Here is a 50,917-nt window from a genome sequence, read left to right as displayed (position 1 = left end):
GCCGCCGCGCCCCGACCTGGTGGCGCAGGCGATCGTGCCCGACTACGCGCTGGGGCCGCATACCGCCTCGCTCGGGCTGGCCTGGTCCGGCGGCGCCAGGCTGCCGGCGCCGTTCATCCACGGCATGTTCGTCGGCCAGCACGGCTCGTGGAACCGCGACCCGCGCAGCGGCTACAAAGTCATCTTCGTGCCGTTCACCGGCACGCGCGCGGACGGCCAGGCGCAAGACGTGCTGACGGGATTCCTGGACGACGCGGGCCAGGCGCGCGGCCGGCCCGTGGGCGTGGCGCTGGACCGCCAGGGCGCGCTGCTGGTGGCCGATGATGTCGGCAATGCGATCTGGCGCGTCACCGCCGCGGACGCCGCCCGCTGAACCGCGGCATCGCGGGAAAACGCGGAAAAACGGCGCAAGCGGGACCCTGCCACGCAATTCGGTAACGCCCGCTTGCGTTGCATCAAACCCCTTGCGGGCCCGCCCGCGCCACGAGGAGTAGACTGGGGCGAGAATAGCGCAACGGCCGCGCGGCTCGCGTCCCGCGACGCGCGCGGCTCCACTCCCCTCGATCCCTGGAGGCATGAACATGCTGTTGAAGAATCTCTGCGCCGCGACCATCCTGGCCCTGGCCTCGGCCCCCGTGCTGGCGGCCGAATGCTCGGTCGATATCGCCGGCAACGACCAGATGCAGTTCGACAAGAAGGAAATCACGGTCAGCAAGAGCTGCAAGCAGTTCACCGTGAACCTCAAGCACCCGGGCACCCTGGCCAAGAACGTCATGGGCCACAACTGGGTGCTGACCAAGCAGGCCGACATGCAGGGCGCCGTCAACGACGGCATGGCCGCCGGCCTGGACAACAACTACGTCAAGAAGGACGACGCCCGCGTCATCGCCCACACCAAGGTGATCGGCGGCGGCGAGACCGATTCGGTCACCTTCGACGTCAGCAAGCTGGCCGCCGGCCAGGACTATGCCTACTTCTGCTCGTTCCCCGGCCACTTCGCGCTGATGAAGGGCGTGCTCAAGCTGGTCGACTGATCGCCCCTGCCGGCCTCGCGGGATCTGCGCGGGGCCGCCGCGCCCGCCCCTACAATGGCCGTTTTCCGACACCCTGGGGAACGACGCATGAGCACGGATAAAGTGGCAATCATCACCGCCGGCGGCAGCGGCATGGGCGCGGCGGCGGCGCGCAAACTGGCGGCCGACGGCTACCGCGTGGCGATCCTGTCCTCGTCCGGCAAGGGCGAGGCGCTGGCCGCCGAGCTGGGCGGCCTGGGCGTGACCGGTTCGAACCGCTCGCCCGAGGACCTGGCGCGGCTGGTGGACGCGACCCTGCAGAAGTGGGGCCGCGTCGACGCCGTGGTCAACAGCGCCGGCCACGGCCCCAAGGGCCCGCTGCTGGAAATCAGCGACGACGACTGGCACCTGGGCATGGAGTTCTACCTGCTCAACGTGGTGCGCATCGCGCGCCTGGTGGCGCCGGTCATGAAGCAGCAGAAAACCGGCGCCATCGTCAACATCTCGACCTACGCCACCTTCGAGCCGGAGGCGCTGTTCCCCACGTCCGGCGTGTTCCGCGCCGGCCTGGCCGCGTTCACCAAGGTGTTCGCGGACGAATACGCCGAACACAACGTGCGCATGAACAACGTGCTGCCCGGCTTCATCGACAGCCTGCCGGAAAAGGAAGACCGGCGCGCGCGCATCCCGATGGGCCGCTACGGCACCGCCGAGGAAGTGGCCGACCTGATCGCCTTCCTGGCCTCCGACGCTTCCTCGTACATCACCGGACAGAACATCCGCATCGACGGCGGCATCACCCGTTCGGTGTAATCCGCCCGGCCCGGCCGCCCCCCGCGCGGGGCGGCGCGCCGCTCGCGCGCGCCTCGTGCAAAAGGATTAGTCCCTCGTCCGAATGGCGGTCTTGAAGCCCCCCTGGCGCTTCGCTACCGTAGGCTTTCGCATTCGATCCCGGGGCTGCCTGCATGTCCGCGTCGCCGTCCGGAGCGGCGCCGCCCGCTTCCGCTGAAACCCGCCCGCCCACGCCCGGCCAGGCCTCGCGCTTTTTGGCGCAGGCCACCTTCGGCCCGACGCCGGCGCTGATCGACGCGGTGGTGCGCGACGGCTACGCCGCGTGGCTCGACACGCAACTGGCGCTGCCGCCCTCGCAAAGCCATTTCGACTGGCTGCTGCAGCAAGGCAAGAACACCGAGGCCTACAAGGGCAACGGCATCAACGCGCCGCTGGAATCGACGCTGTGGCGCAAGTTCATCAGCGCGGAAGATCAGGTGCGCACCCGGGTGGCGTTCGCGCTGTCGGAGATCTTCGTGGTCGGGGTGGCGTCGATCACCGCCAACTGGCCGCTGTTCGGCGCCGCCGGCTTCATGGACCTGCTGGCCGAGCATGCCTTCGGCAACTACCGGGACCTGCTCACCGCCGTCACCCGCAATCTGTCGATGGGCTGCATGCTGACCTATCGCGGCAACCGCAAGGAAGACCCGCGCACCGGCCGCCATCCCGACGAGAACTATGCGCGCGAGGTGATGCAGTTGTTCAGCATCGGCCTGGTCGAACTGAACCGCGACGGCACGCCGCGGCTGGTGAACGGCGCCCCCGTGGAGACCTACGACAATGCCGACGTGCAGGGACTGGCCAAGGTCTTCACCGGCTGGGACCTGGACGGGCCGGAGACCGACGTGCAGTTCCACCGCCGTCCGATGGCGCTCAATCCGGCGCTGCATTCGCTGGCCGAAAAGCGCTTCCTGGGCGCGGTGATCCCGCCCGGCACCGACGGCCACCTGTCGCTCAAGCGCGCGATGGAAGTGATCAGCGCGCATCCGAACGTCGGGCCGTTCATCGGCACGCAACTGATCCAGCGGCTGGTCACCAGCAATCCCAGTCCGGCCTACGTCGAGCGGGTGGCGACGGTGTTCGACGACGACGGCCATGGCGCGCGCGGCAATCTCAAGGCCGTGGTGCGCGCCATCCTGCTGGACGACGAAGCGCGCCACCCCGACCTGTCGGCGCCCGGCTGGGGCAAGGTGCGCGAGCCCATCCTGCGCTTTTCCGGCTGGGCGCGCGCCTTCGGCGCCACCTCCACCAACGGCGCCTGGGCCATGCCCGACACCACCGACAACACCATCCGGCTGGCGCAGAGCCCGATGCGCTCGGCCAGCGTGTTCAATTTCTTCCGGCCGCGCTACACGCCCCCCGTCACCGAGCTGGCGCGGCGCGGCCTGGTGGCGCCGGAACTGCAGATCACCGATGAAACCAGCATCGCCGGCTACCTGAACTTCGTGGCCATCTACGTCGATCGCGGCTGGGAAGACCTGCAGACGCCGTACACCGCCGAGATCGCGCTGGCCGCCGACGCCGACGCGCTGGTGGCGCGCATCGTGCTGCTGCTGGCGGGCGACGCCTTCAGCGCGGCGACGGCGCAGGCCATCGCGCAGGCGGTCGACACCTTGCCGCGCGCACGGCCGCGCGACCGCGTGCGCGCCGCCATCACGCTGGTGGCGGCCAGCCCTGAATACCTGGTGCAGAAATGAAGGCCGACCGCCGCGAGTTCCTGCTGCGCGCCTGCGCCCTGGGCGCCACGCACGCGGCGGCGCCGCTGGCGCTGAACCTGGCGGCACTGGGCGCGGCGGCCGCGCAGTCGACGCCGCCGGGAGACTACAAGGCGCTGGTGTGCGTGTTCCTGTATGGCGGCAACGATCCGTTCAACACGTTGGTGCCGTTCGACCCGGGCGCCCATCGCGCCTACGCCGCCGCGCGCACCGATATCGCGTTGCCGCGCCAGGCGCTGCAAGCCACCGCGCTACGCGGCGCCGCGCCCGCCGCCGACGGCGCGCAGTTCGCGCTCGCGCCATCGCTCGCGCCGCTGGCGCCGCTGTTCGAGCGCGGCGAGATGGCGGCGGTGCTGAACGTCGGTCCGCTGGTGGTGCCCACCAGCAAGGCGGACTACATTGGCGCGCGCGTGCCGCTGCCGCCCAAGCTGTTTTCGCACAACGACCAGCAGTCATACTGGCAGGCGCTGGCGCCGGAAGGCGCGTCCTCCGGCTGGGCCGGGCGGCTGACGGACTTGTACGCCGACATCAACGCGCAGCGCAGCTTCACCGGCATCACCGCTGGCGGCAGCACTGTGCTGCTGGCGGGCCGCCACGTCGCCGGTTACCGGGTCGGCGTGAACGGCTCGACCCGCATCGAACTGCTGACGCGCGACATGTACGGCTCCAGCGCCTGCACCGCCTTGCTGCGCCAGTTGATCACGCAGCCGCGCGAGCACCTGATGGAACGGGAAATGTCGCGCATCGCGACGCAGTCGATCGATGCCGACGCGCGGCTGCGGTCGGCCTTGTCTGGCGTGGCCGTGCCGGGCGATTTCGACTCGCCGCTGGCGCAGCAGTTGAAGATCGTGGCCCGCATCATCGCGGCGCGCCAGGCCCTTGGGGCGCGGCGCCAGGTATTCTTCGTGTCGCAGAACGGCTACGACAACCACACCGGCCTGAACGACGCCCACCCGGCCCTGCTCAAGGAGCTGGGCCAGGCGCTGGCCGCCTTCCAGACGGCGCTGGCGGGCCTGGGCGTGGCGCGCCAGGTCACCACCTTCACCGCTTCGGAATTCGGCCGGACGCTGGGATCGAACGGCAACGGCTCGGACCACGGCTGGGGCGCGCATCATTTCGTGCTGGGCGGCGCCGTCAACGGCGGGCGCTACCACGGCACGCATCCGCAGATCGCGCCCGACGGCCCCGGGTTCGTGGACAACGGCCGGCTGCTGCCGACGCTGGCGGTGGAGCAACTGGGCGCGGCGCTAGGCGGCTGGTTCGGCGCCAGCCCGGACGACCTGCGGCTGGTGTTTCCGAACCTGCGCCACTTCGACGCCTCGCCCTTGGCGCTATTTACAGCGCCGCGTGAATCGTCGACGCCAGCTTCTTCCACTTGACGGCTTCGTCGCGCACGAACGCCGCCAGCTCGGCCGGCGTGCTGGTGCGCACCTCGGCGCCCTGGTCGTCGATCTTGGCGGCCACGGCCGGATCGTTGAGCGCGCCATTGAGCGCGGTGTTCAACTTGGCGACCACCTGCGGATCGGCGTTGGCGGGCGCGAACACGGCGTACCACTGCGCCACGTCCACGCCCGGCACGCCAAGCTCGGCCAGCGTCGGCATGTCGGGCAGCACCTTGGCGCGGCGCGTGCCGGCCACGCCCAGCGCGCGGATCTTGCCCGACTTCAGGTGCGGATAGGCGCTGAACAGGCTGGGGAACATGACCTGGGTGACGCCGGCCAGCGTGTCCGTCATGGCGGGGGCCGAGCCCTTGTAGGGAATCTCCAGCATGGCCGCGCCGGTGGCGCGGTTGAACAGCTCGCCCGCCACCGCCGGCGCCGTGCCCGGGCCGGCCGAGGCGTAGCTCAGGCCGTCGGGGTGGGCCTGGCCATACTTGAGCAAGCCCGGCACGTCCTGCACGCCGATGCTGCTGGACACCACCATGAGCGTGGGCGAGTCGGCCACCATGCCGATGGCGGTGAAGTCGCGCACCGGATCGTAGTTGAGCTTCTGCAGCGCGGGGTTGATGCCGTGCGTGCCGATGTAGCCCAGCATCAGGGTGTAGCCGTCGGCCGGCTGGCGCGCCACGTAGTCGGCGGCGATGGCGCCCTGCGCGCCGGGCTTGTTGACCACGATGACGGTCTGGCCCAGCAGTTCGCCCATCTTCTGCCCGATCACGCGGGCCAGGGTGTCATTGCCGCCGCCGGCGGCGGTGGGCACCACCATGGTGATGGCGCGTTCGGGGAATTCGGCGTGGACGGCCGGGCTGGCCAGGGCCAGGCAAAGCGCGGCGGCACCCAGCGTGCCGCGAGTGGGGAAAACCATGTCATGTCTCCTGATGGTTCTGTTGGCGGTCTCTGCGGACCGCTGCGTCTCGAGTCTTTTTTATGCCGCCACCGGCTGGCGCGAGGCCAGCCGGGCGCGGGCGTCCTGCTCCTGCCGCGCCGCGCCGTAGCGCCCCGGCACATAGAGCAGGCCCTTCATGATCTTGCGCGCGGTGCGCACCAGGCCGGCGGCCTGTACCTCGCCGCTGGCGTCATCCAGCTTCACGTCGATGTCCATGCCGCCCGACGGGTGTTCGATGCGCACGCCGCGGTAGCCCGGCCGCGGCGCCGGGCCGCCGCAATCATGCGCCACCGTGCCAGGCATGAGGAAGGCGGCCGCCACGCCCACCGCGCCGGTGGCGGCATGGGCGCGATGGCAGGCATGCGGCGTGAAGTAGCGCGAGCGCAGCGACAGGACGGCGGCATCGCTGCCCGGCGCCAGCAGCACCGGCTTGGGGATGACGCTGTCCGACACGTCGCCCAGGCCCATGCGGGCGCCGGCTTCGCGACGGATGCGTTCCAGGCGCGCCAGCAGCGCGACGTTGGCGTCCAGCTCGGCGGGCGATTCGTCGCCACGCAGGCCGAAGTCGGCGGCGCGCAGCAACACCATCGGCATGGCGGCGTCGATCAGCGTGGCGGCCACGCCGTCCACCTTCTCCTGGCGCTGTCCGGTCGGGAACAGGCGGCCGGTGACCGCCCCCCAGGCGTCGAGGAAATTCAGGCGCACGGGCGCGGCGGCGCCCGGCACGCCGTCGATGCGCGCCTCGCCTTCATAGGTCAGGCGGCCGCCCGGCGTCTGCACCACGGCCTCGATCACGGCGCCCGTGTTGACGTTGTGCACCCGCACCGAGGTTTCGCCGTCGGCCGCGGCGATCAGGCCCTCGTCGATGGCGAAGGGCGCGGCGCCCGACAGCATGTTGCCGCAGTTGGGACGGGTGTCGACGCTGGCGCGGTCCACCGAGACCTGCGCGAACAGATAGTCGATATCGCAGTCGGGTCGGGTCGAGCGCGACACGATCGCGACCTTGCTGGTCAGCGAATTGCCGCCGCCCAGGCCGTCGACCTGCAGCGCGTGGGGCGAACCCATGGCCTGCAACAGCAGCCGGTCGCGGTCGGCGGGATCGGCCGGCAGCCAGTCGCCAAGAAAAAAGGGGCCGCGGGAGGTGCCGCCGCGCATCAGTACGCAAGGGATGATCGTTTCCATGCCGTGCATTCTGCGACGACGCGGCTATTATTTGAATTGCAACTTACGGATGGATTAATGCATGGCACGCATCAATTTCGATTTACAGGAATTGCAGGCCTTCGTGGCCGTGGCCGAGCGCGCCAGTTTCCGCGCCGCCGCCGAAGACCTGAACCTGTCGCAGCCCGCGCTCAGCCGCCGCATCGACAAGCTGGAGGATCTGCTGGGCGCGCGCCTGCTGGAACGCACCACGCGCCGCGTGGCGCTGACGCACGTCGGCCGCATCTTCCTGGAACGGGCGCGCGGCGCCATCGACGAACTGGAACGCGCGGTCCTCAGCATCGGCGACCTGGCGGCGCAGCGCGGCGGACTGGTGACCGTGGCGTGCGTGCCGTCGGTGGCCTACTACTTCCTGCCCGCCATCATCCATGACTACGCCGAGCGCTTTCCACGGATACGGGTCCGCATCATCGACGAGACCGCCCACACCGTGCTCAACAGCGTGGTGACCGGCCGCGCCGACTTCGGCATCAGTTTTTTCGGCACCCAGGAGCCCGACGTGGATTTCAAGGCGGTGCTGCGCGAGGACTTCGTGCTGGCGGTGCGGCGCGACCATCCGCTGGCCGCGCGCCGCAGCGTGTCGTGGGAGGAACTGTCGCAGGAGCGCTTCATGACCGTGGCCAAGGAGAGCGGCAACCGCCTGCTGATCGACGACGCGCTGGCCAAGAGCGGCAAGCGCACCGTCAGCGCCTTCGAGGTCAGCCATGTCATGACGCTGCTGGGGCTGGTGGAGGCGGGCCTGGGCGTGGCGGCGGTGCCGCAGTTGGCGATGCCGCCGGCCGGCCACGCCACCCTGGCCGGCGTCAAGCTCGAACATCCGCGCGTCACCCGCAGCCTGGGGCTGATCTCGCGCCGGGGCCGCCCCCTGGCGCCGGCGGCGCAACAGCTCTATAACCTTATCCACCAGGCCGGCAAGAGCGCCAAGCGTGGCCCCTCCAAGCAACCCTGAAGCCGCACCATGAGCCCCCAATCCCTGGCATTGCAAGCCGCCACCGAAGACGACCTGCCTTTCCTGCTGGCGCTGCGCAAGGCGACCATGACCGAACACCTGGCGCGCGTTGGCGCACCGCGGGACGATGCGCACCACCTGGCGCGCATCCGTTATCACTTCGACGACGCCCAGATCGTCTGGCTGCACGGCCGCCCGGCGGGCCTGTTCAAGACCTTCCGCGATCCGGCCGGCTGGCGCGTCGTGCAGATCCAGATCGACCCGGCCTTCCAGGGCCAGGGACTGGGCCGGCGCCTGCTGGCGGGCCTGCTGCGGCAGGCGGACGACGAAGGCGCCCCGGTCACCCTGTCCGTCCTGAAGGGCAACCCCGCCCGCCGGCTCTACGAGTCGCTGGGCTTCATTCCCGTGGAGGAGACCGACCTGGAAATAGAAATGCGCTACGAACCCGCCCCGCCCGCCGGCGGCCACGCCTGACAGCGGCCGTCGCGAAGGGCCCGCGCGAGGCTCGGTTGGATCGTCATCCCCGGCCCTCCACTTTTTTTTCCCGCGGCGGAATATTCCCGTTCGCCCCGGCGTCTGTAGAGGGCAGTCCCCCACTTTCCCATCTACGAGGCACGACATGCGTACTCAAATCGCCGCAGCCCTGGTTCTCTCCTCCGCCGCCCTGTTCTCGGCCGGCGCCCACGCCCAGGCCGTCAAGACCCAGGACGGCATCCTGGTCAACAGCGCCGGCATGACCCTCTACACCTTCGACAAGGATGCCGGCGGCAAGAGCGCCTGCAACGACCAGTGCGCCAAGATCTGGCCCCCGGTCACCGCCGCCGCCGACGCCAAGGCCTCGGGCGACCTGAGCATCATCACCCGCGACGACGGCTCCAAGCAGTGGGCCTACAAGGGCAAGCCGGTCTACCTGTATGCCAAGGACGCCAAACCGGGCGACAAGACCGGCGACAACTTCAAGGACGTCTGGCACGTCATCAAGCCCTGATCCGGCCTGAGCCGTCCCTCCACGCCCGACCATGCGCGCCGACGACGAAGCCGCGATCCTGGCCTGCATCCCCAGCCTGCGGCGCTACGCGCGCGGGCTGACGGGCGACCCGCACCGGGCCGACGACCTGGTGCAGGACACGCTCGAACGAGCCTGGAGCCGCTACTCGCGCTGGCAGCGCCGCGGCGAACTGAGGGCGTGGATGTTCGGCATCATGCATAACCATTTCATCGACGGCGTGCGCGCCAGCCACCGGCAGGCCGAGGAGGCCCGCGCGGGCGATCTGCCCGACGTGCCGGTGCGCGCCACGCAGACCGACCACCTGGAGGTGCGCGACCTGGACCGCTGCCTGCAAGGCCTGCCGGCCGAGCAGCGCGAAGTATTGCTGCTGGTGTGCGTGGAAGACCTGTCGTACCAGGAAACCGCGCAGGTGCTGGGCGTGCCGATGGGCACGGTCATGTCGCGCCTGTCGCGCGCCCGCGAACGGCTGGGCGCCCTGATGCAAGGCCAGGAACCCGCCAGCCGGCTCCATCGCGTGAAATGACATGAACGACAAACGCCTCCACGCCATCCCCGCCGCCGGCAACCCGATCACCGAAGCCGACCTGCACGCCTACGCCGACGGCCAGTTGCCGCCCGGCCGCCACGCCGAAGTCGACGCCTTCCTCGCCGCCCACCCGCAGGACCTGGCCCGCGTCCAGGCCTGGCAAGCCCAGCGCCGCGCCCTGCACGCCCTGCTGGACCCGGTGCTGGACGAACCGCTGCCCCTGCGCCTGCCGCTCTCGCCCCCCGCCCGACGCCTGCCGTGGCGCGCCCTGGCGGCCGGCATCGCCATTGCCGCCATCAGCGCCAGCAGCGCCTGGCTGGCGCGCGGCGCCCTGGACGCCCGCCACCTGCAAACCGTATTGGCCACCGCCACCCCCGACCGCGCCGCCGGCGGCTACGCCCAGCGCGCCGCCATCGCCCACGCCGTCTACGCCCCCGACATGGGCCGCCCCGTCGAGGTCAGCGGCGACAACGAAAAGGCCCTGGTCACCTGGCTCACCAAGCGCCTCGGCGCCCCCGTGCGCGCCCCCTCGCTGACCCATGCCGGCTACGACCTCGTCGGCGGCCGCCTGCTGCCCGGCGGCAGCGGCCCCGTCGCCCTCTTCATGTACGGCGCCCCCGACGGCCAACGCCTGACCCTCTACGTCACCCGCGAAGCCGCCGGCGGCCAGACCGCCTTCCAATTCACCCAGGAAGGCCCCGTCCGCGTCTTCTACTGGGTCGAAGGCCAATTCGGCTACGCCCTCTCCGGCGCCATCAGCCGCGACGAACTCCAACGCGTCTCCGAAGAAGTCTACAAACAGCTACAAGGCTGACCCGGGCGCGGACGCGCCCGGCGAGCGCCAATCCGCCCGCGGGTTTCACAAAGCCCCTGGTCAGACACCCTCGTTCGAGAATCAGCTGCCCTCCCACAAAGCTCACCGCAAAGCGCGCCCCCCATCGCCGCCACTTCGCGCAGCGACCACACCCCGACGCCCCACCCGATGTATGCCAAAAACGGCTGCCCGCGCAGCCGTTTTTGGCGGGCCCCGCAAACTCCTCCGCCCCCCAAACGACGCTGAGCAGAACACCAAGCAAGCCATTCTCCCCGCCATCCGCCGCATGGAGATGCACGAGCGGCGGGGGGAGGGTGCCGGGCGGGTGCGGGGCGTGTAGATGCGCCCGAGGGAATCCGAAGGAGTCGCCGAAGGCGAGGACGAGGATGACGACGGGGTAGTCCGGAGCGAACGCTCCGGACCGCAATCGTAGCCCCGCGCCCGCCCGGCACCCTCCCCCCGCCGCGCCTTAAGAACCCTCCCGAGCCACATGCAACATATGCAACGTAATCTTCCTCACCTCAGCCTTGCTCATCTCAATATGCCCCCGCAACATCCTCCCCGCCGCCTCCCCCCGCCGAGCCAGCACCGCCCGCAAAATCGCCCCATGCTCCTCATAAGTCGCATCCACCCGGAACTCCTTGGTGAAATCCAGCCGCCGCACGATCCGGATCTTCTCCGTCACCTCCCGGTGGATCAGCGCCATCTCCGCATTCCCGGCGGCCGCCACCAGTGAGCAGTGAAAGGCCTCGTCCAGCTCCGCCACCATCCGCCCATCCAGGATCCGCTGCGCCGGCGGCACCAGCCACACATCCGTCAACGCCCCCAGCAGGCCGCTATCGTCCATGTGCTCGCGCGCGCACAACCGCTCGACCGCCGCCAGCTCCAGCACCACGCGCACGTCGTACAGCGCCTCGAAGCGCTCGAAATCGAACGGCCGCACCTGCCAGCCGCTGCGCGGACTCGGCAGCACGAAGCCCTCGCGCTCCAGCCGCGCCAGCCCCAGCCGCACCGGCGTGCGGCTCACCCCCAGCCGCAACGCCAGCTCCGCCTCGGTGAAACGGTCACCCGGCAGCAGGCGGAAGTCGAACAGCTCATCCTTGATGCGCTGGTAGACCTGGTCCGCCAGCGACCCGGCCAGCACCGGCGCCTGCCGCAGCGCCGGGCTGATGCTGACGGGGTCGCGCATGCCGCTCAGGTCACGGGGCACGTCGCGTCCTCGGCCAGCACCAGCAGCGCGTCGCCGGCATTCACCGGCTTGCCCGGCACGCAGCGGATCGCCGTGACCGTGCCCGACACCGGCGCGATCACCGACAGTTCCATCTTCATGGCTTCCACCACCACCAGCGTGTCGCCCGCCGCCACGCTCTGGCCCACCTGCACCGGAATCTTCCAGATGTTGCCGCACATGTCGGCGCTGACCAGCCGTTCGCCATCGCGCAGCGGGGTCTGCGTCTCGGGCGCGGCCTCGGCCGGCGCCACCGCCACGTCCTCGTGCTTCCACAACGCCACCTCGGCATCGAACGCCGTCTTCTGGCGCGCCTGGAATGCGCCGATGCTGTCGGCCTGCTCGGCCAGGAAGCGCTGGTGCGCGGCGAAGTCGAACACCTCCTCCTCGATCCGCACCGTGGCGCGGCCCTCGCGGAAGTCCTCGCGCAGCGTATCGAGTTCGGCCTCGCTCACCGGATAGAAACGCACCTGGTCGAAAAAGCGCAGCAGCCACGGCTTGCCGTCCTGGAACACCGGGTTCTTCAGGAACTTGTTCCAGATCGGCAGCGTGCGGCCCACCAGTTGATAGCCGCCGGGCGAGTCCATGCCGTAGATGCACATGTAGACGCCGCCGATGCCCACCGTGCCCTCGGCCGTGAAGGTGCGCGCCGGGTTGTACTTGGACGTCAGCAGCCGATGGCGCGGATCGATCGGCACCGCGCACGGCGCGCCCAGGTAGACGTCGCCCAGGCCCATGATGAGGTAGCTGGCGTCGAACACGATGCGGCGCACGTCCTCGCGGCTGGCCAGGCCGTTGATGCGCTGGATGAAGTCGACATTGTTTGGCAGCCACGGCGCGCTGGCGCGCACCGTTTCCTGGTAGCGCTGCACCGCGCCCAACGTGGCCGAATCCTCGAACGCCATCGGCAGGTAGACCACGCGGGTCGGCACCTTCAGCGTCGCCACGTCGGCCAACTGTGTTTCGATCTCCAGCAGCCGCGCGATCAGCGCCTGTTGCAGGATCACGCGGCTGTCGTAGCGGATCTGCAGCGAGCGCACGCCCGGCGACAGCTCGCGCACGCCGTCGATCGGCCGCACCGCCAGCGCCTCCATCAGCAGGTGGATGCGCATGCGCAGCGCCAGGTCGAGCACGTTGTCGCCATACTCCAGCAGCAGGTAGCCGTCGCCCGCCTGGCGGTACGACACCGACGGCCGGCTACCCGTCGCCGGCAGCGCCGCGATGATGGTCTCCGAGGCCGTGGCGGGCGGCGCCGACGGCGTGGTGGCCTGCGGCGCCACAGCGCGCAATTGTTCGACGCTGTGGTCCTGCGCCGCCTCGCGCGCCACCGCCTCGGCATAGTCGATGCGCACGAAGCGGATGCGGTCGCCCGGCTTGACCTGGCCCACCTTCCACAGCTCGGCGCGCGCGATCGTCACCGGGCAGACGAAACCGCCCAGGCTGGGACCGTCGCGCGTCAGGATCACCGGGCTGTCGCCGGTGAAGTTGATGCTGCCGATGGCGTATTCGCAGTCATGGATGTTGGACGGATGCAGGCCGGCCTCGCCGCCGTTCTCGCGCGCCCAGGTCGGCTTGGGGCCGGTCAGGCGCACCCCCAGGCGATTGGAGTTGTAGTGCACCTCCCAATCGGCGGCGAAGAAGGCCTCGATGGCCTCGGGGCGGAAGAAGTCCGGCGCGCCATGCGGGCCGTACAGCACGCCGATCTCCCAGGTGTTGCCATAGGCGGGGATCAGTTCGGCCGGCGCGGCCTGCGGCGCGCTCACGGGCGCCTGGGCGTTCGCGGCCGGCAGCTCGGGACGCACCAGCGGCAGCATGTCGCCGACCCGCAGCGTGCGGCCGGCGTGGCCGCCGAACTGGCCCAGCGCGAAGGTCGAGCGGCTGCCCAGGTAGACCGGCACGTCCAGCCCGTTGCGCACCGCCAGGTACGTGCGGCAGCCGGACAGCGCGCGGCCCGTGGCCAGCACCTGGCCCGAGCGCACCGGGACCGGCTGCCACATCGGCACCGGCTCGCCATCGAGCGTGGCGGCGCATTCGGCGCCGGTGAGCGCGACGATGGCATCGCCATGAAAGCGCAGCGTCGGCCCGACCAGCGTCGCCTCGATGCCGGCGGCGTCGGGCGCGTTGCCGACGATGCGGTTGGCCAGGCGGAAAGCGTAGTCGTCCATCGGCCCCGACGGCGGCACGCCGATGTCCCAATAGCCGGTGCGGCCCGGGTAATCCTGCACGCTGGTGTAGGTGCCGGCTTCCAGCACCTCGATGGCCGCGGGCCGGTAAGTGAAGCCTTCGAGGAAGCGCGTCGACAACTGGCCGGCGCGGAAGCGCGCGTCGGCCACGATCTGGCGCAGGTAGTCCAGGTTGGTGGCGATGCCGTGCAGGCGGGTGTGCGCCAGTGCATCGGCCAGCTTGTCGAGCGCGGCCTCGCGGGTGTCGGCGTGCACGATCAGCTTGGCCAGCATCGGGTCGTAGAATGGCGGCACCTCGGTGCCCGTCGCGACCCAGCCGTCCAGCCGCACGCCTTCAGGAAAATGCACCTCCGTCAGCACGCCGGGCGACGGCTGGAACTGGCGCAGCGGGTCTTCGGCGTACAGCCGCACCTCGATCGACGCGCCTTGCGGCGCGCGCGACATCGCGGCCAGGTCGAGCGGCTCGCCCGCCGCCACGCGCAGCATGCATTCGATCAGGTCCAGCCCGGTCACCGCCTCGGTCACCGGGTGCTCCACCTGCAGGCGGGTGTTGACCTCCAGGAAATAGAAGCTGTCGCGCGCCGGATCGTAGATGAATTCGACCGTGCCGGCCGAGCGGTAGGCCACCGACTCGCCCAGCTTGACCGCCGCGTCCAGCAGCGCCGCGCGGGTCGCGGCCGGCAGGTGCGGGGCGGGAGTTTCCTCGATCACCTTCTGGTTGCGCCGCTGCACCGAGCAATCGCGTTCGCCCAGCGCCAGCACGCGGCCGGCGCCGTCGCCGAAGATCTGCACCTCGACGTGGCGGGCGTTGTCCACGTAACGCTCGATGAAGGCGCCGCCGTCGCGGAAGAAGTGCTCGCCCATGCGCTGCACGCTGTCGAACGCCACCGTCAGTTCGGCCTCATTGTCGCACCGCGACAGGCCGATGCCGCCGCCGCCCGCCGTGCTCTTGAGCATCACCGGATAACCGATGCGCTCGGCCTGCGTCAGCGCCTCGCCCAGGCTGGCCAGCAGGCCCGTGCCCGGGGTCATCGGCACGCCGGCGTCGGCCGCCAGTTCACGCGAGCGGTGCTTCAGGCCGAACTCGCGGATCTGCAGCGGCGTGGGACCGACAAAGGCGATGCCCGCGGCCTCGCAGGCTTCCGCGAACTCGGCGCTCTCCGACAGGAAGCCGTAGCCGGGGTAGATGGCCTGCGCGCCGTGCTCGCGCGCGGCCGCCAGCAGCAGGTCGGTGCGCAGATAGCTGTCGACGGCCTTCTCGCCGCCCAGGGCCACGGCCACGTCGGCCTCGCGCACATGGGCCGCGTTGCGGTCGGGATCGGAATACACGGCAACGCTGCGGATGCCCAGGCGTTTCAGGGTACGGATGGCGCGGACGGCGATTTCGCCACGGTTGGCGATGAGGACGGTATCGAACACGGTTCGGCTCCCAGGGGCGATTGGCGTTAGCGGGGGGTGGCGTTCAGGCTGGCGAGGTAGGCGCGCCAGCCGCCGAAGGCGGTGATGTCGCGCGCGCCCTCCAGGCCGCGCGGCTCGCAGATGAAGCCCTTGACCTGGCGGCCGTCATGCAGCGTCAGCGTGCCGATGCCCAGCGGCGCGGGGATCTCGGCCACGAAGGCGCCGAACGCCGCCAGCGGGATGTCCCACAGCTCCACCTCGATAGGCGCGCCGCTGTCGGACTTCACCAACCCCGGCTTGGGCGGCGTGGTGTTGGCCAGCGCATAGAGCCGGTAGTCGGCGGCGGTGCGGGTCTTTTCGACCAGCACCGCGCGGCGCGAGGTCAGTTGGTGGTTCAGGGGCATGCCCGTCAGGTGCGCGCCCACCACCGCGACCCGCAGCAGTTCCGGGTCGGCGGCGGGCGGCCCCATCGGCGGCAGCGGCTGGCCCGTGGCGCCCAGCGGCAGGCCGCGCAGCGCCTGCCATTGGCGGCCGAAGCGCGCCAGCGCGCGGTCCTGCCAGGCCATGCCGATCAGCGTGATGCCGGCCGGCAGGCCGTCGCCGCGCATGCCGGCCGGCAGCGCGAGCGCGGACAGGTCTGCCAGGTTGGCGAAGTTGGTGTAGATGCCCAACTGCGAATTGAGACGCACCGGGTCGGCCTGCAACTGCGCGATGGTGTAGATCGACGGCGAGGTCGGCACCACCAGCGCGTCGAAGCCTTGCAGCGACTGGTGGATGCGGCGCGTCAGCTCGGCGCGGCGGTATTCGGCCTTGAAGGCGTCGAGCGCGCTGTAGTTGGCCGCGCCTTCGACGATGCCGCGCACCACCGGGTGGATGGCCTCGGGGTTGTCGCGCCACAGCGACTCGACGGCGGCGAAACGCTCGGCTACCCAGGGGCCTTGATACAGCAGCGCCGCCAGCTCGGCGAAAGGCGAGAAGTCAATCGGCTCGATCACCGCGCCCGCGGCCTTGAGCGCCTGCACCGCGGCCTCGAACGCGGCGACCGCCTGCGCATCGCCGAAGAACTCCAGGCGATCCGGCACGGCCAGCCGCGGCGTGGCGGGCCAGGGCGCGGCCGCGCCGGCCGGCTGCGCGCGCGAATACGGATCGCGCTCGTCATAGCCCCCGGCGATGCCGGCCACGCGTTCGGCATCGTCCACCGTCAGCGCGAAGATCGACACGCAGTCCTGCGTGCGGCAGGCCGGCACCACGCCGGCGGTGCTGAGCCAGCCCTTGGTCGGCTTCAGGCCGACGATATTGTTGAAGCCCGCCGGCACGCGGCCCGAGCCCGCGGTGTCGGTGCCCAGCGAAAACGCCACCAGCCCGCGCGCCACCACGGAGGCGGAGCCGGAACTGGAGCCGCCACTGATGTATTCGGGGTTGAAGCTGTTGGCCACCGCGCCATGCGGCGAGCGGGTGCCGACCAGGCCCGTGGCGAACTGGTCGAGGTTGGTCTTGCCGATCAGGATGGCGCCGGCCGCGCGCAGGCGCCGCACGACGGTGGCGTCTTCGTCCGGCGTGTAGGCGAACTCGGGGCAGGCCGCCGTGGTCGGCCAGCCGGCCGCGTCGATGTTGTCCTTGATGGCGAACGGCACGCCGTACAGCGGCAGGCGGGCGCGGTCGCCGCCGGCGGCGGCCAGCAACAGGCGCAGGTCGTCGAGCTGGCGCGCCAGCATCGGCGCGCTGACCCGCGAGATCCACGCGTTGTCGGCGGCGGCGTCCGGCGCGGGCAACAGGGACGGCAACAACGTATCCGGGGTCACCCCGTCGTCTTCATAGGCCGACAGCCATTGCGCGATCGTCCAACCGATGGGGCCCTGCTGCGTTGCTACGGCATTCATGCTGGAATCCTCTCTTGTATACAAGTACGGATTCCCAAGCAATACGCGTGCCATGTCGGCCGCGCCCCGCGCCGCCACTGCGCGCGCCGGGCGGCGGCGCCACCCTGGGCGCCTCGCGCGCGCGGCCGCCGCACCCGGAGCGGGCAAGGTCCGCACCGATTTTGTGCACGCGGCACCAGATTGAACCGTGCAGTCGTCGTCCCGCCGCCACCGCCGGCATGCCCCTTTTCCCTATCGCTCCATACAGCGCATCGCGCCCCCCGATGCGCCTGGCACGCCTTTTGCTTTTGAGTCCTGGTCACGCCCTTGCTTCGGCAGGGCCGCGCGCAGAGGTAGTTGGATGCAGTCCCAGGCTTTGAGACCGTTATCGCCGGCGCCGCCGGCTTCTTCCCATCCAGGAGTCACCATGAAACGCAGACTAGCCCTCAAGCAATTGACCGCCGCCAGCCTATTGGCCATGTCCGGCTGGATGCCGCAACTGTTCGCCGCCGAAGACACCATCAAGGTCGGCATTCTGCATTCGCTGTCGGGCACCATGGCCATCTCGGAGACGTCGCTCAAGGACGTGGCCCTGATGACCATTGACGAAATCAACGCCAACGGCGGCGTGATGGGCAAGAAGCTCGAAGCGGTGGTGGTCGATCCGGCCTCGAACTGGCCGCTGTTCGCCGAGAAGTCGCGCCAACTGCTGTCGCAGGACAAGGTGGCGGTGGTGTTCGGCTGCTGGACCTCGGTGTCGCGCAAGTCGGTGCTGCCGGTGTTCAAGGAACTGAACGGCCTGCTGTTCTACCCGGTGCAATACGAAGGCGAGGAGCTGGAGAAGAACGTGTTCTACACCGGCGCCGCGCCCAACCAGCAGGCGATTCCCGCCGTGGAATACCTGATGAGCGAAGACGGCGGCGGCGCCAAGCGCTTTGTGCTGCTGGGCACCGACTATGTGTACCCGCGCACCACCAACAAGATCCTGCGCGCCTTCCTGCACTCCAAGGGCGTCAAGGACAGCGACATCGACGAGGTCTACACCCCGTTCGGCCATTCCGACTACCAGACCATCGTCGCCAACATCAAGAAGTTCGCCGCCGGCGGCAAGACCGCCGTCATCTCCACCATCAACGGCGACTCCAACGTGCCGTTCTACAAGGAACTGGGCAACGCCGGCCTGAAGGCCACCGACGTGCCGGTGGTGGCGTTCTCGGTGGGCGAGGAAGAACTGCGCGGCGTCGACACCAAGCCGCTGGTGGGCCACCTGGCCGCCTGGAACTACTTCGAGTCGATCAAGAACCCGGTCAACGAGGAGTTCATCAAGAAGTGGAAGGCCTACGCCAAGGCCAAGAACCTGCCCAACGCCAACACCGTGGTCACCAACGACCCGATGGAAGCCACCTACATCGGCATCCACATGTGGAAGCAGGCGGTCGAACAGGCCAAGACCACCGACGTCGACAAGGTGATCGCGGCCATGGGCGGCCAGAAGTTCAATTCGCCGAGCGGCTTCTCGATCGAGATGGACAAGACCAACCACCACCTGCACAAGCCGGTCTACATCGGCGAGATCAAGGCGGACGGCCAGTTCAACGTGGTCTGGAAGAGCAAGGGCCCGATCCGCGCGCAACCGTGGAGCCCGTACATCCCGGGCAACGAAAGCAAGCAAGGCCTTTAAACCGGAACCGGAAGCGCAGCCATGCTGAATGCGGTCATCGCGAAATTCCTGCGTCACCTCCTGCTTGCATGGCTGCTGGCCGCGCCGGCGCTGGCCGCCCACGCGGCCGCGCCGGGCGTGGATCCGGCGCTGCTGGCGCCGCTGGCGGGCGACGACACCGACGCCCGCCTGCAGGCCATCGCCGCCCTGGGCCAGCAGCCCGGCCCGGGCGCGGCCGCCGTGTTGCAGGCGCTGGGCAATGACCAACTGTATGCGCTGCCGGACGGCCGCGTGCTGATCGGCGACGGCAAGGGCCAGGCCACCGATCCGGCCACCGGCGCTTCCCTGGCGCTGCCGCCCGAGGCGGCCGCCATCGGCATCAACAACCGCTTGCGGCGCGCGATCGAGGCGGCGCTGGCCGGTTCGCGCCTGTTCTCCGATAACCCGCAGGAACGGCTGGCCGCCGCCCGCCGCCTGCAACAGACCGGCGATCCCGCCCGCCTGCCGCTGCTGGAGAAGGCGCTGGCCGCCGAAAAAGACCCGGCCGTGCGCGCCGCGCTGGAAATCGCGCAGGCCAATCTCGAACTCAAGAGCGCCGACCCCGCCGTGCGGCGCCACGCGGTCGATCTGCTCGGCCGCACCGACAACGCCGCCTTCCGGCCGACGCTGGCGGCGCTGACGCAACAGCAGGACGGCGTCTACGCCGAACCCGACGCCGGCGTGCGCGAGGCGGCCGCCAACGCGCTCAAACGCATCGACCGCCACCTGGCCACCATCGAATGGGCCGGCAACCTGTTCTACGGCCTCAGCCTGGGCAGCGTGCTGCTGCTGGCGGCGCTGGGGCTGGCCATCACCTTCGGCCTGATGGGCGTCATCAACATGGCGCACGGCGAGCTGCTGATGATCGGCGCCTACGTCACCTACCTGGTGCAGACGGCGTTCCGCGCCTGGCTGCCGGGCTGGCTCGACTGGTACGTGGCGGCGGCGCTGCCGCTGGCCTTCGTGGTCACCGCGCTGGTCGGCATGGCGCTGGAACGCACCGTGATCCGCTGGCTCTACGGCCGGCCGCTGGAAACGCTGCTGGCCACCTGGGGCATCAGCCTGATGCTGATGCAGGGCGTGCGCACGCTGTTCGGCGCGCAGAACGTGGAAGTGGGCAACCCGAGCTGGATGTCCGGCGGCTTCACCGTGCTGGGCGGCCTGGTGCTGACCTACAACCGGCTGGTCATCATCGGCTTCGCGCTGTTCGTGGTGTTCCTGGTGTGGGCGCTGCTGAACCACACCCGGCTCGGCCTGTTTGTGCGCGCCATCACCCAGAACCGGCGCATGGCCGATTGCGTCGGCGTGCCCACCGGCCGCGTCGACATGCTGGCGTTCGGGCTGGGCTCTGGCATTGCCGGGCTGGCCGGCGTGGCGCTGTCGCAGTTGGGCAACGTGGGCCCGGACCTGGGCCGCGGCTACATCGTCGATTCCTTCATGGTGGTGGTGCTGGGCGGCGTCGGCCAACTGGCCGGCACCGTCATCGCCGCGCTCGGCCTGGGCGGCGTCAACAAATTCCTGGAGCCTTACGCGGGAGCGGTCATGGCCAAGATCACCATCCTGGTGCTCATCGTGCTTTTCGTGCAGAAGCGGCCGCAAGGCCTGTTCGCCCCGCGCGGCCGGAGCGTCGAATGAAGCAGACCGCGCTGACCGATTTCAACCTGCTGGCGCGCCGGCCCCTGTTCAATGGCCGCGCCTGGGCCGCGCTGGGCGCGGGCGTGCTGCTGCTGGCGCTGGTGCCGCTGCTGAACCTGGCGTTTCCCGCCGGCCATCCGCTGCACGTCTCGGCCTACGCCGTGGCGCTGCTGGGCAAGTTCATGTGCTACGCCCTGGCGGCGCTGGCGCTGGACCTGGTGTGGGGCTACGCCGGCATCCTGTCGCTGGGCCATGGCCTGTTCTTCGCGCTGGGCGGCTATGCCCACGGCATGTACCTGATGCGCGCCATCGGCCAGGACGGCGTCTACCAGAGCCGCCTGCCCGACTTCATGGTGTTCCTGGACTGGAAGGACTACCCCTGGTACTGGGCCTTCACCGACCACTTCGCCTATGCCATGCTGCTGGTGGTGCTGGTGCCGGGCGTGCTGGCCTTCGTGTTCGGCTACTTCGCCTTCCGCTCGCGCATCAAGGGCGTGTATTTCTCCATCATCACGCAGGCGCTGACCTTCGCCGCCATGCTGCTGTTCTTCCGCAACGACACCGGCTTTGGCGGCAACAACGGCTTCACTGACTTCAAGCGCATCCTGGGCTTCGACATCACCGCGCCCGGCACCCGCGCCGCGCTGTACTGGATCACGCTGGCGGCGCTGGCCGGCGCGCTGGTGCTGGCGCGCGCCGTCACGCAGTCCAAGCTGGGCCGGGTGCTGACGGCGGTGCGCGACGCCGAGAGCCGGCTGCGCTTCATCGGCTACGACCCGCTCGGCTTCAAGCTGTTCGTGTGGACGCTGTCGGCGGTGCTGTGCGGCATCGCCGGGGCGCTGTACGTGCCGCAGGTCGGCATCATCAACCCCAGCGAGATGTCCACCGAGAACTCCATCGAGATGGTGATCTGGGTGGCCACCGGCGGCCGCGGCACGCTGATCGGCCCCATCATCGGCGCCGGCGCCGTGAACGGCCTGAAGACCTGGTTCACCAGCGTGCTGCCCGAATTCTGGCTGTACGCGCTGGGCCTGATCTTCGTGCTGGTGACCCTCTTCCTGCCCACCGGCATCGTCGGCCTGGCCCGGCGCCTGGCCGCCCGCTACCAGGAGCGACGCGCATGACCAGCACCCATACCGAAAGCGCCATGCTCGATGGCGGCCCCAGCGGCGACGCCGGCTACGGCCGCGTCAGCCCCAAGGGCCTGGACACCAGCCACGGCGCCATCCTGTACCTGGAAGGCATCACCGTCAGCTTCGACGGCTTCAAGGCGCTCAACGACCTGACGCTGGACATCGGCGTCGGCGAACTGCGCTGCATCATCGGCCCCAACGGCGCCGGCAAGACCACCATGATGGACGTCATCACCGGCAAGACGCGCCCCACCGCCGGCACCGCGTTCTTCGGCCAGAGCATCGATCTGACCACGCTGAGCGAGGCGCAGATCGCGCACGCCGGCATCGGCCGCAAGTTCCAGCGCCCCACGGTGTTCGAGCAGCACACGGTGTTCGAGAACCTGGAATTGGCGATGAAGACCGACAAGCGCGTGCGGCCCACGCTGTTCGCGCGCCTGACCGGCGAGCAGGCCGACCGCATCGGCGAGACGCTCGACCTGATCCGGCTGCGGCCCGAGGCCTTCCGCCCGGCCGGCCTGCTGTCGCACGGCCAGAAGCAATGGCTGGAGATCGGCATGCTGCTGATGCAGGAACCGCAGTTGCTGCTGCTGGACGAGCCGGTGGCCGGCATGACCGACGCCGAGACCGAGCGCACCGGCGAACTGCTCAACGAACTGCGCGGCCGCCATTCGCTGATGGTGGTCGAGCACGACATGGATTTCGTCAACCAGATCGCCGGCGACGGCAAGGTGACCGTGCTGCACGAGGGCTCGGTGCTGGCCGAGGGGCCGATGGCCAAGGTGCAGGCCGACCCGCGCGTGATCGAAGTCTACCTGGGGCGCTGACATGCTGAACGTGAACACCATCGACCAGTACTACGGCGGCAGCCACACCCTGCGCGGCGTATCGCTGGCCGTAAACCAGGGCGAATGCCTGGCGCTGCTGGGCCGCAATGGCGTCGGCAAGACCACCCTGCTCAAGTGCGTGATGGGCGTGCTGCCGGTGGCGCGCGGCGCCATCGATTTCGACGGCGCCGACGTCACCCGCCTGGCGCCGCACCAGCGCGCCGCGCGCGGCATGGCCTACGTGCCGCAGGGCCGCGACATCTTCGCCCGGCTCACGGTGGAAGAAAACATCCTGATGGGCATGGCGACCAAGCCGGCCGCGCGCGCGCGCCGCATCAAGGAGGAAGTGTTCGAGCTGTTCCCGGTGCTCAAGAGCATGCTGGCGCGGCGCGGCGGCGACCTGTCCGGCGGCCAGCAGCAACAGCTTGCGATCGCCCGCGCGCTGGTGGCCGAACCCAAGCTGATCATCCTGGACGAACCCACCGAGGGCATCCAGCCCTCGATCATCAAGGACATCGGCCGCGTCATCCACATGCTGCGCCAGCGCGGCGACATCGCCATCCTGCTGTGCGAACAGTACTTCGACTTCGCCCGCGAACTGGCCGACCGCTTCGTGGTGCTGTCGCGCGGCGAGGTGGTGGCCAGCGGCGACCGCGCCGCCATCGACGGCGAGGACGTGCGGCGCCATCTTTCCGTCTGAAAGGGCTTGGATATAATGCGCCGTCATGCACCTCGCCCTCTTCCTGAACCGCGGCTACGCCTGGATCGCGCTGATCGCGATCCTGTGGGCGTCGCTGGTTCCGTCGCTGGCGCATGGCAATCACCTGCCCAATGCCAGCCGCCAGGTCAGCGTGGACTACTGCGCCCCCGAGGGCCGCTCGTCCCTGACCATCGAGGTGCAGGGCGATGACCCGGCCGGCGACCACGCCGCCCATCATGGCGACAGCAACCACTGCCCGTTCTGCCGCAACCCCCAGGCCGACCTCGGCCTCCCTCCCGCTCCCCTGACCGTGCTGCCGGCGCCCGCCAGCGGCGGCGTCACCTACCCGGCGCTGTTCTACCGCGCCTCGCACCCGCTCCACGCCTGGCGCGCGGCCCAGCCGCGCGCCCCGCCCGCGGCCTGAGCGCGCGCGCCGTTCCCCGTGGACGGCCGCCGCGCCGCCTGCGCCCGAGCCCGCGCCGCCCGTTTCGGGCGGCGACGCCCTGGAGACCCCGCGCCCGCGCCTTTTGCCGCCCCTGAACGCGGCGCCCGCGCGAGCGCGCATGCCGGCCCCCGCCGGCCTGGATCATGAAAAAACACTATGCAGCATCCCTGCTGGCCGGCGCCTGCGCGGCCAACCCGGCGTTCGCGCTGACCGCCGAACCCGCCATCGAGACCCTGCCCGCCACCCTGGTCGAAGGCGAGCGCGCCGACGACGCGCCCAACGGGCCGATCAACCTGGAACGCATCGACGGCACCGGCAGCCGCCTCGGCCTGCGCATCAAGGACACGCCGGCCTCCGTCACCGTCATCTCGCGCCAGCAGATCGAGGCGCGCGGCGCGCTCAACACCCAGGACATCGCGCGCGGCATCCCGGGCGTGAACAACGCCGCGCCCCCCGGCATGGCCGGCGCCGTCAGCTACCGCGGTTTCAGCGGCGGCCAGGTGTCGCAACTGTTCAACGGCATCTCGGTGCAGTACGACTCGGTGGCCGCGCGGCCGATCGACAGTTGGATCTACGACCGGGTCGAGGCCATCGGCGGCCCGTCGACCTTCCTGTTCGGCGCCGGCGCGGTCGGCGGCGCCATCAATTACGTCACCAAGCTGGCCGAGCGCGACACGTTCTATGAGGGCCAGTTGCGCCTGGGATCGTTCGACACGCGCCAGGCATCGGTCGGCATCAACCAGCAACTGGCCGGCTCGCCGGGCGGACGCGGCCATTACCTGCGCATCGACGCCAACACCACCGCCAGCCGCGGCTGGGTCGACGGCGAGCGCTCGAATGCCGCCCAGGTGGCGGCCTCGCTGCTGTCCGACCTGGGCGACGACGTCACGCAGACCTGGGCCTTCGAGTACCAGCGCGAACGCGTCGACCGCCCCTACTGGGGCACGCCGCTGACGGTGGGCGCGAACGGCAAGGTGAGCGGCGAAGGCCACATCCGCAGCGGCACGCGTTTCAAGAACTACAACGTCGACGACGGCCTGTACGAGCAGTCGGTGCTGTGGGCCCGTTCGCTGACGGAATGGCGCGCGGCGCCGGGCATCACGTTCAAGAACACGCTGTACTACTACCGCGCCGAACGCGACTTCCGCAACCTGGAGACCTACCGCTACAACGCCGCCAACAGCCGCGTGCTGCGCTCGGGCGCGCTGCTGCAGCGCCACGAACAGAGCCTGGTCGGCAACCGCGTCGAAGGGCTGGTCGAATCGACGCTGGCCGGCCTGCCCACCAGTTGGTCGTTCGGCGCCGACCTGAGCGTGAACAGGCAGACCCGCTATCCCACCAGCCTGCCGGCCACGGTGGACGCGGTCGATCCGTACGATTTCCAGCCGGGCTATTTCTACGACATCCCCGGCATGACGCGCGGTCATAACCCGGACCGCGACAACCGCATCCGGACGCTGGCCTTCACGCTGGAGAACCGCACGGAAGTGCTGCCCGGCGTGGCCATCGTGTCGGCCCTGCGCAAGGACTTCATCGACCTGGACCTGACCAACCGCCGCGCGGTCACGGCCAGCGCGCCGGCCTCGGCCTCGCGCAGCTATTCGCCCACAACCGGCCGGCTGGCGCTGAACTGGGCCATCACGCCGCAGGCCTCGCTCTACGCGCAATACGCCACGGCCGCCGATCCCCCGTCCGGCATCATGGCCACCGCCTCGTTCGCCGACGTGTTCAACAACGACAAGCTGACCACCGGCACGCAGAAGGAAGTGGGCGGCAAGTTCGAGTTCTGGGACGGCCGCGGCTCGGCCACCATCGCGGCCTACGAGATCACGCGCAAGCACATCTCGGCGCCCGACGCCAACAACCCGGCGGTCAGCATCCCGGTGGGCCAGCAGTCGGCGCGCGGGCTGGAACTGGCCGGCGGGCTGCGCCTGACGCGCACCCTGTCGCTGCAGGCCAACGTCGCCTTCGTCGATCCCAGGTACGACGACTTCTCGGAAACGGTCGGCGGCGTGCGCGTGTCGCGCAACGGCAATGTGCCGACCAACACGCCGCGGCGCGTGGCCAACGCCTGGATCGACTACGCCTTCCTGCCGGACTGGAACGCCAGTGTGGCCGCGCGCTACGTCGGCCGCGCCTACGCCGATGCCGCCAACACCGTCTGGGCGCCGTCGTACACCGTGTTCGACGCGGCGCTGTCGCACCGCATCGACCGCCACTTCACCGTCACCGGCCGGGTCCGCAACCTGACCGACAAGGTGTACGCCGCCAACGTCACCGGCACGCCGATGTTCTACCTGGGCGCGCCGCGCTCGTTCGAACTGACGCTGCAGGCGCGGTTCTGAGGACTGCCATGGACGCCATCCCCTCCCCCCGCCGCCGGGCCGCGCCCGTACCGTGGTCCACCCGCGCCAAGCGCTGGCTGTACCTGACGCATCGCTGGGCCGGCATCGTGCTGTGCCTGTTCTTCGCCATGTGGTTCATCTCGGGCGTGGTGATGATGTACGTGGGCTACCCCAAGCTCACGCCGCAGGAACGCATGACGCACCTGGCGCCGCTCGACCCGGCCCGCGTCGCCGCCACGCCGGCCCAGGCGCTGGCCGCCGCCGGCGCCAGCGACATGGCGGGCCTGAGCCTGGCCGCGCTGCGCGGCGGCGCGCCGGTCTACCTGGTGCCGATGGGCCGCGGCCGCGCGCCCAGGGTGGTGGATGCCGCCAGCGGCGCGCTGCTGCCGCGCGCCGACGCCGCGGTCGCCACCGCCAGCGCCGCGGCCTGGTTCGACGGCCGGTACGCCGCGCGCTACCAGGGCGTGGTGGAGGAGGACGTCTACACCCACTCCGGCGCGCTCGACATCCACCGGCCGCTTCACCGCATCGACCTGGACGATCCCGCGCACACCCGGCTGTACGTCTCGTCCGCCACCGGCGAAGTGGTGCTGGACGCCACCCGCCGCGAACGGCTGTGGAACTACGTCGGCGCCTGGATCCACTGGCTGTATCCGTTCCGCGGCAATGTCTTCGATCCGTGGTGGCACGACATCGTCGTCTGGCTGTCGGTGACCGGGGTGGCTGTGGCGCTGACGGGCACGGTGGTCGGCATCCTGCGCTGGCGCTTCTCGCGCCCCTACGCCAGCGGCAGCCGCTCGCCGTATCGCGAGAACATGATGCGCTGGCACCACCTGGCCGGCCTGATGTTCGCCGGCATCACGCTCACCTGGATCTTCAGCGGGCTGATGTCGATGAACCCGTGGAAGGTGTTCAGCAGCGGCGCGGCGCCATTGGCGCAACAGGCCTACGCCGGCGGCGCCTATGCCGTCGACGCGCCGCAGGCGCCCGCCGCCGCGCTGATCCGCGCCCTGCCGGCGGCGCCGCGCGAGCTGCGCTGGCAACGGGTTGACGGCCAGGACCTGGTCCTTGCCCGCAGCGGCCCGGGCGCGCCGCGACTGCTGGCGGCCGCCGACGCGCAAGCCGTCACGCTCGACCCGGCGGCCCTGCGCGCGGCCGCCGCGCGCCTGGTGCCCGGCGCGACCCTGACGGACCTGCGGGTGCTGGATCGCTACGACTTCTACTACTACGGCCGCGACGAGCACGCCATGCTCGGCCACATCGAGAAGCCGCTGCCGGTGTGGCGACTGGTGTTCGACGACCCGCAGGCCAGTTGGGTCCACCTGGACCCGCGCACCGGCCAGGTGCTGGGCCGGCAGGACCGCGGCAACCGCGCCAGCCGCTGGCTGTTCGCCTTCCTGCACAGTTGGGACTGGACCGGCCTGCTGGCGCGCCGGCCGTTGTGGGACATCCTGCTGGTGTTCCTGAGCCTGGGCGGCGCGGCGCTGAGCCTGACCGGCGTGGTGATCGGCTGGCGCCGCCTGGGCCGCAAGCTGCGCGCCTGAAACCGGGCGGCGGCGAGGACCGGGCGGGAATGCACTATGCTCCTGCCTTGTCCCCGCACCCTCGCAAGGAAAACGCCATGTCCGACGTCACCATCTACCACAACCCCAAGTGCGGCACCTCGCGCAACACGCTGGCCATGATCCGCAATGCCGGCATCGAGCCGACCGTGGTGCTGTACCTGGAAACGCCGCCCTCGCGCGCCGAGCTGAAGGCGCTGTTCAAGCGCGCCGGCATTACCGTGCGCGACGCGCTGCGCGAAAAGGGCACGCCCTATGCCGAGCTCGGCCTGGATGACACGTCGCTGAGCGACGACGCCCTGCTGGACGCCATCGAGGCCCACCCGATCCTGCTGAACCGCCCCTTCGTCAGCACCCCGCTGGGCGCGCGCCTGTGCCGCCCGTCCGAACTGGTGCTGGACATCCTGCCCGCGCCGCAGCAAGGCGCCTTCACCAAGGAAGACGGCGAAGCGGTGATCGACGCGCAGGGCAAGCGCATCGCCAAGTGAGGCCGCCGGGCGGAGGAAATCGCATCCAGAAGTAAATCCCTGGATTCCGCCGCATTTTGCAAGGGATTTGACGGCAAACCTGTCTACCATCGCGCCTGACCAAATCATTTCAGTCAGATGACGATTCATGGAATTCCTGGAACCCCTCAATCAGTCCCTTTTTCTTTTGATCAACGCCGATCCCGCCAGCCCCGGCTGGCGCATCCAGGCCGGCCTGATCGTCGCCAACCGACTGATCCAATTGCTGCCCATCACCCTCGCCGCGCTCTGGTTGTGGGGCGGACAGGCGCAGCGCGAGCTGGCGCTCAAGGCGCTGGCCGGCATCGGCGCGGCGCTGTTCATCAGCTACCTGTGCGGCGCGCTGTGGCCCCATCCGCGGCCGTTCACCCTTGGCCTGGGCCACGCCTTCTTCGCGCATAAGGCCACCGCGTCGTTCCCGAGCAACCACACCATCATCATCGCGACACTGGCGTTCACGCTGATATTCGACCGGCGCTGGGCCGGCTGGGGCTATGCCACGCTGCTGCTGGCGGCCGTGGTCGGCCTGTCGCGGGTCTACCTGGGTGTGCACTTCCCCCTGGACATCGCCGGCGGCCTGCTGCTGGCGCCGGTGGCGGCCGGGCTGGTCATGCCGGTCTGGCGCCGCGTCGGCGCGCCGCTGACCCTGCTGCTGCAGGCCCTGTACCGCAAGCTGCTGGCCTTGCCCATCGCGCGCGGCTGGATCCGCGCCTGAGCGTTTCTCACGCGGCGCGCGCAACCGGCGCGCCCCTGGCCGCCCGCCAGCGGCCTTCGTGATCCAGCAGCCAGCGCTTGCGATGCAGGCCGCCGCCGTAGCCGGTCAGCGACGCATCGGCGCCGATGACCCGGTGGCACGGCACCACGATCCCGACCGGGTTGGCCCCATTGGCCATGCCCACGGCGCGCACCGCCGAAGCCCGGCCAATGCGCACGGCCAGCACGCCATAGCTGATCGTATCGCCCGGCTCGATATCACGCAGCGCCCGCCACACCTGGCGCTGGAAATCGGTGCCGCCCAGCGCCACCTCCAGCCCGTCGATCGCCTCGACCTCGCCATCGAAATACGCCTGCAACCGGCGGCTCGCCGCCGAGACCCGCGCGGCGCCCTCGATCCGCACGGCGTCCTTGCCGTACTGGCGCCGCAGCAAGGCATGCATGCGGGGCTCGTAATCCTGCCAATCGACCGCGCGCAGACACTCCCGCGCATCGGTCAGCACGAGCATCTGCCCGATGGGCGTGGCAACGCGTTCCAGGGCGAAGGTTTGAATCGGCATGACAGGCTCCGGATACGGTAGGAATGCACCCAATATAGGCCGGCCGCCGACCTCGCGCTGGCGGATTCCGGACATGGCAGTGAGCGTGACAACAGTGTCCGAAAACCGCTAGATCACGTCCGCGTCCGGCGTTAGCATGGCCTCATGAACCTCGACCACGACGCCTGCTACAGCGCCATCCGCGTGCGCGACGCCCGTTACGACGGCCGCTTCTTCACCGCCGTCAAGACCACCCGCATCTACTGCCGCCCGGTCTGCCCGGCGCGCACGCCGCTGTCGCGCAATGTCGTCTTCTACCCCACGGCAGCGGCCGCACAGGAAGCGGGCTTCCACCCCTGCCTGCGCTGCCGCCCGGAAACCGCGCCCGCCGCCGGTCGCGCCCGCGATTTGCCCGACAGCGTCGCGCGCGCGCTCGGCCTGATCGAACTCGGGGCGCTCGACGAAGCCGGCGTCGACGCCCTGGCCGCGCGCCTGGGCGTAGGCGAGCGCCAGTTGCGGCGGCAGTTCCGCCAGCACCTGGGCGCGTCGCCGGTGGCCGTGGCGCAGACCCGGCGCGTGCTGCTGGCCAAGCAACTGATCCACGAAACCCGCCTGCCCATGGCCGAGATCGCATTCGCGGCCGGCTTCGGCAGCATCCGCCGCTTCAACGAGAGCTTCCTGGCCCTGTTCGGCCGCGCGCCGGGCGAACTGCGCCGCTCCGGCAAGCCCGTCATCTCGGCCGGCCCGCAGGGCGAAATCAAACTGCTGCTGCGCTACCGCCCGCCCTACGACTGGACTGCCATGCTCGACTTCCTGCGCGTGCGCGCCATCCCCGGCATCGAACGGGTCACGGCCGACAGCTACACGCGCACCATCGGGCTGGACGGCGCCCAGGGCACCGTGCGGGTCGAACCCGGCACGGGCAACGCACTGCAGGCCACCGTCCGTTTTCCCCAACTGCATGCCCTGCCCACCATCATCGCCAGGCTGCGCCGCGTTTTCGACCTGGCCAGCGACCCCGCCGCGCTCGCGGCCCAGCTTGCCCACGATCCCGTCATGGCCGCCCTCACCGCCGCCCGCCCGGGCCTGCGCGTGCCCGGCGCCTGGGACGGCTTCGAACTCGCCCTGCGCGCCGTCCTCGGCCAGCAGATCACCGTCGGCGCCGCCATCAAGCTCGCCGGCAAGCTCGTCGCCGCCCACGGCCAACCCCTGGAGCAACCCGACGGCGATCTGACCCACCTGTTCCCCACCCCGGCCGCCGTCGCCCCCGTCGACCTCGCCCCGCTCGGCATGCCCCGCAGCCGCGCCGCCACCCTGTCCGCCGTCGCCGCCGCCGCCCTGGCCGACCCGCGGCTGTTCGACACCACCGACAGCCTCGACACCGCCGTCGCCCGCCTGCGCGAAATCCGCGGCGTCGGCGAATGGACCGCCCAATACATCGCCCTGCGCCAACTGCGCGAACCCGACGCCTTCCCCGCCTCCGACATCGGCCTGATCCGCGCGCTGGAAAAACTCGAATCCCGCGAATACACCCCCGCCCAGCTCCTGGCCCGCGCCGAAGCCTGGCGCCCCTGGCGCGCCTATGCGGCCCAGCATCTGTGGGCGGAATACTGAAGAAATTGAAGAGGAATAACGGGCCGTGCCGCCATGCAAGCGCGAGTCACCCCAATGGGCCTGTCCAACAAGACCAAAACCCAGCATCTCCGGAAAAGCCTCTAGCCCCCCCGCGAGCGCGCAGCGCACACCCCCTCGGCGCAGCACAATGCGTATGCAAAGACCGGCCGCCCGCGCGGCCGGTCTTTGCGGGCAACGCAAATCTCTCCGCCCCCTCACTGACCTGACAGCGCCGCAAACCCAGACGCCGGTAGCCCGTTGCGCGGGGCGCCCGGGGGGTGGGCAACCTCGATGCGCCCGAGGGAATCTGAAGGAGCAGCCGTAGGCTGTGACGAAGATGACAACGGGGAAGTCCGGAGCGAACGCTCCGGACCGCAATCGTGGGCGCCCACCCCCCAGGCGCCCCGCGCAACGGGCGGCCTACGAACGCGCCCGCCGCATCAAACCAGTCAGTCCCGAAAATTCTCAAACTGCAACGGCAAATCCACATCCGTCTTCTTCAACAACGCAATCGCCGTCTGCAGATCATCCCGCTTCTTCCCGCTGATCCGCAGCTTGTCGCCGTTGATCTGGCTCTCGACCTTGAGCTTGGCGTTCTTGATCGCCGCGATCAGCTTCTTGGCCACCGGCTGCTCGATCCCCTGCTTCACCGTGATCTTCTGCCGCGCCCCGCCCAGGTTCTCCAGCGGATCCGCCACATCCAGGCAGCGCACGTCGATCCCGCGCGCCGACAGCCGGCCGCGCAGGATGTCCAGCATCTGCTTGAGCTGGAACGCGCTCGACGCCACCTGCGTCACCACGAAACCATCCAGTTCGAATTTGGCATCCGTGCCCTTGAAATCGAAACGGGTGGCGAGCTCGCGGTTGGCCTGGTCGATGGCGTTGGTGAGTTCGTGTTTGTCGACTTCGGAAACGACGTCGAAAGTAGGCATGACACTAAGTCCTGTCGGTAGATGAGGGAAAGGCGGCCGCGGCCGCCGCGATGCCCCATTTTAGCGGGGCTGGCGCCCATCAAGCCATCAGCACCAGCAACCGGTCCGCCTGCAACGGATGCGGCATCACCTGCGCCTGGATGCCGTACGCCAGGAACAGGTTGGCCGGCGTCAGCACCTCGGCCGGCGTGCCCTGCGCCACCGCCTGGCCGCCGCTCAGCAGCAGCAGGCGGTCGCACCAGCGCGCCGCCAGGTTCATGTCGTGCAGGATCACCAGCACGCCCGTGTTGCCCTCGTGCGCCAGTTGCGCCGCCCGCCGCATCAGGTCGGCCTGGTGCTTGGGATCGAGGCTGGCGGTCGGTTCGTCCAGCAGCAGGTAGCGGGCTTCGCCCTGGGCGCGCGCCGCGCGGCATTGCACCAGCACGCGGGCGAACTGCACCCGCTGCTGCTCGCCGCCCGACAGTTGCGGATAGCGGCGCCCATCCAGGTGGCTGACGTCGGCCCACTCCAGCGCCTGCCGCGCCAGTTCGTCGACCTCGGCCGGCGACAGTTCCGGAAACGGATAGGCGCCCATTGCCACCACTTCGCGCACGCCCAGGTCGAAGGTCAGCCCGGGCTTCTGCGGCAGCACCGCGCGCTTGCGCGCCTGCTCGCGCGGCGGCATCCCGCCCAGCGCCCGCCCATCCAGCGTCAGGCTGCCGCCATCCGCGCCCAGCTCGGCCGACAGCGCGCCCAGCAGGGTCGATTTGCCGGCGCCATTGCTGCCCAGCAGGCCCACCACTTCGCCGGGCTGGATTGCCAGCGACACGCGGTCCAGGATGCGCTTGCCGTCGCGCGCCAGGCTCAGGTTCTCGGCGGCCAGCATCAACCGTGCCTCCGGCCGCGCGCCAGCAGCCACAGGAAGAAGGGGCCGCCCACCAGCCCGGTCACCAGGCCGATCGGCAGTTCGGCCGGCACCACCACGACGCGCGCCAGCCAGTCCGCCAGCGTCATCACCAGCCCGCCGCCCAGCAGGCAAGCGGGCAGCAGCAGGCGATGGTTGGCGCCCAGCGTCATGCGGACCAGGTGCGGCACCACCAGCCCGACGAACACGATAGTGCCGCTGGCCGCCACCAGCGGCCCGACGATCAGGGTGCAGGCCAGCACCAGCCGCGCCCGCGCCTGCTTGAGCGAATAGCCCAGGTGCTGGGCCTCGCGCTCGCCCAGCAGCAGCGCGTTCATCACGCGCCACTGGCGCATCAGCCAGAGCGACAGCAGCAGCACCCACGGCCCCAGGAAAGCCAGCAGCTTCCAGTTGGCGCCGGCCAGGCTGCCCATGTTCCAGAAGGTCAGGTCGCGCAGTTGCGCGTCGGACGCCATGAAGGTGAACAGCCCGATCAGGCTGAAGGCGATGGCGGTGATCGCCACGCCCGCCAGCAGCAGCCCCGCCACGCCCGGCACGCGCCGTCCCACCAGATAGGCCGACAGCGTCGCGACCAGGCTGCCGATGAAGGCGCCCGGCGCGGTGTACCAGAAGCCGCCCGGCGTCATCACGATGGCGATGACCGCGCCCAGCGACGCGCCAGCGGAAATGCCGATCAGGCCCGGCTCGGCCAGCGGGTTGCGGAACAGCGCCTGCAGCGCCGCCCCCGAGATCGCCAGGCCCGCGCCCATCACCACCGCCAGCAGCACGCGCGGCAGGCGGATGTCGATCAGCACGTTGCGCCACAGCGCCTGCTCCGGCGTGGGCGTGCCCCACAACAGCGCCGGCAGCTCGCGCAACGGAATCGAGACCGCGCCGCTGGCGCTGGCCGCCAGCACCGCCGCCACCACCGCCACCGCCAGCAACACCAGCGCCAGCGGCGGGTTAGCGCGCCATGGCATGCGCGGCCTCCTGCTTGAGCTGGATCAGCGCCTGCGGCAGCCGCGGGCCCAATCCAAGGATCAACAGGTCATCCATGACGATGATGCGCCGCTTCGCCGCGGCCTGTGTCACCGCGATGCCGGGCAGGCGCGCAAAGCCATCGAGGCCACCACTGGCCTGCAGCGATTCGCGCGTGACGATGATCAGGTCGGGCGCCAGCGCGCCGATGGCCTCGGGCGACAGCGGCTTGTAGCCCTGCTGCCCGTGCAGCACGTTGTCCAGCCCGGCCAGGTGCATGACTTCGGCCGCCGCGGTGCCGCGCCCCGCGCCTTGCGGCGCCCCGTTGCGGTTGATCAGCAGCAGCGCCCGCGCGCGCGTGGCCGGCATGGCCTCGGCCTTGGCCAGCTCGCGCGTCACGTCCCGCACCATCTGTTCGCCGGCCGGCGCCACGTCCAGTGCACCGGCCACGGCGCGGATGCGCGCCTTGAGCGAATCGACCGACGGCGCGTCCGGCACGCTCACCAGCCGCACCCCGACTTCGCCCAGGCGCTTGAGCGCCTCGGGCGGCCCGGCCTGTTCCGAGGCCAGCACCAGGTCGGGCTTGAGCGCAAGCACGCCTTCGACCGGCACCGCGCGGTAATAGCCGACGCGCGGCAACCGGGTCGCGGCCTCCGGGTACAGACTGGACTGATCGTCGCCGACCAGCCGGCCGCCCTGCCCCAGGCCGTACACGATCTCGGTCACGCTGCCGCCCAGCGTCACCACGCGTTCGGGCGGCGCCGCCTGCGCGCCCGCCACCAGCATCCAAGCCGCCACCGCCAGCCATTTCTTCATTGCATCATCCTCAAGCGGCCAACGGCACGCGGCACAGGCCCGACATCAATTCACGCCACCCCGCCAGCTCCGGCTTGCCCGGCTTGCGCTCGCCGAAGAACTGCGCGATCAGGTCGCCGCTGGACGAATACAGTTCCAGCGACGTCACCCAGCCATCGCTGGTGGGTTTGTTCACCACCCAGGCCGACGCGATGGCGGTGGTGTCCAGGTGCAGGTTGAAGGTCGGATCCAGCACGTTGAACCACGGGCCGGTGCGGCGCAACTGCCGAACCGGGCCGGTGTGGATCTGGATCATGCCGCGGTTGCCCACGAAGCACATGATCGACAGGCCGCTGGCCGCCGCCGACTCCAGCATGCGCTCGACCGACTCCGCCGGCACCGTCTGCGCCAGGTCTTCGCCGGCCGCGGCCAGCGCCGCCAGCCGCGACACCTTGAACTTGCGCAGCAGCGGGAAGAATTCGTGCGTGTCCTGCATGCCCAGCCAGGCCTGGCGCCACCGGGCGCTGTCCTCGACGCTCGGCGCGTCGGCGGCGGGCGCGTAGGGCGCGGTCTCGGGCCAGCGCGAATCGCCGGCGAACCTGGCCACCAGCGCGTCATACGCAGCGACGTCGGTGGCTTCGGTGCGGTAGACCTTGTGCACCGCCACGCCCGCGCCGTCGAAGAACTGCAGGCTGTGGCGGCCGTCCTGCTCGACCGCCCAGGCGGACTTCCAGCACGAGAAGAACACGCGCAGGTCGATGTCCGGCCCCAGCACCAGGCCGACCGGTCCGTCGGCCTGGATGTCCAGGTAGGCGCCGTGGCGCTCATGCACGCACCAGTCATTGCGCGTCAGGGCCATCACCGGGCCCAGCGCGCCCAGTTCGCGGAAGATCTCCTGCGGCTGGCCGTGCAGTTCGGTGGCCTTGACGCCGCCACAGCCGGCCGCGACCCATTCGGCCTCGGACACGCCGAGTTCCTGGGCCAGGTTGCGGGCGCGCAGGCCGGGCCTGGACGCCGCCAGCGCGTCGTTGCGGGCGCGCAGCTCGGCGGCGCGGGTAGCGAAATCAGGATGCTTCACTTCTTGGTTCATTGCGGTCTCTCCGGCCGGAATGGAAAATCAGGACTGCCGCCGCTGTCGCGCAGCGGCGGCAGCGCGGGTCAGTATTGATAAGTCAGCGAGACGCGCAGGCTGCGCCCCGGCTCCGTGTACCAGTCAACCGGCCGCGGCAGGGCCGTGGCGCCGGCGGTCGGCACGTTGATCGCTTCCCAGTACTTCTTGTCGAACAGGTTGAACACGCCGGCCTGCACCTGCAGCCCCTTGACCGCCTTCGGCCGCCAGTAGCCCATGAGGTCCACCACGCCGTAGCCGGGCGCCTGGAAGTCGCGGTTGGGCGTCGAGGCGCCGGCCTCCGGGTATTCGACCTTGTTGCGGCGCAGGGCGGTCGTCAGCAGCGCGTCCACGCCCCACACGTCGCGGCCATAGCCCACGCCCAGCACCGCCTTCAGCGGCGCCACCGAGTTCAGGTACTGGCCGGTGCCTTCATCCTTGCCCACGGCCCACGCCAGCGAACCCCACGTGCGCCAGCCCGGCGAGAACTTCCAGTGCGCGCTGGCCTCGGCGCCGTAGATGCGCACCTTGGCGCGGTTGACGTTGCCGGTGATGCCCAACGGGTACTGCCCGGCCCAGCCCGGCTGCCATTGCCGCGAATTGGCATCCAGCGGCACGTTGCTGTCGATGAAATTCTGGTAGCGGTTATCGAAGAACGATACCGCGCCGCCGAGCGAATCGGAACCCAGCTTGGCGCCCAGTTCCCAGCCCTTGCTGGTTTCCGGCTTCAGGTAGGGATTGCCGACCCGCAGGTAGGTACCGGGGCCGCCGTAGTTGGTGTAGAGCTGCGTCGCGCTGGGCGCCTTGAAGCCATAGGCGTACTGCGCGTACAGGCTCAGCGCGTCGGCCGCCTTCCAGGTGGTCAGCAGCTTGGGCGAGAAGCGCCCGCCGCTGTTCCCGGGCGGCAACACGCCGCCGTTGCGGTTGCTGGCGTAGCTTTCGGTGGACCTGGGCTTCTGCTCGTAGTGGTCGTAGCGCAGCGCCGGCATGACGGTGTAGCGGCCATCGCCGAAGCTGAATTCGTCTGACATCCACAGCGCCCACTGGCTGCCCTTGGACAGCGGCACGTCGGCCTGGTTGGTGTGCAGCATGTCGCAGGTGCGCGGGCCGAACGGCGCCGGCGTGCCGGCCCGCACGGTGGGGCAGTTGTCGTAGCCGCTGGAGTTCTGCTCGGTCTTGTTGCCATACCACTCGCCGCCCACGGTCCACAACTGCGACACCGTGTTGCCCGCCAGCCGCTTGGTCAGTTCGCCATTGGCGCCGAACATGGTCTGGCGGATGGAGTTGTTGCGGCCGTAGGCGCCACTGGGGAAGCCATAGCTGAACGGATCGCCGGGAATGATGTTGGCGCGCGCATCGCGGCTGCGTTCGCCATCGAGCGCGCTGTCGAGCTGCATGCGCTGCCAATACACCACCGCCGTGGCGCTGTCGATCCAGCCGCCCTCGGCGGGCGCCTTGTAGGAATAATCGAGCGACACGCGCTGGCGCTCGGTTTCCTTCCGGGTGGTGTTCCCGCCGATCAGGTAGCTGGTGCCCGGCCCCTGTTCGAACATGCTGTCCTGCGTGGCCTTGCGCTTGAAGTATTCGCCGGTCAGGCCGAAGCGGTGGCCGCCCTCGACGCGCTGCTGCAGCTTGAGCAGGAAACTGCGCTGGTCGTAGTCCTCGGGCGTCGGCTGGTTGCGGCGCGGGCCATAGCCGCCGACGTCGCCGCGGTTGTCCAGCGCATGGCCGTTGCGCACGCCCGCCTGCACCAGCCAGAAGGTATCGCTGTGGATCTGTCCGGCCAGCGCGGCGTTGGCGCCCCAACTGCTGTCGGCGGTGTCGTAGTCGGTCTTGGCCAACGCGCCGAAGGTCTTGCCGTCGTTCAGCAGGTCCGAGGGATCGAGTGTGTACAGGTCGGCCATGCCGGAGATGGCCCCCGAGCCGCCCGCGCTGGCGTCGGCGCCGCGCACGATGTCCAGGCGCGACAGGGAGTTGAAGTCCACCGCCTCCAGGCCGCCCTTGACGCCGCGCGCGCCGTCATCCAGCCACGGCAGGCGGATGCCGTCCACCCGCGTCAGCACGCGATCCTGGTCGAGTCCGCGGATGTTGATGCTGTTGTTCTGGCGGTTGAAGTTCACGCCCGGTTCCAGGCGCTTGCCCAGGTCGCTCCAACCGCGCACCTGCGCGTCGTCCAGGCGCTTGCGGTCGCTGCGGGTCTCCCACGCCGGCGTGATCGCCGTGCCCTCGCCTTCCACCGTGACCGGCGTCAACTGCGTCACGCCGGCAGGGGCCAGGGCCTGCAGCACAAACACGCCCGGGCTGCGCTCGCGCGCGGCCAGGCCGCTGCCGGCCAGCAGGCGGGCGAAACCGTCAGCCACGGAGTATTCCCCGTTCAGGCCGGCGCCACGCCGCTGGCCCACCAGCGCCGCGTCGAACAGCACCGTGACGCCGGCGTTGTCGGCGAAGCGCGACAGATTCTCGGCCAGCGGGCCGGCCGGGATGCGGTAGCCGCGCGCCTGCTCGGCCGGCGCGATCTGCGCCAGCGCCGCGGCGGCCGGCCACAGCGCAACGGCCGGGGCAGCCAGCGCGGTGGCGATGCGCAACGCCAGGGACAGGCGGGTCAATCGGCATGGAGCCTCTCGGTTCAAGGGGGTGCCGCGGAGGCGGCTGGCGGGAAAGTGAGCCATGGTCGTCCTTTCGATCCAACGGGTATCGGCATTCGTATGCCTCTACTGACCATGACCCTTGACCAACGCCAACCGGACAGCCCGCCCCGGCTTTTTTGTAACAACGACGATTCATGCCTGCCCCGCGCGCGGCATGAGCGTCACCCAATACGCGCTGCGGTAACGTACCTGCACCGGCAGCGTGGACGGCAGGGCCGCCAGCACCGCGTCGGTATCGCGCAACTGGAAGGCGCCGGAGATCCGCAGGCCGGCGACCTCGGGATCGCAGCGCAGCACACCGGGGCGGTAACGGCCCAGCTCGGCCGCGAAGGCGTCCAGGCGCCAGGCGCTGGCGTGCAGCACGCCGCGCGTCCAGTCGGCGGCATGCGGATCGGCCGGCTCGATGCGCGGCGCTTCATCGTCGCGCAGCCAGGCCTGCTCGCCGGCCGTCAGCGCCAGGCTGGCGTCGCCGCGGCGCAGCGTCACGCCGCCCTCCTGCACGCTGACGCGGCAGGCCGAACCGTCTTCGCGCACGCAGAAGCGCGCCGCCTGCGCCCGGATATCGCCCTGCCTCGTGCGCACCACGAAGGGCCGCGGATGGACCCCGCCTTCGGCCACCGCGTGGACCGCGATCTCGCCGGCACGCAGCCGCACCAGCCGCAGGTCGGCGCCGTACAGGACGTCGACCGCGCTGGCGGTGTTCAGGCGCATGGAAGAACCATCGCTGAGCGCCACCTGGCGCTGTTCGCCGGTCGCGCTGCGGTAGTCGGCGGTCCATTCGAACGGGCTGGCGCGCCAGGCGGCCCAGCCCGCCGGCCCAGCCACGATCAGCGCGGCCAGCGTCTTGAGGGCCGCGCGCCGGCCGGCCGACTCCGGCCGGTTCAGCGCCGCCATGCCGAGCGATGCCGGGATCAGGCCGAAGCGCTGGTTGACGCGCTGCGCGCGCTGCCAGGCATGTTCATGCTCGGCCTTGCTGGCGCGCCATTGCTGGCAGGCGCGGATGTCGGCATCGGTGGCGTGCTCGGAATTCAGCCGCAGCAGCCAGCGCGCCGCCTCGCGCGCGACCTGGCGATCGACGGCGGGCAGCTCGCCCGCCACGCCCCATTGGACGCTCACATCACCGCCATGATGCATTGTTCGTACCCCTTGGCGATGTAGCGATGCACCGACCGCACCGACACGTTCAGCCGCGCGGCGATCTCGATGTGGCTGAGTCCTTCGAGCTGCGCCATCAGGAACGCCTGTCGCGCCGGGCGCGCCAGGCCGGCCAGCATCTCGTCGATTTCCTGCAGCGCTTCGAGGATGAGCAGGCGCTGCTCGGGCGACGGCGCCATGGCCTCGGGCATGGTCGCCAGGGCGTCCAGGTAGGCCTGTTCGATCGAGCGGCGCCGGTAATGATTCAGCACCAGACGCTTGGCGATGGTGGTCAGGTAGGCGCGCGGCTCGCGCAGCGCGTCGAGTTCGTGCCGATGCCGCAGCACCCGCACGAAGGTGTCCTGCGCCAGGTCAGCGGCATCGCAGGAGTTGCCCAGCTTGCCCCGCAGCCAGTTGTGCAGCCATCCATGATGCGCGCGGTAGAGCAGATGGACGGCGTCGCCGCAGGCTAGCGCAAGGTTGGACACGATGGACTCCCGAACTTTCTTGACTACAAATAAAAATCAATCTCATTCTAAATGCAAAACCGTGGCATGCGTCAAGAAGCCCGCCCGGGCGTCGTGGGGATATATCATGGGGACAGATTCGGCCGCGCGCGCTCCCGCGGCCGCCGTCCCCACAGCCAGGCCTTGCCGTCGGCATTGCGACGACGCGGCCCATTCCGAAGCCCGACACCATGCTCTACAGCGCCCTCAAACTCATCCACCTGCTGGCCGTGATCCTGTGGGTCGGCGGCATGCTGTTCGCCCACTGTTTCCTGCGGCCGGCGGCCGCGCAACTGGAGCCGCCGCAACGGCTGCGCCTGATGGACGCGGTGCTCGGCCCCTTCCTTAACGCGGTGGGGGCCGCGATCGTGCTGATCCTGGCGACCGGCGCCCTCATGATCGGCCAGGAAGCGGCCCAGGCCGCGCGCAGCGGTGGCGCCTTCTTCATGCCGCGCGCCTGGACCGTGATGGCCGCGGGCGGGCTGGTGATGACGGCCATCTACGCCTACATCCGCGCCGCGCTCTATCCGCGCCTGCGCGCGGCGGTGGCCGCCTCGGAATGGCCGCGCGGCGGCCAGGCCATGGCGGGCATCCGCCGTTGGGTCGGCGTCAACCTGGTGCTGGGGCTGCTGATCGTGGCGGCCGTCTTCCTGCTATAGCCGGGCGCAGCCATCGGCACGGCTTGGCCGCCTATCGGATTTCTTTGCCCTGTTGCAATACGCCGTACATCCGGCGTGGCCACACTGGACCGGACTCTCGCGGGTCTTGAACATAAAAGGAAAATCCATGATCAAACGCGTCTTGCCCCTGGCCGCTCTGGGCCTGTCCCTGGCCGCTCTCTCGACCGCCTTCGCCGCTCCCATCGACAACAGCGCGCTGGAGCAGCCCGCCTTCCGTGAACACAAGACCACCTACGGCGTGGTCTACCGCCTGCCCAAGGAAGTGAACGCCGTGCTGGACGCCAAGGTCAACGGCACGCTCAAGCAGGACCTGCTCGCGCTGGGCCTGAATACCGAGGCCGCAACGCCCAATATCCCGCACGTGACCGTGTCCACATCCACAGCGCCGACAGCGCCACGCCGCAGCGCATGCTGCGCGCGCTGCCCAAGCCCCCGGCGCCGCTGCAGGTGACGCTCAAGGACTTCTATCCGACCGAAGCGGCCAAGGGCGCGGGCCACCCGTGGTGGCTGGACCTGGGCGTGGTCAAGAGCGGCGCGGGCTTCGAGGCCATGATGGCCTACAACACCGTGACCACCGCCGCCCTGGCGCCGCTGCGCGACGGCCCGCTGCCGCGCGTGACCGGCCCGGTCTACGCCAAGATGGCCGACGCCGGCCGCGAGCTGGTCAAGACCATGGGCGTGAGCGGCGTCAACGTGATGAAGGACGGCAAGGAAGTGCGCGCCCACAACCCACACACCACGCTGGTCTATAGCATGACGCCGTACGACGCGCGCCTGGCCGACGCCATGAAGCAGGAGTCCGCCAAATTCAACGCCGCGCTGCCCGACGGCATCCAGGCCACCTTCAAGGACGTGTCCATCGTCGAGATCGGCTTTGCCGGCAACGTGCTGCGCGAGATCTACCGCGTCAGCCTGGAAGACGGCTCGGCCATCGACGTGGCCACCGGCAAGCCGGTCGCCCGCTAAGCCGGGCCGTCCGCGGCCAGGCGCTCGCGCAGCACGTCGCGCACCTGGCCGCGCAACCACGCCTGCAATGGCGAAGCGTGCTGGCGGCGCGCCCACACCATCGCCAGTTCCATGCGCCGCAGGCGCGTCGGCATCTCCAGCATCGCCAGCGGGAAATGGCGGCAATGCGCCCGCGCCACGCTGGCCGGCATGGTGGTGGCGTAGTCGGTGTCCACCAGCACATAGGGCGCCACGCCGAAGCCCGAGAGATAGGCCGAGAACGCCATGCGGCCGTCGCCCGGCTTGAGCAGCCGGTCGAAGGTCGTCTCGCGGCCGTACATCTGCTCGAACGCGAACCACTTGATGGCGCCCAGGTCGGCCAGCGTCAGGGCGCCGCGCGCGGCCCAGGGATGCCGCGCCGACAGCACACAGACGCGGCGGTCGGTGTGCAGCGCATCGCGGTGAAAGCGCGCCGGCACCTTGCCGAACAGGCCGATGGCGATGTGCAGCCGTTCGGCCTCCAGGTCGTCGGGCGCGAAATCGCCGTGCAGCGACTGGAAGCGCAGCGTCACGCCCGGCGCGGCGCGGTGCAGCCGCTCGATCAGCGGCGCGGCCAGCAGGATCTCGCTGTGCGCGCCGGTGCCGATGTTGACCACGCCTTCGGCGCGCGCCGGATCGAAGGCCTCGGGCGGGCGCAGCGCGGCCTCGATCTGCGCCAGCGCGTCATGCACCGACGCGTGCAGCTCCAGCGCCCGCTCGGTCGGAACGAAACGTCCCTTCACCACCACCAGCAGCGGGTCCTCCAGCCGCAGGCGCAGGCGCGCCAGGTCGCGGCTGATGGCCGGCTGGGTCTTGTGCAGCAGGCGCGAGCTGGCGGTGGCGCTGCGCGTGCGCATGAGCACGTCGAAGGTCAGCAGCAGGTTCATGTCGAGCCTGCGCAGGAAAGGCAAGGATTGGGCGTCGCGCATGGCGCCATGCTATGCCGTAAGCGAATGATTGCAAAGAACCATATCGGATTCGATATGCGAGTCTTGCGCCATCGGCATTGGGCAGGCGCGGCCGGCTTGGCTACAGTCCGCCACGGACCGGGCGTTTCGACCCGGCCGCCCGCTACGGAGACAACCATGGGCCCCACCCGCCACCTTCCCGCGCCCCGGCGCATCCGCCCCGTGCTGGCACGCTGGTCCGCCCGCGCCCTGCTGGCGCTGGCCGCCTGCCTGCCGCTGGCGGCCCATGCCGCCGATTTCCCCAGCCGCCCGATCACGCTGGTGGTGCCCTTCCCCGCCGGCGGCACGCCCGACATCCTGGCGCGCCTGCTCAGCGACAACCTTTCCAAGCGCCTCGGCCAGCCGCTGATCGTCGAGAACCGGGCCGGCGCCGGCGGCAACATCGGCGCGCAGGCGGTGGCCCGAGCCGCCCCCGACGGCCAGACGCTGCTGATGTGCGCGTTCGGTTGCACCGTGGCGCCGTCGCTGTACCAGCCGGCGCCCTACGACATCGTCAAGGACTTCGCCCCCGTCGCCATGATCGGCACCGTGCCGAGCGTGCTGGTGGTCAATCCCAAGGTGCCGGCCGACACGCTGCCGGCGCTGCTGGCGTATGCGCGCGCCAACCCCGGCAAGCTCAATTCGGCCTCCTCCGGCATCGGCGGCTCGGCCCACCTGGCGACCGAGCTGCTCAAGCAGCGCGCCGGCATCGACCTGGCCCACATCCCCTACAAGGGCGCCGGCCAGGTGGCGGCCGACCTGCTCGGCGGGCAGGTCGACATGTACTTCGACAACCTGCCGGCCTCGCTGGCCAACATCCGCGCCGGCAAGCTGCGCGCCCTGGCTGTGGCCAGCGCCGCGCGCGCGCCGGCGATTCCGGACGTGCCGACCTTCGCCGAGGCCGGCGTGCCCGACTTCCTGATCACGCCCTGGTTCGGCGTGATGGCGCCGGCCGGCACCCCCGCCCCGGTGCTGGACACGCTGCACGACGCCTTCGCCCAGGCGCTGCAGGCGCCCGAGGTGGCAGCCAAGATGCGCGAATTGGGCGTCGAGACCGCCGCCGGTTCGCGCGCCGACCTGGGCCGCTTCGTCACCACCGAAACGGCCAGGTGGAAACAGGTCATCGAGACCAACCATATCAAGGCCGAATGATGGCCGCTGCCCTGGACGACGGCGCGGCGCTGGCGCCGATCCGCCTGCGCGACATGGGTGCATTCCACGTCGGCGGCCGCGACCTGGCGCTCAGCGGCCTGCCGCGACGCGAGCTGGTCATGGCCGAAGGCGGCCAGCCGGTGGCGCTGGATCCCAACGGCACCTACCGCGTCGAACAGATGTACGCCCAGTACTTCCTGTCGGAGCCGGCCAGCGGCCGGCCGCCGCTGGCGTTCTGGCATGGCGGCGGCATGACCGGCGCGGCCTGGGAGACCACGCCGGACGGCCGCCAGGGCTGGCTGCACTATTTCCTGCGGCGCGGCTGGGACGCCTACCTGTGCGACGCGGTGGAACGCGGCCGCGCCGGCGCCGCGCCGCATGTCTGGCCCGACGCGCCGGTGGTGCAGGCGCGCGAGGACTGCTACACGCGCTTTCGCATCGGCCGCCCGGGCACCCGGCCCGGCCCCGGCAGCGCCTACCCGGACACGCAATTCCCGCTGGAGGCGTTCGACGCGCTGGCCGCGCAGATGGTGCCGCGCTGGGTCCACACCGATGCCGCCATCCTGCGCGCCTACCAGGCCTTCCTGGAACGGATCGGCGCGGCCATCGTGGTCTGCCATTCGCAGGCCGGCGTATTCGGCATCCGCGCCGCCCACGCCCTGCCCGAGCGGGTGCGCGCCCTGGTGGCGCTGGAGCCGGCCAGCATCCCGGACCTCGGGCCCGATGCCCGCTACGACACCCCCACGCTGGTCGTGATGGGCGACCACATGGACACCGATCCGCGCTGGCCGCGGATGCGCGCACGGGTGCGGGAATTCGCGGCGCGCCATGCCAGCGTCACGGTGCTGTCGCTGCCCGACCTGGGCATCCGCGGCAACTCGCACATGCTGATGATGGACCGCAACAGCCTGGAGCTGGCCGGGCGGGTGCACGACTGGCTGGCGGCGCTGCCGGGTTAAGGACGGCCGGATCAAGAACGGCGGGCCGCGGCTTCCCGCTGCTGCCATTCCATGGCAGCATTACGCCGTCCCGCCCCCCGCTCGCTCCCATGTCCCGCACCGAACGCCTCCTGGATCTGCTGCAGACCCTGCGCTGCCACCGCCTGCCCGTCAGCGGCCACCGCCTGGCCACCGACCTGGGCGTCAGCCTGCGCACGCTGTACCGCGACATCGCCACGCTGCAGGCGCAGGGCGCCGAAATCGAGGGCGAGCCGGGCATCGGCTACGTGCTGCGGCCCGGCTTCATGCTGCCGCCGCTGATGTTCAGCACCGAGGAGATCGAGGCCCTGGTGCTGGGCACCCGCTGGGTGGCCGGCCGTTCCGATCCGCGCCTGGGCCAGGCCGCCGCCAACGCGCTGGCCAAGATCAGCGCGGTGCTGCCGCGCGAACTGCGCGACGAACTGGACGCCATTCCGCTGCTGGTCGGCCCCAGCAGTTGGGCGGTGGTCGACCGGGTCGACCTGTCGCTGATACGCCAAGCGATCCGCGGCGAGCAGAAAATCGCCATCACCTACCGCGACGACAAGGGCGCCGATTCCGAACGCGTCATCTGGCCGTTCGCCCTGGGATTTTTCGACAGCGTGCGCATCGTCATGGCCTGGTGCGAACTGCGCCAGGACTTCCGCCATTTCCGCACCGACCGCATCGCCACGCTCGAAGCCGGGCAACGCTATCCGCGCCGCCGCCAGGCCTTGCTCAAGGAGTGGCGCGCCATCAATACGGCCAAGGGCGACCCCTGCTGATCCCTGGCGTGCGCCGCGCGCCGGCGGGTGCGACATCGGCATGAAGACTGCTGACAAAATCTGACAGCATGGCTCTCTAAGATGGGCGCTCATTCAACCAGGAGCGCATCATGTCCGCCAAGAACTTCGTCATTTTCTACGTCGACAAGCCCGAGGCCAGCGCGGCGTTCTACAGCGCGCTGCTGAACCGCCCGCCCGTCGAAAGCTCGCCCACCTTCGCCCTGTTCGCGCTCGACTCCGGCCTGATGCTGGGCCTGTGGTCGCGCCACACCGTCGAGCCGGCCGCCGCCGGCCGCGGCGGCTGCACCGAACTGGCCTTCACCGTGCCCGACGCCGACGCGCTCAACCAGCGCCACCTCGACTGGAGCCTGCGCGGCCTGCCGATCCTGCAGGCCCCCACCAACATGGACTTCGGCCGCACCTTCGTCGCGCTCGACCCCGACGGCCACCGCCTGCGGGTGTTCGCCCCGGCGCCAGAACCCGCCTCCGCCGCCGTCGAAGACGAACTGATCACAATCCCAGCATTCCCAGGAGCCTGAACCACAGGTAGTCCAGCGGCACCAGCGCCACGAACGACACCAGCGCGGTCAGCAGGCTCAACGCCAGGCCGCTGCGCGCCGGCACCTGGCCCATGCCCATCGCCACCACGATGGGCGAGGCCTGGTACGGCATGATGACGGTGGCGTAGCCGGCCACCTGCGCCATCAGCACCGTCATCAGCGAAAATCCCGAGGCCTGCGCCAGCGTCTCGGCCAGCGGCGTATACAGGGCCGGCACGCCGTTGGCCGTGACCACGAAGTTCAACGCCGCCGACAGCCCCACCAGCGAAAAGAAGCTCTGCATCGGCGCCTCGGGCGACAACGGCAGCCAGGCCAGCAGGGCGCGGCCGATGATGCCGCCCAGGCCGCTGTCGGCCACCATCGCCGCCAGTCCCAGGATGCCCGCCACGTAGATCGCGGTGCGGAAATTCACTTCCTTGCCGAACTGCTCGCCGCTGACGAAACCCACCTTGGGCAACAGGCACAGACAGGCCGAGCCCAGGCCGATCCAGGCCGGCGACACGCCGTGCCAGCCGTCCGTCACCCACCCCAGCAACGTCAATCCCAAGAGCACCGCCAGGCGCTTTTCCGGCGCGGACAGGGGCTGGGCCGGCGGGGCGGGCGGCGCGGTCTCGGGCGTATCGCGGAACAACCAGGCGATGCAGGCCACCAGCACCACGCCTTTCAGGATGCCCAGCACCGGCGCATGCAGCCACAGATACGGCAGATAACCCAACTGCAGGCCATAGCTCGATTCGATGCTGCCGGCCATCACCAGATTCGGCACGTTGGCCGGCAGGATGGAGGTGGACAACTGGAAGGTGCCGAAGCCCACCGCCAGCGCCAGGCCAATGCGTCCACGACGGCCCGCCACCAGCCCGATCTGGTCGGCATAGGCCAGCACGATCGGCATCAGCAGCGCGATGCGGCCCATGTTCGACGGCATCACGAACGCCAGCAGGTAGGTCAGCGCCACCACGCCGGCCACCACCTTCGGATACGAACCCGACAGGCGCCGCGACAGCGCGCCCGCCATGCGGTCGGCCAGGCCGGTGTACTTCAGCGCCAGCCCCAGCACATAGCCGCTCAGCACCAGCCAGAACGCCGCCGACGAAAACCCGGAGAACACCACCTCGCGCGGCGCGGCCGCGAAGATCATGGCGGCGCTGAAGAACAGCAGCGCCGTCAGGTACTCAGGCAGCCGCGAAAAGGCCCACAACGCGATCGTGATCGCGGTGATCAGCGCGGGTAGAATCGGAAAACCGGAGGCGACAAGATGCATGGGCAAACCACCACGAGAACACGGATCGGCGCAGTGTACGGACCCTGTCCCGCGCTGAAAATGCGCGATTCGCAGAGGCTGCCTGCGCGCCTCGCGTAGGCTCGCCGCCATGCGTTTCGACCTGACCGACTTGGCGCTGTTCCTGCACGTGGTGCAGGCCGGCAGCATCACCCACGGCGCCGCCCGCGCCAACCTGGCGCTGGCCGCCGCCAGCGCCCGCATCCGCAACCTCGAGGCCTCGCTCGGCGCGCCGCTGCTGGAGCGCCGCCGCCAGGGCGTCATCCCCACCCCGGCCGGCCTGAAGCTGGCCGCCCATGCCCGCGTCATGCTGGCCCAGGCCGACCGCCTGCGCGACGACCTGGCCGACTTCTCCGGCGAATTCGGCGGCTCGGTACGCCTGCTGTCCAACACCAACGCGCTGACCGCCTTCCTGCCCGAAGCGCTCAGCGGCTTCCTGGCGGCGCATCCGCGCATCAACGTCGAATTGCAGGAAATGCTGAGCGACGAGATCGTCGAATGCATCGCCGACGGCTCGGCCGATATCGGCATCGTCGCGGGCACGGTCGACACCGGCGCCCTGCAGACCCACGCCTACCGCGCCGACCGCTTCGTGCTGATCGTGCCGGCCGGCCACGCGCTGGCGGACCGGGCCGAGGTCGCGTTCGGCGACGTGCTGGACGAAGACTTCGTCGGGCTCGACCGCAGCAGCGCGCTGCAACGCTTCCTGGCGCGGCAGGCACTGGTGGTCGGCAAGCCCATCAAGCTGCGGGTGCAGTTGCGCAGCTTCGACGCCATGTGCCGGCTGGTCGAGGCCGGCGTCGGCGTGGGCATCGTGCCCGAAACCACGGCCAACAGCATGCGCCAGTTGCTCAGGGTGACGCCGGTGGCGCTGTCCGACGCCTGGGCCGCGCGCGAGCTGCTGCTGTGCGTGCAGTCGCGCGATACCCTCAGCGCCCGCGCCCGCCGCCTGCTCGACCACCTGCTGGCGGACGCGGCGGCGGTCACGCCGCCGAATACAGATCCGTCATGAACTGCGTGGCCTTGATGCCGGTGCCGGTCAACAGCACCACGGTGCGCTCGGTCTCGCGAATCGCGCCACGCGCGCGCAGCATGTCCAGCGCCGCCGCCGCGGTGGCGCTGGTGGGCTCGGCGTAGAGCCCCATTGCCGCCAGCCTGCGCACGGCGGCAACGATGTCCGCCTCCGGCACCGCAACGGTCTGACCGCCGCTGGCGCGGATCGCCTGCAACACCTCGCGCAGCCGCACCGGCCGCTTGATCGCGGTGCCCTCGGCCACCGTCGGCAGCACCTCGCGCGGCACCGGCGTGTCGACCCCGGCATGGAAGCTGGCGTCCACCGGCGAGCAGTTCCGCGGCTGGGCCACGAACAGGCGCGGCAGGCGCTTGATCTGTCCGGCCGCCAGCAGCTCGGCAAAGCCAATGGCGCAGCCCAGCACGTTGCTGCCCGCGCCCGCCGGAATCACCACGTTGTCCGGCGCCTCGAAACCGAAGTCCTCCCACATCTCGTAGGCGATGGACTTGGTGCCCTGGAGGAAGAAAGGCTGCCAGTTGTGGCTGGCATAGAAGATCCGCTCGGCGGCCTCGATCGCGGCGGTCTCGGCGTTCTCGCGCGGCCCCTGCACCAGTCGCACGTCGGCGCCGAACGCGCGGATCTGCGCCACCTTGGCGCTGGACGTGTAGGCCGGCGCGAAGATCGTGACGCCCATGCCCGCCGCCGCGCCATACGCCGCGATGGCGGCGCCGCCATTGCCCGAACTGTCCTCGGCGATGGCGCCGATGCCGATCTGGCGCAGCCATGACAGCATCACCGCGGCGCCACGGTCCTTGAAGCTGCAGGTGGGGTTGAACCATTCCAGCTTGAAGTGCGGCCGCAGCCCGCCCCACGCGCGCTCGACCATCGGCGTGCCGCCCTCGCCCATCGACACCGGCCGGGTCACGGCGCCGGGCAGCGCGGCCCGGTAGCGCCACAGCGAACGCTCGCGGCGGTCGATGTCGTCGGGCGAGATGCCCGGCAGCGGCGAGATCATCAGTGGCGTGCGCGCATCGGAACACCAGCGGGCCTCGTCCAGCGCATGGCGGGCGCCGGTGACGGGATCGAAATAGTGGGGATCTGACATTGGCGGTCAACCTGGAGAAAGTCGGGAATGGCCGCAGTCTAGGTCCGACCGAGCCCTCTGCGTTGCAATATCATGTTGCGATAATCGCAATGGAGAACCACCATGGAACGTGGCGCCCTATGGGAATACCAGGTGTTCTGCGCCGTCGCGGAACGCCAGAGCTTCGTGCTGGCGGCGCGCGCGCTGGGCGCCTCGCCCAGCGCCGTCACGCGCGCGGTGCAGGCGCTGGAGCGCCAGGTCGGCGCGCAGTTGCTGTTGCGCAGCAAGAGCAGCGTGGCGCTGACGCCGCAAGGCGAAAGCTACTTCGAATACGCGCGCGAGCTGCTGCGCCTGGAAAGCCAGGCGCGCGAGGCCTTGCACGACGCCCAGCAAGGCGACCAGGGCCGCCTGCGCTTCTCCGCGCCCGACCTGCTGGGCGTGACCCTGCTGCCGGCCGTGCTGCGCCGCTACGCGGCCGAGCATCCGGGCGTCACGGTGGACATCCACTACACCGACAAGGCAATCGACCCGATCGCCGAGGGCCTGGATTTCGCCATCCGCGGCGGCTTCCCGGCGCCCAGCGACCTGCTGGGCGCGCGCCTGTGGCCCTACGAGCGGCTGTTGTGCGCCAGCCCGGACTACGTGGCGTGCATGGGCCTGCCGCGCGAACCCGAGGAACTGGCGCGGCACCGGCTCATCATGCATACCGGCCCGCGCGTGTTGAAGGATTGGCACCTGCGGCGCGGCCAGCGCATCGTGCGCATGCACGCCGAGCCGGCGGTGCGGGTCAGCACCAGCAGCGGCCTGATGGCGCTGGCGTTGCAGGGCGTGGGCATCGCGCGGCTGGCCGACTGGGCGGCCGCGCCGGAAATCGCCCGCGGCACGCTGGTGCGGGTCTGCCCCGGCTACACCGCCACCTCGGCGCGGGGCGTGGCCCCGCAGATGCATGCGGTGTATGGATCGCGCTCGCTGCCGGCGCGCGCCCGCGCCATGCTGGCGGCGATCCGCCAGGGCGCGGGCGCCGGTTGAAAGGCGCGGCCGCTAGGACCGCTGCTGCCGTGCCTGCAGCACCACCGCCGCCGCGGTCTTGCGGAACAGCAGCAGGTACAGCGCCGCCAGCACCAGCAGGAACGGCACGCCGAACACCAGCGTCATCTTGAACACGCCGGTGAAGTAGGTCGTCACCAGGATCGCCAGCATCGCGCCCGCGCCCAGCAGCGTCAGCAGCGGAAAGCCCGGCATGCGGAACGACAGCGCCGCGCCGCCCTCGCGCGCCCAGCGGCGGCGGAAGAAGTAGTGCGTGACGAAGATCATCATCCACGTGAACAGCGCGCCGAACATCGAGATCGCCATCATCAGCGTGAACGAGGTTTCCGGATACAGCACGTTCAGCACGGTGGCGATGGCGATGCCGCTGGTCGACAGCAGCAGCGCGTTCAGCGGCGTGCCGCTGCGCGTCAGCCTGCCCAGCGCCGCCGGCGCGTGGCCGGCGCGCGACAGGCTGAACATCATGCGGGTGGTGATGTACAACTGGCTGTTCATGGCCGACAGCGCCGCCACCAGCACGATGAAGTTGATGACGCCGGCCGCGTACGGCACCTTCACCGCTTCCATCACCGTCACGAAGGGGCTGCCGCCCTTGCCGGCCTGGTCCCACGGCACGATGGCCAGGATCAGCGCCAGCGTCAGCAGGTAGAACACCAC

The 50,917-nt window shown here is 70.2% G+C and carries 45 protein-coding genes and 2 pseudogenes (1 of these 47 cut by a window edge); 29 read left to right on the top strand and 18 right to left on the bottom strand.

Annotated features, from left to right (window positions below):
• The 5 genes and pseudogenes from SB816_RS07340 to SB816_RS07320 form a co-directional block, all read left to right on the top strand.
• Positions 1-373: pseudogene (locus tag SB816_RS07340) on the top strand (sorbosone dehydrogenase family protein); the annotation flags it as partial.
• A gap of 208 nt (positions 374-581) precedes the next feature.
• Complete coding sequence (azu, locus tag SB816_RS07335) at positions 582-1,034, top strand: azurin (RefSeq protein ID WP_049078035.1); 453 nt, start codon at positions 582-584, stop codon at positions 1,032-1,034.
• Between the two features lie 87 nt (positions 1,035-1,121).
• Complete coding sequence (locus tag SB816_RS07330; RefSeq protein ID WP_049075685.1) at positions 1,122-1,826, top strand: SDR family oxidoreductase; 705 nt, start codon at positions 1,122-1,124, stop codon at positions 1,824-1,826.
• A 152-nt stretch (positions 1,827-1,978) separates the two neighbouring features.
• Entirely contained in the window at positions 1,979-3,541 is a 1,563-nt protein-coding gene (locus SB816_RS07325; RefSeq protein WP_410546706.1) for a DUF1800 family protein, read from the top strand.
• Complete coding sequence (locus SB816_RS07320) at positions 3,538-4,938, top strand: DUF1501 domain-containing protein (protein ID WP_144655369.1); 1,401 nt, start codon at positions 3,538-3,540, stop codon at positions 4,936-4,938. The genes SB816_RS07325 and SB816_RS07320 overlap by 4 nt, the downstream gene beginning before the upstream one ends.
• On the opposite strand, the gene SB816_RS07315 is transcribed toward SB816_RS07320, so the two are convergent.
• Together SB816_RS07315 and SB816_RS07310 are read right to left on the bottom strand one after the other, a co-directional pair.
• Positions 4,895-5,863 carry a tripartite tricarboxylate transporter substrate binding protein gene (locus SB816_RS07315; protein WP_054500946.1) on the bottom strand — a complete coding sequence of 323 codons (969 nt, stop codon included), beginning with the start codon at positions 5,861-5,863 and terminating at the stop codon, positions 4,895-4,897. The genes SB816_RS07320 and SB816_RS07315 overlap by 44 nt on opposite strands.
• 60 nt (positions 5,864-5,923) lie before the next feature.
• Complete coding sequence (locus SB816_RS07310) at positions 5,924-7,066, bottom strand: 4-oxalomesaconate tautomerase (protein ID WP_054417206.1); 1,143 nt, start codon at positions 7,064-7,066, stop codon at positions 5,924-5,926.
• Positions 7,067-7,127: 61 nt separating this feature from the next.
• Here SB816_RS07310 and SB816_RS07305 point away from each other — a divergent pair, with 61 nt between their 5' ends.
• The 5 genes from SB816_RS07305 (at position 7,128) to SB816_RS07285 (ending at position 10,403) form a co-directional block, all read left to right on the top strand.
• A complete protein-coding gene (locus tag SB816_RS07305; RefSeq protein ID WP_054417088.1) occupies positions 7,128-8,054 on the top strand; it encodes a LysR family transcriptional regulator in 927 nt (308 codons plus the stop codon).
• A 9-nt stretch (positions 8,055-8,063) separates the two neighbouring features.
• Complete coding sequence (locus SB816_RS07300; RefSeq protein ID WP_054417087.1) at positions 8,064-8,528, top strand: GNAT family N-acetyltransferase; 465 nt, start codon at positions 8,064-8,066, stop codon at positions 8,526-8,528.
• Positions 8,529-8,673: 145 nt separating this feature from the next.
• Positions 8,674-9,042, top strand: coding sequence for a hypothetical protein (locus SB816_RS07295; RefSeq protein WP_054417086.1), 369 nt, complete (start codon positions 8,674-8,676; stop codon positions 9,040-9,042).
• Between the two features lie 31 nt (positions 9,043-9,073).
• Positions 9,074-9,586 carry an RNA polymerase sigma factor gene (locus SB816_RS07290; RefSeq protein WP_054500943.1) on the top strand — a complete coding sequence of 171 codons (513 nt, stop codon included), beginning with the start codon at positions 9,074-9,076 and terminating at the stop codon, positions 9,584-9,586.
• Between the two features lies 1 nt (position 9,587).
• Entirely contained in the window at positions 9,588-10,403 is an 816-nt protein-coding gene (locus tag SB816_RS07285) for an anti-sigma factor family protein (protein WP_144655371.1), read from the top strand.
• 469 nt (positions 10,404-10,872) lie between these two features.
• Here the strand turns inward: SB816_RS07285 and SB816_RS07280 are convergent, their stop codons facing one another.
• From SB816_RS07280 to atzF, 3 genes are read right to left on the bottom strand one after another with little or no spacing between them, the layout of a single operon-like run.
• Positions 10,873-11,592 (bottom strand): GntR family transcriptional regulator, encoded by a 720-nt coding sequence (locus SB816_RS07280; protein WP_100507403.1) that lies wholly within the window; start codon positions 11,590-11,592, stop codon positions 10,873-10,875.
• Between the two features lie 5 nt (positions 11,593-11,597).
• A complete protein-coding gene (gene uca / locus SB816_RS07275) occupies positions 11,598-15,233 on the bottom strand; it encodes an urea carboxylase (RefSeq protein WP_410546705.1) in 3,636 nt (1,211 codons plus the stop codon).
• A gap of 26 nt (positions 15,234-15,259) precedes the next feature.
• Positions 15,260-17,092: an allophanate hydrolase gene (gene atzF, locus SB816_RS07270; RefSeq protein WP_410546704.1), complete on the bottom strand. Its 1,833-nt coding sequence runs from the start codon at positions 17,090-17,092 to the stop codon at positions 15,260-15,262.
• A 406-nt stretch (positions 17,093-17,498) separates the two neighbouring features.
• Between atzF and urtA the strand changes: the two genes are divergently transcribed.
• From urtA to SB816_RS07220, 10 genes are all read left to right on the top strand, one after another.
• Entirely contained in the window at positions 17,499-18,752 is a 1,254-nt protein-coding gene (urtA, locus tag SB816_RS07265) for an urea ABC transporter substrate-binding protein (RefSeq protein WP_047993316.1), read from the top strand.
• Positions 18,753-18,773: 21 nt separating this feature from the next.
• The gene (gene urtB / locus SB816_RS07260; RefSeq protein ID WP_049075705.1) at positions 18,774-20,405 is read left to right on the top strand and encodes an urea ABC transporter permease subunit UrtB; all 1,632 of its coding nucleotides are present in this window, start codon (positions 18,774-18,776) and stop codon (positions 20,403-20,405) included.
• On the top strand, positions 20,402-21,529 hold the full coding sequence (urtC, locus tag SB816_RS07255) for an urea ABC transporter permease subunit UrtC (protein WP_006386131.1): 1,128 nt from the start codon (positions 20,402-20,404) through the stop codon (positions 21,527-21,529). The genes urtB and urtC overlap by 4 nt, the downstream gene beginning before the upstream one ends.
• A complete protein-coding gene (urtD, locus tag SB816_RS07250; RefSeq protein ID WP_006386130.1) occupies positions 21,526-22,365 on the top strand; it encodes an urea ABC transporter ATP-binding protein UrtD in 840 nt (279 codons plus the stop codon). The genes urtC and urtD overlap by 4 nt, the downstream gene beginning before the upstream one ends.
• Before the next feature lies 1 nt (position 22,366).
• Positions 22,367-23,065 carry an urea ABC transporter ATP-binding subunit UrtE gene (urtE, locus tag SB816_RS07245; protein ID WP_006386129.1) on the top strand — a complete coding sequence of 233 codons (699 nt, stop codon included), beginning with the start codon at positions 22,367-22,369 and terminating at the stop codon, positions 23,063-23,065.
• A 25-nt stretch (positions 23,066-23,090) separates the two neighbouring features.
• The gene (locus SB816_RS07240; RefSeq protein ID WP_054500939.1) at positions 23,091-23,489 is read left to right on the top strand and encodes a DUF2946 domain-containing protein; all 399 of its coding nucleotides are present in this window, start codon (positions 23,091-23,093) and stop codon (positions 23,487-23,489) included.
• A gap of 164 nt (positions 23,490-23,653) precedes the next feature.
• Positions 23,654-25,855 carry a TonB-dependent receptor gene (locus tag SB816_RS07235; protein WP_064524866.1) on the top strand — a complete coding sequence of 734 codons (2,202 nt, stop codon included), beginning with the start codon at positions 23,654-23,656 and terminating at the stop codon, positions 25,853-25,855.
• 8 nt (positions 25,856-25,863) lie between these two features.
• On the top strand, positions 25,864-27,399 hold the full coding sequence (locus tag SB816_RS07230) for a PepSY domain-containing protein (protein ID WP_410546703.1): 1,536 nt from the start codon (positions 25,864-25,866) through the stop codon (positions 27,397-27,399).
• A 77-nt stretch (positions 27,400-27,476) separates the two neighbouring features.
• Positions 27,477-27,905 (top strand): arsenate reductase (glutaredoxin), encoded by a 429-nt coding sequence (gene arsC / locus SB816_RS07225; RefSeq protein WP_054500936.1) that lies wholly within the window; start codon positions 27,477-27,479, stop codon positions 27,903-27,905.
• 127 nt (positions 27,906-28,032) lie between these two features.
• Positions 28,033-28,638, top strand: a complete 606-nt coding sequence (locus SB816_RS07220) for a phosphatase PAP2 family protein (RefSeq protein WP_064524860.1) — start codon at positions 28,033-28,035, stop codon at positions 28,636-28,638.
• 7 nt (positions 28,639-28,645) lie between these two features.
• On the opposite strand, the gene SB816_RS07215 is transcribed toward SB816_RS07220, so the two are convergent.
• Positions 28,646-29,197, bottom strand: a complete 552-nt coding sequence (locus tag SB816_RS07215; RefSeq protein WP_410546702.1) for a methylated-DNA--[protein]-cysteine S-methyltransferase — start codon at positions 29,195-29,197, stop codon at positions 28,646-28,648.
• Positions 29,198-29,341: 144 nt separating this feature from the next.
• On the opposite strand from SB816_RS07215, the gene SB816_RS07210 reads away from it, so the two are divergent.
• On the top strand, positions 29,342-30,790 hold the full coding sequence (locus SB816_RS07210; protein ID WP_269874422.1) for an AlkA N-terminal domain-containing protein: 1,449 nt from the start codon (positions 29,342-29,344) through the stop codon (positions 30,788-30,790).
• A gap of 449 nt (positions 30,791-31,239) precedes the next feature.
• Here SB816_RS07210 and SB816_RS07205 read toward each other — a convergent pair whose 3' ends face one another.
• From SB816_RS07205 to SB816_RS07170, 8 genes are all read right to left on the bottom strand, one after another.
• Entirely contained in the window at positions 31,240-31,722 is a 483-nt protein-coding gene (locus SB816_RS07205) for a YajQ family cyclic di-GMP-binding protein (protein WP_049075718.1), read from the bottom strand.
• 79 nt (positions 31,723-31,801) lie between these two features.
• Positions 31,802-32,590 carry a heme ABC transporter ATP-binding protein gene (locus SB816_RS07200; RefSeq protein WP_175189893.1) on the bottom strand — a complete coding sequence of 263 codons (789 nt, stop codon included), beginning with the start codon at positions 32,588-32,590 and terminating at the stop codon, positions 31,802-31,804.
• A complete protein-coding gene (locus SB816_RS07195) occupies positions 32,587-33,585 on the bottom strand; it encodes a FecCD family ABC transporter permease (RefSeq protein WP_167517637.1) in 999 nt (332 codons plus the stop codon). The genes SB816_RS07200 and SB816_RS07195 overlap by 4 nt, the downstream gene beginning before the upstream one ends.
• Positions 33,569-34,399, bottom strand: coding sequence for a hemin ABC transporter substrate-binding protein (locus SB816_RS07190; RefSeq protein ID WP_144655381.1), 831 nt, complete (start codon positions 34,397-34,399; stop codon positions 33,569-33,571). The genes SB816_RS07195 and SB816_RS07190 overlap by 17 nt, the downstream gene beginning before the upstream one ends.
• A 10-nt stretch (positions 34,400-34,409) precedes the next feature.
• Positions 34,410-35,456, bottom strand: a complete 1,047-nt coding sequence (locus SB816_RS07185; RefSeq protein WP_144655708.1) for a hemin-degrading factor — start codon at positions 35,454-35,456, stop codon at positions 34,410-34,412.
• 80 nt (positions 35,457-35,536) lie between these two features.
• Positions 35,537-38,155 (bottom strand): TonB-dependent receptor, encoded by a 2,619-nt coding sequence (locus SB816_RS07180; protein ID WP_410546701.1) that lies wholly within the window; start codon positions 38,153-38,155, stop codon positions 35,537-35,539.
• Between the two features lie 111 nt (positions 38,156-38,266).
• On the bottom strand, positions 38,267-39,268 hold the full coding sequence (locus tag SB816_RS07175) for a FecR domain-containing protein (protein ID WP_054500930.1): 1,002 nt from the start codon (positions 39,266-39,268) through the stop codon (positions 38,267-38,269).
• Positions 39,247-39,756, bottom strand: coding sequence for a sigma-70 family RNA polymerase sigma factor (locus SB816_RS07170; protein WP_081273468.1), 510 nt, complete (start codon positions 39,754-39,756; stop codon positions 39,247-39,249). The genes SB816_RS07175 and SB816_RS07170 overlap by 22 nt, the downstream gene beginning before the upstream one ends.
• Positions 39,757-39,965: 209 nt before the next feature.
• On the opposite strand from SB816_RS07170, the gene SB816_RS07165 reads away from it, so the two are divergent.
• Both SB816_RS07165 and SB816_RS07160 read left to right on the top strand, forming a co-directional pair.
• Positions 39,966-40,433: a CopD family protein gene (locus SB816_RS07165; protein ID WP_054500928.1), complete on the top strand. Its 468-nt coding sequence runs from the start codon at positions 39,966-39,968 to the stop codon at positions 40,431-40,433.
• Positions 40,434-40,560: 127 nt separating this feature from the next.
• Positions 40,561-41,420: pseudogene (locus SB816_RS07160) on the top strand (hypothetical protein).
• Here SB816_RS07160 and SB816_RS07155 read toward each other — a convergent pair.
• Entirely contained in the window at positions 41,417-42,367 is a 951-nt protein-coding gene (locus tag SB816_RS07155; RefSeq protein WP_064524845.1) for a LysR family transcriptional regulator, read from the bottom strand. The pseudogene SB816_RS07160 and the gene SB816_RS07155 overlap by 4 nt on opposite strands.
• Positions 42,368-42,523: 156 nt before the next feature.
• Between SB816_RS07155 and SB816_RS07150 the strand changes: the two genes are divergently transcribed.
• The 4 genes from SB816_RS07150 to SB816_RS07135 all read left to right on the top strand — a co-directional run bounded on the left by SB816_RS07150 (position 42,524) and on the right by SB816_RS07135 (position 45,817).
• Complete coding sequence (locus SB816_RS07150) at positions 42,524-43,537, top strand: tripartite tricarboxylate transporter substrate binding protein (protein ID WP_175142598.1); 1,014 nt, start codon at positions 42,524-42,526, stop codon at positions 43,535-43,537.
• Positions 43,534-44,496: a hypothetical protein gene (locus SB816_RS07145; protein ID WP_116792570.1), complete on the top strand. Its 963-nt coding sequence runs from the start codon at positions 43,534-43,536 to the stop codon at positions 44,494-44,496. The genes SB816_RS07150 and SB816_RS07145 overlap by 4 nt, the downstream gene beginning before the upstream one ends.
• 89 nt (positions 44,497-44,585) lie before the next feature.
• A complete protein-coding gene (locus tag SB816_RS07140; RefSeq protein WP_064524840.1) occupies positions 44,586-45,278 on the top strand; it encodes a helix-turn-helix transcriptional regulator in 693 nt (230 codons plus the stop codon).
• Between the two features lie 110 nt (positions 45,279-45,388).
• Positions 45,389-45,817: a VOC family protein gene (locus SB816_RS07135; protein ID WP_175189887.1), complete on the top strand. Its 429-nt coding sequence runs from the start codon at positions 45,389-45,391 to the stop codon at positions 45,815-45,817.
• Here the strand turns inward: SB816_RS07135 and SB816_RS07130 are convergent.
• Complete coding sequence (locus SB816_RS07130) at positions 45,789-47,099, bottom strand: SLC13 family permease (RefSeq protein ID WP_410546700.1); 1,311 nt, start codon at positions 47,097-47,099, stop codon at positions 45,789-45,791. The two genes, SB816_RS07135 and SB816_RS07130, sit on opposite strands and share 29 nt — an antisense overlap.
• Positions 47,100-47,208: 109 nt before the next feature.
• Here SB816_RS07130 and SB816_RS07125 point away from each other — a divergent pair, with 109 nt between their 5' ends.
• Positions 47,209-48,129 carry a LysR substrate-binding domain-containing protein gene (locus tag SB816_RS07125; protein WP_410546699.1) on the top strand — a complete coding sequence of 307 codons (921 nt, stop codon included), beginning with the start codon at positions 47,209-47,211 and terminating at the stop codon, positions 48,127-48,129.
• Here SB816_RS07125 and SB816_RS07120 read toward each other — a convergent pair.
• The gene (locus SB816_RS07120) at positions 48,101-49,234 is read right to left on the bottom strand and encodes a pyridoxal-phosphate dependent enzyme (protein WP_336234925.1); all 1,134 of its coding nucleotides are present in this window, start codon (positions 49,232-49,234) and stop codon (positions 48,101-48,103) included. The genes SB816_RS07125 and SB816_RS07120 overlap by 29 nt on opposite strands.
• 102 nt (positions 49,235-49,336) lie before the next feature.
• On the opposite strand from SB816_RS07120, the gene SB816_RS07115 reads away from it, so the two are divergent.
• On the top strand, positions 49,337-50,242 hold the full coding sequence (locus SB816_RS07115) for a LysR substrate-binding domain-containing protein (RefSeq protein ID WP_410546698.1): 906 nt from the start codon (positions 49,337-49,339) through the stop codon (positions 50,240-50,242).
• Between the two features lie 12 nt (positions 50,243-50,254).
• Here the strand turns inward: SB816_RS07115 and SB816_RS07110 are convergent, their stop codons facing one another.
• On the bottom strand, positions 50,255-50,917 hold the 3' portion of the coding sequence (locus SB816_RS07110; protein WP_410546697.1) for an amino acid permease. Its footprint extends 744 nt past the window's final position; the window shows 663 of its 1,407 coding nt (coding positions 745-1,407); the start codon falls outside the window, past its right edge; it ends in the stop codon at positions 50,255-50,257.

It is taken from the genome of Achromobacter sp. SIMBA_011, from assembly GCF_046535435.1.
Classification (GTDB): Bacteria; Pseudomonadota; Gammaproteobacteria; order Burkholderiales; family Burkholderiaceae_B; genus Achromobacter; species Achromobacter dolens.
This window is presented reverse-complemented; position numbering and strand designations above follow the sequence as displayed.

Coding starts and splice junctions, on each gene's coding strand:
- azu (WP_049078035.1), top strand. CDS start 582: ATGCTGTTGAAGAATCTCTGCGCCGCGACCATCCTGGCCCTGGCCTCG.
- SB816_RS07330 (WP_049075685.1), top strand. CDS start 1,122: ATGAGCACGGATAAAGTGGCAATCATCACCGCCGGCGGCAGCGGCATG.
- SB816_RS07325 (WP_410546706.1), top strand. CDS start 1,979: ATGTCCGCGTCGCCGTCCGGAGCGGCGCCGCCCGCTTCCGCTGAAACC.
- SB816_RS07320 (WP_144655369.1), top strand. CDS start 3,538: ATGAAGGCCGACCGCCGCGAGTTCCTGCTGCGCGCCTGCGCCCTGGGC.
- SB816_RS07315 (WP_054500946.1), bottom strand. CDS start 5,863: ATGGTTTTCCCCACTCGCGGCACGCTGGGTGCCGCCGCGCTTTGCCTG.
- SB816_RS07310 (WP_054417206.1), bottom strand. CDS start 7,066: ATGGAAACGATCATCCCTTGCGTACTGATGCGCGGCGGCACCTCCCGC.
- SB816_RS07305 (WP_054417088.1), top strand. CDS start 7,128: ATGGCACGCATCAATTTCGATTTACAGGAATTGCAGGCCTTCGTGGCC.
- SB816_RS07300 (WP_054417087.1), top strand. CDS start 8,064: ATGAGCCCCCAATCCCTGGCATTGCAAGCCGCCACCGAAGACGACCTG.
- SB816_RS07295 (WP_054417086.1), top strand. CDS start 8,674: ATGCGTACTCAAATCGCCGCAGCCCTGGTTCTCTCCTCCGCCGCCCTG.
- SB816_RS07290 (WP_054500943.1), top strand. CDS start 9,074: ATGCGCGCCGACGACGAAGCCGCGATCCTGGCCTGCATCCCCAGCCTG.
- SB816_RS07285 (WP_144655371.1), top strand. CDS start 9,588: ATGAACGACAAACGCCTCCACGCCATCCCCGCCGCCGGCAACCCGATC.
- SB816_RS07280 (WP_100507403.1), bottom strand. CDS start 11,592: ATGCGCGACCCCGTCAGCATCAGCCCGGCGCTGCGGCAGGCGCCGGTG.
- atzF (WP_410546704.1), bottom strand. CDS start 17,092: ATGAATGCCGTAGCAACGCAGCAGGGCCCCATCGGTTGGACGATCGCG.
- urtA (WP_047993316.1), top strand. CDS start 17,499: ATGAAACGCAGACTAGCCCTCAAGCAATTGACCGCCGCCAGCCTATTG.
- urtB (WP_049075705.1), top strand. CDS start 18,774: ATGCTGAATGCGGTCATCGCGAAATTCCTGCGTCACCTCCTGCTTGCA.
- urtC (WP_006386131.1), top strand. CDS start 20,402: ATGAAGCAGACCGCGCTGACCGATTTCAACCTGCTGGCGCGCCGGCCC.
- urtD (WP_006386130.1), top strand. CDS start 21,526: ATGACCAGCACCCATACCGAAAGCGCCATGCTCGATGGCGGCCCCAGC.
- urtE (WP_006386129.1), top strand. CDS start 22,367: ATGCTGAACGTGAACACCATCGACCAGTACTACGGCGGCAGCCACACC.
- SB816_RS07240 (WP_054500939.1), top strand. CDS start 23,091: ATGCACCTCGCCCTCTTCCTGAACCGCGGCTACGCCTGGATCGCGCTG.
- SB816_RS07235 (WP_064524866.1), top strand. CDS start 23,654: ATGAAAAAACACTATGCAGCATCCCTGCTGGCCGGCGCCTGCGCGGCC.
- SB816_RS07230 (WP_410546703.1), top strand. CDS start 25,864: ATGGACGCCATCCCCTCCCCCCGCCGCCGGGCCGCGCCCGTACCGTGG.
- arsC (WP_054500936.1), top strand. CDS start 27,477: ATGTCCGACGTCACCATCTACCACAACCCCAAGTGCGGCACCTCGCGC.
- SB816_RS07220 (WP_064524860.1), top strand. CDS start 28,033: ATGGAATTCCTGGAACCCCTCAATCAGTCCCTTTTTCTTTTGATCAAC.
- SB816_RS07215 (WP_410546702.1), bottom strand. CDS start 29,197: ATGCCGATTCAAACCTTCGCCCTGGAACGCGTTGCCACGCCCATCGGG.
- SB816_RS07210 (WP_269874422.1), top strand. CDS start 29,342: ATGAACCTCGACCACGACGCCTGCTACAGCGCCATCCGCGTGCGCGAC.
- SB816_RS07205 (WP_049075718.1), bottom strand. CDS start 31,722: ATGCCTACTTTCGACGTCGTTTCCGAAGTCGACAAACACGAACTCACC.
- SB816_RS07195 (WP_167517637.1), bottom strand. CDS start 33,585: ATGCCATGGCGCGCTAACCCGCCGCTGGCGCTGGTGTTGCTGGCGGTG.
- SB816_RS07190 (WP_144655381.1), bottom strand. CDS start 34,399: ATGAAGAAATGGCTGGCGGTGGCGGCTTGGATGCTGGTGGCGGGCGCG.
- SB816_RS07180 (WP_410546701.1), bottom strand. CDS start 38,155: ATGGCTCACTTTCCCGCCAGCCGCCTCCGCGGCACCCCCTTGAACCGA.
- SB816_RS07175 (WP_054500930.1), bottom strand. CDS start 39,268: ATGCATCATGGCGGTGATGTGAGCGTCCAATGGGGCGTGGCGGGCGAG.
- SB816_RS07165 (WP_054500928.1), top strand. CDS start 39,966: ATGCTCTACAGCGCCCTCAAACTCATCCACCTGCTGGCCGTGATCCTG.
- SB816_RS07155 (WP_064524845.1), bottom strand. CDS start 42,367: ATGCGCGACGCCCAATCCTTGCCTTTCCTGCGCAGGCTCGACATGAAC.
- SB816_RS07150 (WP_175142598.1), top strand. CDS start 42,524: ATGGGCCCCACCCGCCACCTTCCCGCGCCCCGGCGCATCCGCCCCGTG.
- SB816_RS07145 (WP_116792570.1), top strand. CDS start 43,534: ATGATGGCCGCTGCCCTGGACGACGGCGCGGCGCTGGCGCCGATCCGC.
- SB816_RS07140 (WP_064524840.1), top strand. CDS start 44,586: ATGTCCCGCACCGAACGCCTCCTGGATCTGCTGCAGACCCTGCGCTGC.
- SB816_RS07135 (WP_175189887.1), top strand. CDS start 45,389: ATGTCCGCCAAGAACTTCGTCATTTTCTACGTCGACAAGCCCGAGGCC.
- SB816_RS07130 (WP_410546700.1), bottom strand. CDS start 47,099: ATGCATCTTGTCGCCTCCGGTTTTCCGATTCTACCCGCGCTGATCACC.
- SB816_RS07125 (WP_410546699.1), top strand. CDS start 47,209: ATGCGTTTCGACCTGACCGACTTGGCGCTGTTCCTGCACGTGGTGCAG.
- SB816_RS07120 (WP_336234925.1), bottom strand. CDS start 49,234: ATGTCAGATCCCCACTATTTCGATCCCGTCACCGGCGCCCGCCATGCG.
- SB816_RS07115 (WP_410546698.1), top strand. CDS start 49,337: ATGGAACGTGGCGCCCTATGGGAATACCAGGTGTTCTGCGCCGTCGCG.